The organism is Granulicella pectinivorans (genome assembly GCF_900114625.1).
GTDB classification, from domain to species: domain Bacteria; phylum Acidobacteriota; class Terriglobia; order Terriglobales; family Acidobacteriaceae; genus Edaphobacter; species Edaphobacter pectinivorans.
Genome location: NZ_FOZL01000001.1, coordinates 917,804 through 975,474, shown reverse-complemented (window position 1 = coordinate 975,474; position 57,671 = coordinate 917,804). Strand labels below are relative to the sequence as shown.

Annotated in this window: 45 protein-coding genes (1 of these 45 cut by a window edge); 13 read left to right on the top strand and 32 right to left on the bottom strand. The window is 61.8% G+C overall.

The genetic code is table 11. The features are described from left to right. Positions 1 to 14: 14 nt before the first annotated feature. Positions 15 to 1,181 (top strand): glycosyltransferase, encoded by a 1,167-nt coding sequence (locus BM400_RS03880; RefSeq protein ID WP_089836792.1) that lies wholly within the window; start codon positions 15 to 17, stop codon positions 1,179 to 1,181. Between the two features lie 45 nt (positions 1,182 to 1,226). On the opposite strand, the gene BM400_RS22740 is transcribed toward BM400_RS03880, so the two are convergent. The 4 genes from BM400_RS22740 to BM400_RS03860 form a co-directional block, all read right to left on the bottom strand. Beyond that, a complete protein-coding gene (locus tag BM400_RS22740) occupies positions 1,227 to 2,342 on the bottom strand; it encodes an alpha-amylase family protein (protein ID WP_175528853.1) in 1,116 nt (371 codons plus the stop codon). Between the two features lie 188 nt (positions 2,343 to 2,530). Beyond that, the gene (locus tag BM400_RS03870; RefSeq protein ID WP_245781669.1) at positions 2,531 to 5,242 is read right to left on the bottom strand and encodes a TonB-dependent receptor; all 2,712 of its coding nucleotides are present in this window, start codon (positions 5,240 to 5,242) and stop codon (positions 2,531 to 2,533) included. A gap of 239 nt (positions 5,243 to 5,481) precedes the next feature. After that, a complete protein-coding gene (locus BM400_RS03865) occupies positions 5,482 to 6,903 on the bottom strand; it encodes an arabinose isomerase (RefSeq protein ID WP_245781668.1) in 1,422 nt (473 codons plus the stop codon). Between the two features lie 18 nt (positions 6,904 to 6,921). Further along, positions 6,922 to 9,564 (bottom strand): putative bifunctional diguanylate cyclase/phosphodiesterase, encoded by a 2,643-nt coding sequence (locus BM400_RS03860; RefSeq protein WP_141223798.1) that lies wholly within the window; start codon positions 9,562 to 9,564, stop codon positions 6,922 to 6,924. A gap of 352 nt (positions 9,565 to 9,916) precedes the next feature. Between BM400_RS03860 and BM400_RS03855 the strand changes: the two genes are divergently transcribed. Next, positions 9,917 to 11,449 carry an APC family permease gene (locus tag BM400_RS03855; protein WP_089836783.1) on the top strand — a complete coding sequence of 511 codons (1,533 nt, stop codon included), beginning with the start codon at positions 9,917 to 9,919 and terminating at the stop codon, positions 11,447 to 11,449. A 413-nt stretch (positions 11,450 to 11,862) separates the two neighbouring features. Here BM400_RS03855 and BM400_RS03850 read toward each other — a convergent pair whose 3' ends face one another. The 6 genes from BM400_RS03850 to BM400_RS03825 all read right to left on the bottom strand — a co-directional run bounded on the left by BM400_RS03850 (position 11,863) and on the right by BM400_RS03825 (position 24,757). Beyond that, positions 11,863 to 14,760, bottom strand: a complete 2,898-nt coding sequence (locus tag BM400_RS03850; RefSeq protein ID WP_089836781.1) for an FAD-binding and (Fe-S)-binding domain-containing protein — start codon at positions 14,758 to 14,760, stop codon at positions 11,863 to 11,865. 81 nt (positions 14,761 to 14,841) lie between these two features. After that, positions 14,842 to 15,837, bottom strand: a complete 996-nt coding sequence (locus BM400_RS03845; protein ID WP_089836779.1) for a DUF1338 domain-containing protein — start codon at positions 15,835 to 15,837, stop codon at positions 14,842 to 14,844. 54 nt (positions 15,838 to 15,891) lie between these two features. Then, the gene (locus BM400_RS03840; protein WP_089841454.1) at positions 15,892 to 16,911 is read right to left on the bottom strand and encodes a glycoside hydrolase family protein; all 1,020 of its coding nucleotides are present in this window, start codon (positions 16,909 to 16,911) and stop codon (positions 15,892 to 15,894) included. A gap of 55 nt (positions 16,912 to 16,966) precedes the next feature. Continuing rightward, the gene (locus BM400_RS03835) at positions 16,967 to 17,950 is read right to left on the bottom strand and encodes a VTT domain-containing protein (RefSeq protein ID WP_089836776.1); all 984 of its coding nucleotides are present in this window, start codon (positions 17,948 to 17,950) and stop codon (positions 16,967 to 16,969) included. Between the two features lie 77 nt (positions 17,951 to 18,027). Then, entirely contained in the window at positions 18,028 to 21,249 is a 3,222-nt protein-coding gene (locus BM400_RS03830) for a TonB-dependent receptor (RefSeq protein ID WP_175528852.1), read from the bottom strand. Positions 21,250 to 21,388: 139 nt separating this feature from the next. After that, positions 21,389 to 24,757, bottom strand: a complete 3,369-nt coding sequence (locus tag BM400_RS03825; protein WP_089836772.1) for a TonB-dependent receptor — start codon at positions 24,755 to 24,757, stop codon at positions 21,389 to 21,391. Positions 24,758 to 25,072: 315 nt separating this feature from the next. Between BM400_RS03825 and obgE the strand changes: the two genes are divergently transcribed. The 3 genes from obgE (at position 25,073) to rsfS (ending at position 27,424) form a co-directional block, all read left to right on the top strand. Further along, a complete protein-coding gene (gene obgE / locus BM400_RS03820) occupies positions 25,073 to 26,173 on the top strand; it encodes a GTPase ObgE (RefSeq protein ID WP_089836769.1) in 1,101 nt (366 codons plus the stop codon). A 3-nt stretch (positions 26,174 to 26,176) separates the two neighbouring features. After that, positions 26,177 to 26,761 (top strand): nicotinate-nucleotide adenylyltransferase, encoded by a 585-nt coding sequence (gene nadD / locus BM400_RS03815; RefSeq protein ID WP_089836767.1) that lies wholly within the window; start codon positions 26,177 to 26,179, stop codon positions 26,759 to 26,761. A 66-nt stretch (positions 26,762 to 26,827) separates the two neighbouring features. Continuing rightward, positions 26,828 to 27,424 carry a ribosome silencing factor gene (rsfS, locus tag BM400_RS03810; RefSeq protein ID WP_089836765.1) on the top strand — a complete coding sequence of 199 codons (597 nt, stop codon included), beginning with the start codon at positions 26,828 to 26,830 and terminating at the stop codon, positions 27,422 to 27,424. Between the two features lie 161 nt (positions 27,425 to 27,585). Here the strand turns inward: rsfS and BM400_RS03805 are convergent, their stop codons facing one another. Next, the gene (locus tag BM400_RS03805; RefSeq protein ID WP_089836763.1) at positions 27,586 to 31,122 is read right to left on the bottom strand and encodes a TonB-dependent receptor; all 3,537 of its coding nucleotides are present in this window, start codon (positions 31,120 to 31,122) and stop codon (positions 27,586 to 27,588) included. A 327-nt stretch (positions 31,123 to 31,449) separates the two neighbouring features. Here BM400_RS03805 and BM400_RS03800 point away from each other — a divergent pair, with 327 nt between their 5' ends. Then, entirely contained in the window at positions 31,450 to 31,911 is a 462-nt protein-coding gene (locus BM400_RS03800; RefSeq protein ID WP_245781667.1) for a 23S rRNA (pseudouridine(1915)-N(3))-methyltransferase RlmH, read from the top strand. Here BM400_RS03800 and BM400_RS03795 read toward each other — a convergent pair. After that, the gene (locus BM400_RS03795) at positions 31,908 to 32,147 is read right to left on the bottom strand and encodes a hypothetical protein (RefSeq protein WP_089836762.1); all 240 of its coding nucleotides are present in this window, start codon (positions 32,145 to 32,147) and stop codon (positions 31,908 to 31,910) included. The two genes, BM400_RS03800 and BM400_RS03795, sit on opposite strands and share 4 nt — an antisense overlap. A gap of 99 nt (positions 32,148 to 32,246) precedes the next feature. On the opposite strand from BM400_RS03795, the gene accD reads away from it, so the two are divergent. Together accD and BM400_RS03785 are read left to right on the top strand one after the other, a co-directional pair. Further along, complete coding sequence (gene accD, locus BM400_RS03790) at positions 32,247 to 33,092, top strand: acetyl-CoA carboxylase, carboxyltransferase subunit beta (protein WP_089836760.1); 846 nt, start codon at positions 32,247 to 32,249, stop codon at positions 33,090 to 33,092. A gap of 409 nt (positions 33,093 to 33,501) precedes the next feature. Then, positions 33,502 to 33,840 carry an aldo/keto reductase gene (locus BM400_RS03785; RefSeq protein ID WP_245781666.1) on the top strand — a complete coding sequence of 113 codons (339 nt, stop codon included), beginning with the start codon at positions 33,502 to 33,504 and terminating at the stop codon, positions 33,838 to 33,840. Here BM400_RS03785 and BM400_RS03780 read toward each other — a convergent pair. The 6 genes from BM400_RS03780 to BM400_RS03755 form a co-directional block, all read right to left on the bottom strand. Beyond that, complete coding sequence (locus BM400_RS03780; protein ID WP_089836758.1) at positions 33,810 to 34,730, bottom strand: NotI family restriction endonuclease; 921 nt, start codon at positions 34,728 to 34,730, stop codon at positions 33,810 to 33,812. The two genes, BM400_RS03785 and BM400_RS03780, sit on opposite strands and share 31 nt — an antisense overlap. Continuing rightward, positions 34,723 to 35,994 carry a DNA cytosine methyltransferase gene (locus BM400_RS03775; protein WP_089836756.1) on the bottom strand — a complete coding sequence of 424 codons (1,272 nt, stop codon included), beginning with the start codon at positions 35,992 to 35,994 and terminating at the stop codon, positions 34,723 to 34,725. Before BM400_RS03775 ends, BM400_RS03780 begins: the two co-directional genes overlap by 8 nt. A 236-nt stretch (positions 35,995 to 36,230) precedes the next feature. Further along, positions 36,231 to 36,812, bottom strand: coding sequence for an ATPase (locus BM400_RS03770; protein WP_089836754.1), 582 nt, complete (start codon positions 36,810 to 36,812; stop codon positions 36,231 to 36,233). Beyond that, positions 36,809 to 37,189: a TA system antitoxin ParD family protein gene (locus tag BM400_RS03765; protein ID WP_089836753.1), complete on the bottom strand. Its 381-nt coding sequence runs from the start codon at positions 37,187 to 37,189 to the stop codon at positions 36,809 to 36,811. Before BM400_RS03765 ends, BM400_RS03770 begins: the two co-directional genes overlap by 4 nt. 155 nt (positions 37,190 to 37,344) lie before the next feature. Next, positions 37,345 to 39,159: a M20/M25/M40 family metallo-hydrolase gene (locus BM400_RS03760; RefSeq protein ID WP_089836751.1), complete on the bottom strand. Its 1,815-nt coding sequence runs from the start codon at positions 39,157 to 39,159 to the stop codon at positions 37,345 to 37,347. Positions 39,160 to 39,244: 85 nt separating this feature from the next. Beyond that, positions 39,245 to 39,556, bottom strand: coding sequence for a hypothetical protein (locus tag BM400_RS03755; protein ID WP_245781665.1), 312 nt, complete (start codon positions 39,554 to 39,556; stop codon positions 39,245 to 39,247). Positions 39,557 to 39,576: 20 nt separating this feature from the next. Between BM400_RS03755 and BM400_RS03750 the strand changes: the two genes are divergently transcribed. Next, positions 39,577 to 40,332: a hypothetical protein gene (locus BM400_RS03750; RefSeq protein ID WP_089836749.1), complete on the top strand. Its 756-nt coding sequence runs from the start codon at positions 39,577 to 39,579 to the stop codon at positions 40,330 to 40,332. Between the two features lie 105 nt (positions 40,333 to 40,437). Here BM400_RS03750 and ruvA read toward each other — a convergent pair whose 3' ends face one another. From ruvA to BM400_RS03715, 7 genes are all read right to left on the bottom strand, one after another. Continuing rightward, a complete protein-coding gene (ruvA, locus tag BM400_RS03745; RefSeq protein ID WP_089836747.1) occupies positions 40,438 to 41,037 on the bottom strand; it encodes a Holliday junction branch migration protein RuvA in 600 nt (199 codons plus the stop codon). A 247-nt stretch (positions 41,038 to 41,284) separates the two neighbouring features. Continuing rightward, positions 41,285 to 42,709, bottom strand: a complete 1,425-nt coding sequence (locus BM400_RS03740) for a carboxypeptidase-like regulatory domain-containing protein (RefSeq protein WP_089836745.1) — start codon at positions 42,707 to 42,709, stop codon at positions 41,285 to 41,287. Positions 42,710 to 42,748: 39 nt separating this feature from the next. Then, positions 42,749 to 43,411, bottom strand: coding sequence for a PspA/IM30 family protein (locus tag BM400_RS03735; protein ID WP_089841448.1), 663 nt, complete (start codon positions 43,409 to 43,411; stop codon positions 42,749 to 42,751). 104 nt (positions 43,412 to 43,515) lie between these two features. Beyond that, complete coding sequence (locus tag BM400_RS03730; RefSeq protein ID WP_089836743.1) at positions 43,516 to 43,746, bottom strand: hypothetical protein; 231 nt, start codon at positions 43,744 to 43,746, stop codon at positions 43,516 to 43,518. Between the two features lie 92 nt (positions 43,747 to 43,838). Next, positions 43,839 to 45,293, bottom strand: a complete 1,455-nt coding sequence (locus tag BM400_RS03725; RefSeq protein WP_089836741.1) for a flotillin family protein — start codon at positions 45,291 to 45,293, stop codon at positions 43,839 to 43,841. A 127-nt stretch (positions 45,294 to 45,420) separates the two neighbouring features. Beyond that, on the bottom strand, positions 45,421 to 46,023 hold the full coding sequence (locus tag BM400_RS03720) for an NfeD family protein (RefSeq protein WP_089841446.1): 603 nt from the start codon (positions 46,021 to 46,023) through the stop codon (positions 45,421 to 45,423). Positions 46,024 to 46,025: 2 nt separating this feature from the next. Beyond that, a complete protein-coding gene (locus BM400_RS03715; protein ID WP_245781664.1) occupies positions 46,026 to 46,562 on the bottom strand; it encodes a helix-turn-helix domain-containing protein in 537 nt (178 codons plus the stop codon). 167 nt (positions 46,563 to 46,729) lie between these two features. On the opposite strand from BM400_RS03715, the gene BM400_RS03710 reads away from it, so the two are divergent. Beyond that, the gene (locus BM400_RS03710) at positions 46,730 to 47,482 is read left to right on the top strand and encodes a glutaminyl-peptide cyclotransferase (protein ID WP_089836739.1); all 753 of its coding nucleotides are present in this window, start codon (positions 46,730 to 46,732) and stop codon (positions 47,480 to 47,482) included. Between the two features lie 111 nt (positions 47,483 to 47,593). Further along, positions 47,594 to 48,421, top strand: a complete 828-nt coding sequence (locus BM400_RS03705) for a VOC family protein (RefSeq protein ID WP_089836737.1) — start codon at positions 47,594 to 47,596, stop codon at positions 48,419 to 48,421. 264 nt (positions 48,422 to 48,685) lie between these two features. On the opposite strand, the gene BM400_RS03700 is transcribed toward BM400_RS03705, so the two are convergent. From BM400_RS03700 to BM400_RS03680, 5 genes are all read right to left on the bottom strand, one after another. Then, a complete protein-coding gene (locus BM400_RS03700) occupies positions 48,686 to 49,630 on the bottom strand; it encodes an ROK family protein (protein ID WP_089836735.1) in 945 nt (314 codons plus the stop codon). Positions 49,631 to 49,722: 92 nt separating this feature from the next. Beyond that, complete coding sequence (locus tag BM400_RS03695; protein WP_175528851.1) at positions 49,723 to 51,261, bottom strand: hypothetical protein; 1,539 nt, start codon at positions 51,259 to 51,261, stop codon at positions 49,723 to 49,725. A 40-nt stretch (positions 51,262 to 51,301) separates the two neighbouring features. Continuing rightward, positions 51,302 to 51,580: a hypothetical protein gene (locus tag BM400_RS03690; RefSeq protein ID WP_089841445.1), complete on the bottom strand. Its 279-nt coding sequence runs from the start codon at positions 51,578 to 51,580 to the stop codon at positions 51,302 to 51,304. Positions 51,581 to 51,614: 34 nt separating this feature from the next. Continuing rightward, positions 51,615 to 52,709: a Rieske 2Fe-2S domain-containing protein gene (locus BM400_RS03685; RefSeq protein ID WP_089836731.1), complete on the bottom strand. Its 1,095-nt coding sequence runs from the start codon at positions 52,707 to 52,709 to the stop codon at positions 51,615 to 51,617. A 7-nt stretch (positions 52,710 to 52,716) separates the two neighbouring features. Then, positions 52,717 to 53,421: a GNAT family N-acetyltransferase gene (locus BM400_RS03680; protein WP_089836729.1), complete on the bottom strand. Its 705-nt coding sequence runs from the start codon at positions 53,419 to 53,421 to the stop codon at positions 52,717 to 52,719. A 208-nt stretch (positions 53,422 to 53,629) separates the two neighbouring features. Between BM400_RS03680 and BM400_RS03675 the strand changes: the two genes are divergently transcribed. Then, positions 53,630 to 55,252, top strand: coding sequence for a M28 family peptidase (locus BM400_RS03675; RefSeq protein WP_089836727.1), 1,623 nt, complete (start codon positions 53,630 to 53,632; stop codon positions 55,250 to 55,252). 73 nt (positions 55,253 to 55,325) lie between these two features. On the opposite strand, the gene BM400_RS03670 is transcribed toward BM400_RS03675, so the two are convergent. Continuing rightward, entirely contained in the window at positions 55,326 to 56,321 is a 996-nt protein-coding gene (locus tag BM400_RS03670; protein ID WP_089836725.1) for an aldo/keto reductase, read from the bottom strand. A gap of 113 nt (positions 56,322 to 56,434) precedes the next feature. On the opposite strand from BM400_RS03670, the gene BM400_RS03665 reads away from it, so the two are divergent. Continuing rightward, the gene (locus BM400_RS03665; protein WP_089836723.1) at positions 56,435 to 57,319 is read left to right on the top strand and encodes a LysR family transcriptional regulator; all 885 of its coding nucleotides are present in this window, start codon (positions 56,435 to 56,437) and stop codon (positions 57,317 to 57,319) included. Here the strand turns inward: BM400_RS03665 and BM400_RS03660 are convergent. After that, positions 57,313 to 57,671, bottom strand: partial view of an AraC family transcriptional regulator gene (locus BM400_RS03660; protein ID WP_089836721.1) — the final stretch only. It continues 436 nt past the right edge of the window; the window shows 359 of its 795 coding nt (coding positions 437–795); the start codon falls outside the window, past its right edge; the stop codon is at positions 57,313 to 57,315. The genes BM400_RS03665 and BM400_RS03660 overlap by 7 nt on opposite strands.

Here is a 57,671-nt window from a genome sequence, read left to right as displayed (position 1 = left end):
AGGCTAGACACACCATGCGCCCGCCTCGCGTCGCCTACTTTCCGGACTCCTTCCACGAAGTCAACGGCGTCGCCCACACCAGCCGCAACTTCGTGTCCTTCGCCCAGCGCCGCGACCTCCCGTTCCTCTGCGTGCGCGCCTCCGGATCCAGGCCCCGCCAGTACCTCTTCGAGACCGAAGGCAATCTCCAAACCCTCGAACTGCCCCGCAGCCGCATCTCCATCCAGATGGAGAAAGACCTCTTCTTCGACCCCCTCTTCTTCCGCTACGCCTCGCTCATCGCCCGCACCCTCCGCGCCTTTTCCCCCGACGTCATCCACATCACCGGCCCCTCCGAGCTCGGCATCTTCGGAGCCTACTTCGCCTGGAAGCTCGGCATCCCCCTCGCCGCCTCCTGGCACACCAACGTGCACGAGTACGCCGCCCGTCGCCTCGCCTGGCTCACCTCCCGCCTGCACCCTGGCATCGACCACGCCATCGAGTCCTCGGCCCTCGCCGCCACCGCCCGCTTCTATGGCTTAGCGAAGGTCCTCTTCGCCCCCAACGCCGAGCTCTGCCGTATGCTCGAAGCCACCACCCACCGCCCCTGTCACCTCATGCAGCGCGGCGTCGACACCGTCCTCTTCTCGCCCCAACATCGCACCCGCCCAGCCGGGGACCCGACGATCATCCTCGGCTTCGTCGGCCGCCTCTCCGTCGAAAAGAACGTAGCGCTGTTGCCTGTCATCGCCCGCGAACTGACCGCCCTTACCCATCGCAGCGTCCGCTTCCTCATCATTGGCCAGGGTGCCGAAGAGCAGTCCCTCAAGGCGGCCCTCCCCAACGCCGACTTTGCCGGTGTCCTCCGCGGCCAGGCACTCGCCAACGCCTACGCCAACATGGATCTCCTCGTCTTCCCCTCCCACACCGACACCTTCGGCAACGTAGTCCTCGAAGCCTTGGCCTCCGGCGTCCCCGCCATCGTCACCCCCGACGGAGGCCCCAAGTACATCGTCCGCGACCATGAGACCGGCTACATCGCCCAGGACGCAGACTTCCCCCAGTCCATCGCGTCTCTCCTCAACGACCCACCCCGCCTCGCCCGGATGCGCATCGCAGCTCGCGACTACGCCGAAACCTGCACCTGGGACGCCGTCTTCGAGCGCGTCTACGCCGCCTACCCGTACCCTTCTAAGCCCTAAGCCGATCGCTACCAAGCTCCCAGCTCACGAACCTACTCCCTGCCGTTACCGAATCTCCCCCACCAAAACCTCATCCACCCCCAGCTCCACCCCATCCAGCGAAGGATAGTTCTTCCCCTCCTCCGACCGCAGCAACGGCCGCAGATACCCGCCCTTCACCCCCAGCGCCTTCACCTCCGCCCGCAGCGCCACCTTCACCGGCTTACCCGAGAGATTGCAAAGCACGATCGCCGGAGCCACCCCCACGCGCCCCTTCACCACCCACGCCAGCACGCCCTGCGCATCATGATCCAGATACGTAGCCTGCCCGGTCCGCAGAGCCTCATGGCCATGGTGCAGCTCGACCAGCTTCGCGTCCCAGGCCGTCATCGCGGCATACCCGGCCTCATCCTGCTTCACCAGGCTCGCATCCCCCACCGGAACCCAAAGCATCAGCTCATCGGCCGAGAACGCCCGCTTCGCCTTCAGCCCAGCATGCCCCGCCTCCACCGGCAGCTCTGCCGCCGCACCGTTGCCCAGCAAAACCGCCGCCGAAACCTTGGCCGCGCCAACACTCCCCGACAGCACCACCGGCCCACTCGCACCCGCAAGCTCCGCCCGCACCGCCGCCACCCCACCACCCAGGTGCCTCACCATCATCTGCGCATCCGGCACCGCGCCATCGCCGATCAGCACCCTCACCCCCAACGCGCCCGCCACCACCTGCCGCAGCCTCTTGACCATCCCCGGATCCACCGGCTGCCCCACCAGCACAAAACCAGCAACGCCCCGATTCAGCCAAAGCCTCATCCGCCCGGTCAGCTCCTCCTCCGTGGCTCCCGCCAGCGCCAGGTCGAGCACCAGCCGCATCTTCCGGTGGCCGACATCCTCGATCAGAGCATCCGCGTCCTCAATCGATCCAAGCTTCGCATCGACCGGCGTACTCCCGGCCCCCAGCGGACTCAGCACCACCGCGTCGCACCCCATAGCCTGCATCCGGTCCATCTGCGCCTCGGCCTGCTTCAGCGTCGCGCCTTCGCTCACCCGGCAAAACACCGCCCGCTCCCACCAGCTCTGCGCCGACATCCCCGACCCGGCCCAGTTCTTATGCGCCAGCGTCTGCCCGCCCGCCTGCCCAACCAGAACCATCGCCACCAGCAACCTGTACCGCATACCGTTCATCCGCAGCAATCCGCCTGAGCAAGATACTACCCGACCAGCCACCATCGGGTGTCCCTCCTTAGACGCACCTACCAGCTCCTACGCCACAGACGTCCACAACACCCCATGCAATCGCTTCATCCTGCTCCTCTCGTAAAACCGCCCCAGGCACCCATGAGGTGCCCGGGGCGTCCGCCTCAAAACGCCGGTTAGCGCTTTGGCGAAAGTCCAAACGTCACCGACAGCATCACGCTGCGGCCCGCCAGCAGACTCACATTGTCGCCGCCGTTCGGAGCCGTCGGACCAGCCGTGTTGAACGCATCCGCATACGTCGTCCCGTTCGCCGCAATCACAGGAGCCGCCACCGTCGAGCCTGCCAGCGTGTTCCCCGTCAGGTTGTGGTTGTCGAACACGTTATTGAAGCTCACCCGGATCTTCGTCTGGTCGAAACGCGAACCGCTGCGGATCGTGTAGTTGAAGAACAGGTTCGTCAGGCTGAACGGATCGATCTGCGACTGGTTATGGTACGAACCGTTATCGACATACTGACGTCCCACCCGCTTGTTGAACACGCCCAGATCCCAGGCCTTCCGCTGGTACGTCACGCCCTCGGTCTCCACATCGGACGGCGCCTGCGCCACCCAAAGACCGGAAGGCGCGCTCTGAGTCAGCACCGGCGTCGTGCTCGTGCAACCCGGCGCCCCCGATACGCAGGACTGATAGATGTTGCCCGTGTACGTCGCGCGTCCCACGCTCGCATTCAGATAAGCGCTCAGACCCTTGGCGATGTAAATGTTGCTCTCCGCCTCGAAGCCCTTCGTGATCGAAGCCGGCTGCAGAAAGAACACCTGCTCGCTCGTCGTCAAATCCGTCGTCGATGAGTAGCTGTTCTGAAACCGGATATGGTAAAAGTCCGCATCGAACGTCACCCGCTTCAGCTTCAACACAGTACCCACCTGGTACGTCGTCGAGCGCTGCTGCTTCGGCGGCGTCAGCAGCCCGGGATTCGGAACGGCCTTCGTCGGCGTCTGGTAGTAGTCGTACACGTTGCTCGGCGGCACCACGCTCCCGGTCGCAACCTGCCCGTAGGCCGACCAGTTGCTCCGCAGCCGGTAGTTCCCATCCAGCGAAGGCAGCCACGCGCTATAGCTGCCGTTGTTGCGTTTGAACGGAGCGCACACCACCGGAGTCGTCAGCGAGCAGAGATTGCCGATCGTCTTGCCCGTATCCGCAAGCTGCTTCAGGTCGATCGTGTAGTACGCAAACTTCGTTCCCGCCGTCACACTCAGCTTCGGCGTCACATGGAACTCATACTCGCCGAACGGCTGGAACGAGTTCGTCCAGAAGAACTCCGAGAAGCTCGGCACAGCCTGGTCCGTGTAGTTCGTCAAAGGATCGCTCGGAATCTGGTGACGATTCGTCTTCGCCCACTCGTACCACATGCCAAACCGCGCCACGCCGAACTTCGACACCTGGCTCACCGTCGCCGTCTCGCCATACTTGCGATAGCTGTTGTACTTGTCCACACCGCACGGCAGCGCCGTCACCGAGATACCCGTCTTCTTGCTCGACGTCGTCACCGGCACGTTGCAAGGCTGAATCGTCAGGCCGTTATACGTCTTCGAGCCGTTGATCGTCGTCGCCTCGGTGATCGGCGTCGCGTTGGTGAAGACCTCGGAGTTGTCATAGTTGTACGTGTAGCCCTTGAAGTCGAGCCGGAACCCGTGGCCCATCTCCTTGCGCAGTCCCACATACTCGAAGTCCGTCGGCACATGGTACTTGTTGTACCCGTAGTTCAGATAGTTGTTCGGATCCGAGTTGTCGGTCAGGTAAAAGTTCAGCCCCGACCCCGCGAACGGAGCCAGCGTGCCCGTGCAGGTATACCCCGTCTGCACGCCATAGATCTGGCAGCGCGTCGCATTGAACCCAGGCGTATTCGCATCCAGGAACACCACACCGGCAAAGCCCGTCAGCATCGTCTTATCGGAGATCTTGTACTGCGCCTTGATCGACCCGGCCGAGCGATTCTGGAAGTTGAACGTCTGGTACCCGTCCGACGACATGTGATGCACATCCGCTTCAAACGCGAACTTCCGGTTCAGCATCATCCCCGAGTCGTACTGTCCATCGATCAGCATCGTGTTGAACGATCCATACGAGACCCCGCCGCGCAGATTCTGCACCGGCGAAACCTCCTTCGAAAGCAGGTGGATCGAACCGCCGAACGGCGTAGGCCCGATCGTCGAAGCCGTGCCCGGGCTGCGGTCGAAGTCCACCCCACCCAGCCACTGCGACGGAAAGAACGCCCACGAGTGATGCGTCGGCGAGTTCGTGTCGTAGAACGGAATCCCATCGAAGTCGATGTCGTAGCTGCCATCCGAGAAGCCGCGGAAGTACGTCTTCGACTGCCCCAGCCCAACCCCGTTGCCATTGGTCGTAAACGTCCCCGGAGCCATCTGCACCGTCTCGCCATAGTCGGCCGTCGGAGCCGTAAAGTTCTGAATGAACTGCGACGTAATCTCCGTCCGCGCCGAAGTCGCCTCCAGCAGCGCATCCATCGGAGCCAGCGCCGCCGCAACCGAGCCCTGCGCGTTCGCCTCCACCGTCACCTGCTGCGTCAGATCCCCGATCGTCAACGTCAGCGCCACATCCATCGTGCCGCCGTCCGTCACGCGAACACCCTTCAGCGTCGTGCCGAACCCCGGTGCCGTCGCCTGCAGGTTATACGTCCCGGCCGCAAGGCCGGTCAGCGTAAAATGTCCGGTCGCATCGGTCACGACGTTCATCGTCTTGCCCGTAGCCTCGCTCCGAACCGCAATGCTGGCCTTCACCAGCAGACCGCCCTTGCTATCCATCACCGAACCCGTGATGGTTGCGCCGCCCGCGACCTGCGCCACCGCGGCAGGAGAAAAAACAGGCAATGAGGACAAACTACAAAGAGCGCCACCCAGCAAAAAGGCGCGCGAAATCCGGGAAAGGACAGAATAGGACAAGTGTTTCCTCCGGGAAACAGACTGAGCGATGACAGCGATAGCTCAGACCTTAGCCGCGCTCTGTGACGGCCCCGTGAGAGGAGTGTTAAGGGCTATTGAACAGATTCTGACAAATACGTCATCTTGGGCATTTCAATACGATGAACGTCCGGTATTCAGCGCGACCCCTACCGCACCCGCACCCCATCGATCCCCAGCAGCGCAGCCACCTTCTCCAGCTCCGCCCCCACATGCCCCACGCCCACCGCACAATGATGCGCCGGGCCCTGAGCATTCCAATCCTTCACAAACCGCCGCGCGCCACCCGCGAAACGGAACCGGCTGTTCGTATTGCCGATCGCCATCGTCTCCCCCGCAACGACCTCTCCCTCGGCAAAAACCAATTTGTAACCATGCTTGCTACATTCCACAACCGACAGCAGCGTGCACGGCCCAGACTTCACACTCATCTCCACCGAAAGCCCACTCCCCACCTTGCCGTGGTACACCGCAAGCGGCCTCACCTTCGTCTTGCCCTCCGCGATCCCCATGTGCCCCGGCCCGTCGTGCCCCATCAGCACCACATCGTCCTTGAAGTCGATCGCGTAATACTCCGTGAACGATCCCCCCGCGCCCAGCCCATCCATCATCTTCATCGCGAGTACGTTCTTCACCTCATACTCACCCGCCACCGCCACGCCACGAGCCGTCAGCAGCGAAGTCCCCAGGATGATCGAGCTCATCGTATCTTCGTTCGCCGCATTGCCCGAGCCCATCGCATAGTAGGCCATCGCCCCCAGCCCATACCGCTCGACCAACGCATCGAGCGCCACCGAAGTTCGTGCCGCCCGCTCCAGCTCATACGCAGAGCAATCCGTCTGCACATCGAAGACCTCGCCGAACAAAGCCACGCGCGCCTTCAACGCCTCATCCGAAACCTCGCCACGCAACCCCGAAAGCTCATCCACCTCCAGCATCTCCAGGTGCGTCCCGAACACCTTCGCCAACGCCGTCAGGTCCGTCGCAATGTCCAGCATCCCGCTGTAGTAGTGACCCATCAGCCCCAGCCGCAGATGGCTCAGCGTCGACACCACCCCAGCCGCCCGCATCCATCCCTCCACCTCATCCCAGCACTCCGGATCCCCCTCCAGCACACCCGTCACCTCATGAAACGGAATGCCCGCCCGCAGAAACACGTTCGCCATCTCCGGCACCGGGCACGACGAGCAATACGCCAGCCACTCCCCCGTCATCGCCGTCCGGTCCGGCAGTGCATTGAACCGCGCATAGTCCAGCGAGGCCTCCGGCTGCACGTTCAGCACGATCACCGGCACCCCCGCCCGCCGCACAATCGGCAGCACCGTCGACGACAGCGCATACGTCGTCACATAGATCACCAGCAGGTCCACATCCTCGCGCCGCGCCGCATGCGCCACCGCATACGCCCGGTCCACCGAGTCCACCATGCCCAGGTTGACGATCGCCCGCCCCGGACCCTGCAGCCTCTCCTCCACCACCCCCACATACCCGCGCAACCGCTCCTCAAGCCCCTCGAACTGCGCCCAGTACGCCGCCAACCCAATCCCAAACAGACCAACCCGTAGTTCCAACACGCCTCCAGGACAAACTCAATCCAACACTAACCCATCCCCAACGCCACCCAACCCACCGGCCAGGCTCTCGATCGAGACCTCCAGCCCCCGGATCAGCTCGCGCATCCGCTCAATCGGCACCGGCGCCGAGTAAAAATAGCCCTGCGCCTCATCGCATCCCTTGCTCGCCAGCAGATCGCGATGCGCCTCCGACTCCACCCCTTCGGCAACCACCGTAATATGCAGCCCAGCCGCCAGCGCAATCACCGCCGACGTCACCGCCAGGCTATCCTCGTTCACCGCCATATCCCGCACGAACGACTGGTCGATCTTCAACCGGTCCACCCGGAATCGCATAATGTACGACATGCTCGAGAAACCCGTGCCGAAGTCGTCGATCGCCACCCTCACCCCCAGCGAACGCACCTTCTCCAGAATCGTCATCGCCTTCGGAGAGTCGCTCACCAGGATGTTCTCCGTAATCTCCAGCTCCAGCGAAGCCGGGTCCAGCTCATTCTCTTCCAGCGTCTCGCGCACCGTCTTCGGCAACGCATCCTGCTGGAACTGACGCGGCGAAATATTCACCGCAATCGTCAGCGCGCGACCCATCTCAAGCTGCAACGCCCGCCCCTCGCGGCATGCCGTCTTCAACACCCACTCGCCGATCGGGACGATCATCCCGCTCTCCTCGGCCAGCGGAATAAACTCGTTCGGCGCAACCAGTCCCAGCTTGCCGCTCCGCCACCGCAGCAAAGCCTCCACACCCGTCACCCTGCCGCTCTTCAGTGAGATCTGCGGCTGATACACCAACTCCATCTCATTCAACGTCAGCGCATGGTTCAGCCCCGCCTCCAACTGCCGCTTGCGCGTGGAAGCCGAAGCCATGTCGTCCGTGAACGTCTGGTAGCCGTTCCGTCCCTCGGACTTCATCTGGTACATCGCCGCATCTGCATTCTTCAGCAGAGCCTCCGCCGTCTCGCCGCTGTCCGGATACAGGCAGATTCCAATACTCGCCGCAGGCAGCAACGACTGCGTTCCCAGCAGCACCGGAGCATGCAGCGCCGTAATCAGCTTCTCCGCAATCGCCTCCGCCTGCTCCACATGCAGCAGATCGTCCAGCAGCACCACGAACTCATCGCCACCCATGCGCGCCACCGTGTCGTACCCGCGCACCGACCCCTGCAGCCGCTTCGCCACCTGAATCAGAAGCTCATCCCCTACATGGTGCCCGTACAGGTCGTTCACCTTCTTGAAGTGGTCCAGATCCACCATCAGCAGCGCGACCTTGCGCCGGTTGCGCGCCGCCCTCGCCAGCGCCACACCCAGCCGGTCATGGAATAACGTGCGCGTCGGCAGACCCGTCAGCGCATCGTGGTGCGCCAGGTGCGAGATGTAGTCCTCGGTGCGCTTCCTCTCGGTAATGTCATACGCCGTCAGAATCAAACCCGAGATCACACCCGTCTGATCCGTCATCGCGCTCACCGTCAACTGCGCGTCGAACTGCGAACCATCCTTGCGGATAAACTTCCACTCCGACTCATCGATCAAACCCTTCAGCGGCTTGGCCATCAACACACCAATGCCCGGCTCCACCGTCTCCCGCAGCTCGTCCGTCAACTGCGCGGCCCGCATCATCACCGCCTGCTCATCCAGCAGCACCAGCGGACTGGTGCGTCCCACCAGGTCCGTCTTCTCGTACCAAAGCATCCGCTCCGCGGCCGGATTCATCGACCGGATCGTCCCTTCCAGATCCGTCACGATCGTCGCAAACGGCGAGCTCGCGATAATCGACTGCGTAAACTTCGCCAGACGCGCCAGCTTCAGCTCATCCTCTTTCCGTGCGCTGATGTTCGTCGCCGTAATCGCAATGCCGTCGTCCAGCTTCACGACCTTCTGGTGCAGCCACGTCGCCTGCACCTCCGGCGTGTCCACCAGGAACTCCTGCTCCGTCGGCTCACCGCGCTCCACCACCTGCCGGTACGCCTCCAGCAACTCCGCCGACACCGCCTTCGGCAGCTTGTGAAACAGCATCTGCCCTTCCAGCGCGCCACCGCTCCGCGCCGACATCAGCTTCGCTCCATTCGGATTCACGAACACAAACCGGAAGTTGCGGATAATGCCCTGCCCGTCCCGCACGCTCTCCAGAATGTAGAACGCATCCTGGCTGGAGTTCGAAGCCGCCAGAAAACGCCGCTCATTCTGCCGCGAGAGCAAAGCCGCGTCCAGCAGGCTCCGCACATCGGAAAGAAAGAACGGCAAAGCCACCGCAGTCACCACCGAGGCCACCGCCGTCATCAGCTTGATGTCACCGGCCAGCCAGTACAGCGGCGTCCACAGGACGACAATGTCCATCACATGCGTCAGCGCACACACCACAATAAACAGGACGAAGGCGACTATCAGCCAGCCCAGCGGCATCTTCCGTCGTTCCCGGTACCCAAGCAGCGCCAGCGTAGCCGCAATCGACAGGTAGGCAATAAAAATCACCGTATCCGACACCACATGCAGGGTCAGAAGGTCTTTATTCCATAAGAAATCGCTCCCATGCGGAAGGAAATCTTGTGAGCCAATCTGGCTGAATCCACCCAACCAGAAAAGCCAGCCTGCCCCGATAAAAAGCAGGGCGATGCCGGCGAAAGCCAAAGGCTTCCACTTCGTCTTGGACGGCGGGGAGAACACCAGCCAAGCCTAAGCCCAATCGCCTACGTAAATCAAAGGAAATCCACCACATAAAACGCAGGCGACAAAGCAGAACGGATCGTCGCGCCCCTCCTGCCGTTCCGCATCGCCCTCACGCAGCCGCAAACGCCGCCTGTTCCAACAGCGACACGGCGGTATCGGCGCAGGCCGAACCCTGAGAAATACATCGCGCACAGCAATCGATCGTCCCATCGGAGCGAAAGCCCGGCCGGCGAACTCACCCTCCCGATCGGGCGCGTCCTTCGAGGATCGGCTCCTCATCCGCGACCTCTATCCCCGCATTCGTATACAAAGGAACCATCCATCCTTGGAAAGCAGGCCACACCCAGACATGCAGACGCCCCCCGAAGCTCCAGACAAGCAGCTCATCAAGAGTCTCGGCCTCTTCTCGGCCACCGCCATCGTCATGGGCTCCATGATCGGCTCCGGCATCTTCATCGTCTCGGCCGACATCGGACGCGGCGTCGACTCCCCCGCCCTGCTCATCGGTGCCTGGATCCTCACCGCCCTCATGACCATCGTCGGAGCCCTCAGCTACGGCGAACTGGCCGCCATGATGCCCCAGGCAGGCGGCCAGTACGTCTACCTCCGCGAGGCACTCGGCCCCATGTGGGGCTTCCTCTACGGATGGACCCTCTTCCTCGTCATCCAGACCGGAACCATCGCCGCCGTCGGCGTCGCCTTCGGAAAATTCCTCGGCGTCTTCTTTCCCACAATCAGTTCGCAAAACTGGATCCTTCACTTCGGCCACATTCCCGCACTCACCATCGGCTCCATCGTCGTCGGCAACATGGAGATGGGCCTCAACACCCAGAACCTCGTCGCCGTCCTCGTCGTCGCCACCGTCACGGTCATCAACATCTTCGGCGTCAAAACCGGCGCGACCGTCCAGAACATCTTCACCACCGCCAAGGTCCTGGCCCTCCTCGGTCTCCTCGCCTTCGGCTTCACCCTCGGCCACAACGCCCAGGCCATCGCCGCCAACTTCGGCCCCCACTGGCATAACTTCTGGGCCAACGCCTCCCTCTCGTCCCTCCACCCCATCACCGTAGGAGTAGGCGGCCCAACCGTTCTGGTCGGCTTCTTCACCATCCTCGCCGTCGTCCAGGTCGGCTCCCTCTTCTCCTCCGACGCCTGGAACAACGTCACCTTCACCGCCGGCGAGATCAAAAACCCCAGCCGAAACCTGCCCCTGTCCCTCGTCCTCGGCACCGGCTCCGTCCTGCTGCTCTACATCCTCGTCAACTTCGTCTACCTCACCGTCCTGCCCCTCCACGGCGACCCCCACGGAGCCACCATCTTCGCCCGCGGCATCCAGTACGCCTCAGAAGACCGCGTCGCCACCGCCGTCCTCGAACAGATCTTCCACTCCAGCGGTGCCTACCTCATGGCCGGAGCCATCCTCATCTCCACCTTCGGCTGCACCAACGGCATGGCCCTCGCCGGAGCCCGCGTCTACTACGCCATGAGCAAGGACGGCCTCTTCTTCAAGGCCGTCGGCAAGCTCCACCCGAAATACAAGACCCCCGTAGCCTCGCTCCTCATCCAGGGCGCATGGACCATCTTCCTCTGCATGTCCGGTTCCTACGGGCAGCTCCTCGACTACACCATCTTCGCCGCACTCCTCTTCTACATCCTCACCATCGCCAGCCTCTTCGTCCTCCGCCGCACCCGCCCCGAAGCCCCCCGCCCATACCGCGCCATCGGTTACCCCATCCTCCCGGCGCTGTACATCCTGGCCGCCCTCTTCATCTGCGGCGTCCTCCTCCTCTACAAACCCCAGTACACCTGGCCCGGCCTCGTCATCGTCCTCATGGGCATCCCCGTCTACCTCGTCTGGACCAGGATGAGCGCACGCGCATAACACCCTTCACTCCACTCGCGCACCAACCCAAAAGGCCCCCAAGCGCCTACGCAGCAACAACCGGAAGGGCATGGCTTCTGCCATGCCGAAAACGCATCGCCCTTTCGATCCTGTACTGATTCCCGAAGGGAATCGTCCCGCCTCAACCACCCGCCCATATCCGCTAATCGCCAAAACGTGCGTTTACCGAAACAAAAACAGACCACTTTTCGCCAACACGCGTTTCACCACATGCTGACCACGTTTTCCATCCATTTCTCCACGTTTTACCGGTCCAAAATGCTTCTGGTAAAACCTTGGCTTTTTCGCATCGCCGACCCATAAGTCCTTTAGAACACCAGGATACGAATAAAGAAAAAGTGCACCGAAATCGGTGCGCTTTCGTACCACGTTCAAGCCCTGTGGTCAGACCTCTAACTCTTCTTCCCCGCCAGAATCTCAGCCAGATGTAACCCCCGCCGCTCCGAATTCTGGGCAATCTGTTCCCGGCAACTGAACCCGTCGCTCACGATCAACGCCTCCTTCTGACGGCGCACCTCCGGCAGCAGAACCCGCTCCGCAAGTGTCTGAGAAACCTCATACTTATCCGCCTCGAACCCAAACGGACCAGCCATCCCGCAGCACCCCGAATCCAGCAGCTCCACCTCCGCCCCGCTCGATCCCAGCACCGTCATCTCGTCTTTCATCGACATCGTCGCCCGATGGTGGCAATGCCCATGCACCACGATCTTCCGGTCGATCGCCGGAGCCTTGTATTCCGGTGCGTACTTCACCAGAAACTCGCTCAAAAGAAACGTGTTATCCGCCAGTTTCTTCGCCCGCGGATCGTGCGGCAGAAGGTTCAAAAGCTCATCGCGAAACACCGTCGCACAGCTCGGCTCCAGCACCACAATCGGCGTGCCTGCCTCAAGCTGCGGAGCCATCGCATCCAGCACCGTCAGCAGATACTGCTTCGCCACATCCAGCATGCCGAAGTCATACAACGGACGCCCGCAGCAAAGGTGCTGCGTCGGCAGCGTAGCCCGGAAACCCGCGTCGTTCAGCACCTGCTCCGCAGCCTGCATCGTCGCCGGATGCATGTAGTTATTGAACGTATCGGCCCATAAAAACACCTCCGGCTGGCTCAGATCCTTCGGAACCCGCGTCCGCCGCGTATACGCATAGTCGAACTTCGGCATCGTCCGCTCCGGCGCAATATGCAGCAGCTTCTTCATCAGGCCGCTCACAACCGGAGCCTTCGACAACGCATTCACCAGCCAGGGAACAAACGAAGCCATATGCGCCCACCGGTCGATCCGCGCAAACGCATAGTGGAACAAAGGACGATGCCCCTGCTCGTAGTAGTGAGCCAGGAACTCCGACTTGTACGTCGCCATATCCACGCTCACCGGGCACTCGCTCTTGCACGCCTTGCACGACAAACAAAGATCCAGCGCCTCCTTCACCGACTCGTTCTTCCACTTGTTCGGCAGCACCTCGCCCTGCATCAACTCCCAAAGCATATGCGCCCGCCCACGCGTCGAATGCAGCTCTTCCCCAGTAGCCATGAAGCTCGGACACATCGTCCCGGCATCGACCTTGCGGCAGGCACCCACGCCCACGCACCGCAGCGCCGCCCGCGCGAACGACCCATGGTCGGACTCGAACGCAAAGTGCGTCTCCGGCTGCCACGGGTTATAGTCGACCCCCAGCCGGAGATCCGCATGCGGCTCATGCGCATCGATCAGCTTGCCCGGATTCATCTTGTTCGCGGGGTCCCACAGCCGCTTGAACCGCCGGAACGCGTCCATCAGCTCCGGCGAGTACATCTTGGGCAGCAACGCACCGCGCGCCTGTCCGTCGCCATGCTCGCCCGAAAGCGATCCGCCATGCTTCAGCACGATATCCGCCGCGCGATCCATGAACATCCGGAAGTCGAGAATCCCCTGCTCCGTCTCGAGGTCGAAGTCGTGCCGCATATGCACGCAGCCCTGGCCAAAGTGCCCATACATCGGGCAGGAGTACCCAAATTCCTCCATCAGCGCATAGATCTCCCGCAGATACGCGCCAAGCTTCTCCGGCGCCACCGCCGAGTCCTCCCAACCCTCCCACCCGGTCCGCTTCTTGCCCGGCACAAACGCCGTAGCGCCCAGCCCGGACTCACGGATATGCCACACCCGAGCCGCCTGCGCCGTCGTATAAACCCGCGCCTCCGCAATCCCCTTCAGCGCCTCGGCAAGCTGATGCGCCTTCGCATCGGACTCTTCCTGGCTGTCGCCCCCAAACTCCGCCAGCAGAAACCCTTCGCCATCCGGCAGAAGCTTCAGGTCCTCGAGCGACTTCTGCTTCTTCCGCAGCGAGTCCAGCAGCAGCCCGTCCATGCCCTCCAGCCCGATCAGCGGATACTTCAGCAACTCCGGCACATAGTCCGCCGCCACGAAGATGTCCACAAACGCAACGCCCACCAGCGTACGAAACTGCGGGCTCTGTGTAAGCTGCAGGGTCGCCGAAAGAATCACCGCGCAGGTGCCTTCGCTGCCCACCAGGGCCCGCGCGACGTTGAACCCCGCCTCTGGCAGAAGCTCATCCAGGTTGAAGCCCGAGACACGCCGTGCAATGCGCGGAAACTGCGCCCGCACCTGCTCCGCATGCTGGTCCCGCAACTCCTTCAACCCGGCATAGATCTCCCCAACGCGCCCACCGCCCGCGATCAGCCTCTCCAGCTCCTCCTCGCTCGTAGCACCCACGCGCAAACGCGTCCCGTCATAGAGCAGCAGATCGAGCGACGCGATATTGTCGACGGTCTTACCACCCATCAGCGCATGCACTCCGCACGAGTTGTTCCCGATCATCCCCCCCAGCGTGCATCGGCTGTGCGTCGCTGGATCGGGCGCGAAGGTGAGGGCAAACTTCTCGGCGGACTCCCGCACACGATCAAGAACGATTCCCGGCTGCACCTCAACCGTGCGCGTCACCGGATCGACCGGCCCCATCGTGTTCATGTACTTCGAGAAGTCCATGATGACCGCGGCATTCGTGCACTGTCCGGCCAGCGAGGTCCCTCCGCCGCGCGACAGCAAGGGCGCTCCGAACTGGCGGCAGGCCGCGACCGTGGCAATCACGTCCGCCTCGTCGCGCGGAATCACCAGCCCGATGGGAATGTGCCGGTAGTTCGAGGCGTCGGTCGCGTAAAGAGCGCGGGAACCCTCATCAAACCGTACCTCGCCCTTGACCGTCTCGCGAAGCAGCGATTCAAGGGCGGAGGACGCGGGAAAAACGTCATGCGCGGTGGCATGCGAACTGGGAAGGATCACGAATGCAGGGGAAGCCATAGGCCTATCAGTATCCCTGAAAAGGCCTGTGGCAGGAAAGCCGCCGCGTCCATCCCGTAGGACATGTGTCCTGCCGGGAGTTCAGCTTGTCGCCGTCATCTTGAAGATGGCCTGCGCATTGGAACTGTCGAAGCTCAGATCCAGAGCGCCATCTTCCACCGGGAGCCGCGTAATGAACTCGATGAACGACCCCGGCACCTCACGCTCCACCATGCCGGTCTCGCAGCGAAACGGCCGCATCACCTTCGCCGCAAGGAACGCAGTCTGCTTCACCCGTCCGGAACGCGAGGTCTCGACGACCTCCTTCATGGGACGGCCAAGCGCCTTCTGCTCAACGGTCAGGGCTTCGACATCCGCCACACGATCCGTGGCATGGTTGAAGGCGTTGCCCTCGGTCGAGATCCACGCCATCTCGTCGGATTCCGCCTTCAGCGCTTCGTAGTCCGCGAGCGTGGGCGTGGCGTGCTGCCGGGCAAAGCACTGGACCAGTACCGGTAACAGATGCACAGCGTCTTCCAACTCCAGAGCTCCGTCCCCGTCGAGCTCCGCCAGCAGAACCGCGGCAGAAGCCGTAAGGGGATCGACGGACGTCTCCGTGACGTTGCGAACAGCGGTCTGGAACTCCTTTGAAAAGCGCTCTGGGTGCAGCTCGCTGAGGAAGAACTGGGCGATCTCCTCGGGGTAGTCCGCCTGCACGTACGATCGGCCTGTCATCTTCAGCCGCTCAAGGGGGTAAGTGCCGTTGAGTTCGTAACCGAGCGGGCGCAGAAGGCGCGTAATGGCTCCTTCGCCGGCTGGGAGAGCCCCCATACCGGCCAGGGCTACGGTACGGACGGCCCCATGGTCGTGCAGCACGGTCTTGCCGTCGCGCAGGCAGTCCTCCACATACGCAGCGGCCATCGGGACGCGCCCCAGCAGGTCTTCGAAGAGGAGCATATTCAGCAACTGGGCGATCACGGCCCGGGAGAGCTTCTCGCCGCCTTCCTGAAGCGCTGCGGGTACCACCAGGACCCGCGTAAGACGCGACGCGCGGTCGGCTCCTATGATCTGTTCCAGTGCGGCTGAGAGTGTCGGCATGGCGTTACCTCATATCGAGAACGAACGTATCACCATGGTTGAGATGCTGTCTGCCTACTCGGCGCCGAAGGACGAGCCGGGTTTGAGAAAAACACGGGTGGGTGTGTCGCGGTCGGCGGTCAGTTTTCCGTCCTTGATATGAAGCTCTGCCACCTGGAGAACGGTGCGCCCCTCGGAGTGGGAAAGCCTCGGATCGAGGTCCCGGCCGTTCTGGTGGGTGAAGTAGAAGATAAAAGCGCGATCGCCGCTGACGATCACGTCGCAATGGTGTCCGATACCGCGGTCGGTCGGCATGGCGCCGGGCGTGGCGAGAATATTCTCAGGCTGCCGCTTCCAGTCGGCGAGATCGGTGGAGGAGTAGACGCCGAGGCCGTCCCAGGAGTCGACGATCATCCAGTCGGTCCCATGGAAGCGGAAGACCTTGGGGCCCTCGCTATGGCGGTCGGTGAGGGCACGCCCCATGGGCTTCCAGTGTGAGAGGTCGGACGAATCCGCAGAGTGGATCAGGCTTTCGTCCCGCTCGTCCTTGTACCAGAGCCGCCACGTACCGTCGCCTACCGGGAACACGGTGGGGTCGATCACCCTCTCCGAAGCCAGGTCCAGCTTCGAGACGAAAGTCCAGTGAACGAGGTCCGGGCTGGTCAGTTGGATGATGTCGCGTGGTGCATTCCAGTCCTTGAAGATGCCCGGAACGATCGACAGATACATGTGATACAGCTTGCCGTCGTCGATGATCTCAGGCGCCCAGTGCGTGGTTTCGGCGTTGCCGTAAGGAATGTTGGCGATGCCTTTGTACTTCCACGTAGCTCCGTTGTCGACCGACGTGGCAATGCCGATACGCGTCCCGTGGAACCACGAAACATCCTTCGGATCATCCGTCGCCTGGTCGGCGCGACGGTTCGTATAGAACATCCACCACTGCTTCAGCGCGCGGTTCCAGATGAGGGTGGGGTCGGCGGCGCCGTCGTGGATAGGATCGCGGAAGAGAGGCTTGGGAGCAACTTTGCCCTGCTGGGCAAAGGCGGGGACAATCAGGACGAAGAGAAGTACGGCTGTTGTCAGGAGGCGGCGCATGGGTGCGGCCATTTTATATAGAAACCGTTTCCTGAGGGAACCGTCGGCTTTGCTTCTAATCGAAGCGCGGAAGATGCTCGATATCGGTGGCCGGAACCATCTCGATCTCGCCGCCGGCCTTGATCCACGCCTTCAGGCCACCTTCGATGACGGCGGTCTTGCAGTTCTCCTGCTGGAGCATATGCGCGATGCGCACCGACGTCGTGTCCTTGATACAGGAACAGTAGAGGTAGATCTCGCACTCCGGCTGCATGAACTCGCGGAGGGCGATCAGTTCTTCCTTCAGGCGGCTGGGTTCGACCCGGATGGAGTTCTTGATGCGGTGCCCGCCGGGATCGTAATAGCCATGGCTGCGGACGTCGGCGATGATGACGAGGCGGTCGGGGTTGTGGGCTTCCTGGAGCTTCGTGTGAAGCTCCAGCGCGGTCACGCGCTCGATCATCCGGTATTTGCGGTTGCGGATGTGGACGATCAGGTACATCACCCCATAGGCGATGAGCAAAGCAAGCACACAGAAGGCAACCGCGTGCCCGAGCTCCTGCACCCAGCGGACGACGTCCGTAATGAAGCGGGAGCAGAGGTAGCCGGTCATCGTCCAGGCGGAGACATAGGCCAGGACACCGGCGGCGTCGTAGCGGACGAACCGCGCGTATCGCATGTTCAGGCTGCCGGCGAGGGGCGCGGCCATGGAGGAGACACCGGGCAGGAACTTGGCGAAGAGCAGCGTCTTGGGACCGCGGCGGTAGAAGTAAGCGGCCGAGCGGAAGATGCACTTCTCCGGGTTGGGCGACATGCGGCAGAGGCCGGAGAGAAGCCACCATCCGGTGTATTTGCCCCCACAGTAGAGGACGGAGTCTCCGGCGACGGCACAGAACCATGCAAGAGGGATGAGGATCGCAAGACTCAGGCTGCTATGCGCGGCTGCACCTGCTCCGAGGAGAACGATGGAGATGGGAAGAGGCAGGCCTGCGGAGGCGAGAAAGCACACGAGGGCCACAACGGCATATCCGTGGTGCGCGATGATGCCGAGGATTCCCATGGTTCGACAGACTCCGGACGTTAGTTTTCAGTTGGATGCGAAATTCGCTGGAATGTTGTGGTGGTGACGGAGAAAAGCTAAAACCGCAGGCGAAGACCGATCTGGAGCGCACGAGAGCGGGAGGAGCTGGTTCCGGAGTCGGTGGGAGTACCGAAGGGTTGCGCGTTCAGGCCCTCCACGGCAATGTTCGCGGCACTCTGGAAGACGAGCGGCGTAATGCCGGCAACGGGGGTTCCCACCAGGTAGGCGCGCTGGACGATGCCGGAGAGGTTGACATGATTCAGTAGATTGTAAGCCTCGGCGGTGAGGTCCATGTGGAACCGGTCGTGAATGAGGATGGTGCGGGTGAGCCGAAGATCCAGGTTGGTGGCGTTGGGCAGGCGAAGTGTATTGCGTCCGACAGTGGGCAGGTAAAGCGCGCCACCCGAGCCGTTCAGCGTGTAGCGGCCTCCGGGCAGATGGGTTCCATCGAAGAGTGTGAGGGTGTAGGGTGCGCCGCTGCGGTAGAGAAAGACAGGGGTCAGGGTCCAGCCGTTGGCGATGGCCCGGGCCTCACGATGCCGGGAGGCTAAGTGGGGGTTCCAGGTGGCGGAGGCGGTAAGGCGCAGGGGAAAGTTGAGCGTGGAGAGGCCGCGGTCGTACCGGTTGGTGAAGGGGTCGAGCTGCTGGTTCTGGGAGGGGTTGGCACCTTGCGTGGGAGCAAGGTCGATGGCGCGAGAGAAGGTAAAGGCCGTGAGAAAGATCAGGCGGGTGCCCGTCCGGCGGACCTCGAGGGTGGCACCGTGGTACGTGGCGCTGGCGGCAGAGGTAATCGCGGTCACCGGGCCTACGCTGGCGAGGCGTCGCGCCGTATAGAGAGGAAGCGAGAACGTTTCGCCGTCCCGGACGCCAGGGGCTCCGGTGCCTCCCTGCATCTGGTAGGTGGCCGACGCGGTGGATGGGGCGATGTTGAGGTCCACGGAGGAGGCCAACTGGCGGTCGAGGTTGATCCGGTAGGTGGCGGAGAGGTCGAGACCCCAGGGAAGTTCCCGGTCGAGGGTGAGGCTTCCCTGCTGGACCATGGGCAGCCGGAACCGGCGTGAGAAGACGGTGGCGGAGGTTGCATTGGCAAGGGCGGCGGCGGGCGAGACAAGGTAGTCGCAGGGATAGCCGAAGCCCTGGTTCGCGACCTGCGGGCAGTTGGTTTCAGTGCTGGGCGTGATGCGGATGTGCGTGGTCGAGGCGGGGAGATCGGTGTTGAGGAGTGCAGAGCGGATCGTTGCGCCCGGGACCTTCCCGTAGAAGAGGCCGTACCCGGCGCGCAGGGTGAAGAGCCCCCTGCTGAACGCGAGCGACAGGCGAGGGCCAAAGTTGTTGCGATCTTCCGGAAAGACGGAGGTGGCGGCAATCGGCCCGAAGGTTGCGTCGAGAGCTGCGTTGGGCTGCTGCGGGTACGGAAGAAGCTGATAGTCGTAACGCGCTCCGAAACCGAGCGTGAAGCTGGGCAGGAGGCGGATGTCTTGTTGAAGGTAACCCGCCCACTCCTGCGTGTCGAAGGTGACGGCCTGCGGGCCGAAGCTCTGGGTGAAGGTGCGGAAGCAGAAAAGATGGACCGAGGCCGTGATGGAGGGACAGCCCCCGTTGGGGTACGCGTGGACGTTGAAGGTGTAGTCGGTGATGAAGTCAACGAGGCCACCGGCGCGACCATTGGTCGAACCACTGTCATAGCGAAAGGTGCCCTGCTGATTCGTCAAAGAAGCAACATCCGTCCTCACCAACGCAGCTTCTGCGCCGAGTTGGAGGTGCTGGCGGCCTCGTACCCAGGATAGGAGTGCGGCGGTGTCCAGGCGGCGCTCGTCAGGGTAGGCGGATCGGCCGAGCGAGGCGGGCGTGCCGAAGATGAGACCCTGCGGGGCGATCGCGACCTCGGGGGCGAGGCCTCCCGGAGCGATGGCGGGTTCCTGCGGAAGAGGTGTTTGTGGAGTCTCGAAGCGGAGTTGGTGTCCGTAGCGGACGCGGACCTCCTGGCTCAGGTGAGGCGTGAGGAAGAGGAGAGTGCGGGCACTTGCGGTGTCCACCTTGTCGGTAAGGTTACCGAGGCTGGCCCGCGCGCGGGAGACGACGGGAGCGCTGAGGGCTCCTGCGGGCTGCGTCCAGCGCGCCCGGTTGTAGTCGAGGGCCGTGGTGATGCGAGGGCTGAGGCGGTAGTCCAGGCGCAGGAAGTTGACGTCGCCGTCGGAGCGGCGCGACGTGAGGCCTGTGAGGGAGCTGAGGTAGGAGAGCGCGGAATCGATCTGTGCAGGGTGAACGCCACGGTTGGCCAGGAGGGCTTTCTGGGTGGGAGTCAGGTTGTAGAAGTTGGGATCCTGCGGGGAGGAGATGGCAGGAAAGCCTCGGCGCTGGATGTCGGTGGCGGCAAAGAAGAAGAGGTGATCGCGAAGGATGGGTCCACCGATCGCTCCACCGAACTGCTGGCGGGCGTCGTGTGGTTTGACCACTGACGACTGGGAGATGCCGCTGCTGTACGTCGTCGCGATGGCATAGGGGCTAGTGGCAGCGAAGGCGCTATTGCGGACGAGGACAAATGCTTCCCCGTGCAAGGTGCGGCCTCCGCTATGGGTGGTGGTATGGAGGATGCCTCCGGGTGCTGCGCCGAAGAGGGCCGAATAGTGCTCGCCGGCGATGTGAAACTCGCGGATGGCGGAGCGCGCGAAGGTGTATGGGACAGCGGAGCTACGGATGCTGCGGGCGGATGGACTCCGATGGGTCGCGCCGGCGTCGGTGTCTTCTTCGTCTGTGCTTTGGGGGCTTGCGGCTGAGGGTGGAGTGGTCACGGATCCATCGACGAAGAGAGCAGTGGACAAAGCGGGAAGGCCCCGGAAGGATGGAAGCGATTCGCCTTCCGTGTCGGAGTCAGGAATCGGGGATTCTTCAGGGGGAGCCGACGCGTTGATATCGGTAAGGGTGCCGGACCGGACGAGGACGTGCTCGCGGCGCAGGAGCCAGAGGCCGGGAGCGGAGACCTCGACTGTGTAGTCGCCGGGTGGTAGGTGGGTAAGCAGAAAGAGGCCAGTGCGGGACGAGGAGGTTTGCTGGGAGAATCCGGTTTCGGTGTCACGGGCTGAGATGTTGCCCTGGATAGGGCCTCGACCGGGGTAGGTGAGGCGGCCGCCGATGGCTCCGTCGGTGGCGGTCTGGGCGTGGAGAGAGCCCGTCAGGAGGAGCGCCGCTGCGGATACAAGCGCACGGAAGAGCGCGCGACAAACCACAGGCTCGTGTTGTTTGCCCGGTGCTGCGTGTGGGCCGGAAGGGTACAGCAACGGCGATCTCCTCTGCACGGCAGCAGGTAGAAATTCGGAGGAACTCGGTTGCCGAATTGTAGCGCAGGCAAAGCAAAGGGCGGCCACCGAAGTGACCGCCCTTTCGCCATGCAGGCTGGCTGATGCAGAGTGTGAACGCCTAGAAGACGAGGCGCGCTGCAATCTGAATCAGGCGTGGGCTGTAGGCGTAGTTGGAGTTTGCGGTCTGGACCGTCTGGAAGCCGCTCTGGTAGGTCATGGTGTTGACGTTGGTGGCAGTGTTGGTCGAGAACGCGTACGCACCGGTATTGACGCCGGTTACGTTCTGATGGTTCGCCAGGTTGAAGGCCTCGCCGATGAGTTGGAGTGAGCTGCGCTCCGTCAGAGCGAAATCCTTCTGGACGCGGGTATCGACCACGATGGTGCGGGGCAGGGTGAAGGAATTGCGGCCAACCTGCGGGAGATACGTGACACCCGTTGCCGTGACGCCGGAAGTACCCGCCGCCTCGAGACATCCAGCCACATAGCACTGGCTGGGGGTGGTACCGGACACGGCAGCGGAGTAGGGCAGGCCGCTCTGGATCTGCACGAGCGGCTTGATCGACCAGCCATTGGTGGCGTACTTGAGCGCGCTGCCACTGTGCATGCCAGGGATGTTGATGACGGCCCAGCCTACAGCCCGGTGGCGAACGTTGAGCGACGACGTACCGTAGTTCGAGCGCTGATTCGCGAAGGGATCGAGCCAGTTATTGGTGCCGTTGGAGGTGAACTGGGCCTGGCTGTAATCGAGCGCATGTGCCCAGGTATAGTTTGCATCGAAGGTGACGAGCTTGAAGGAGCGGTTGGTCACATCGATGCTGAGCGCGTGGTAGTTGGAGTTGATATTGCTGACGGTATCCGTGACCGCACTGTAGCTGGGATTGATGAGAATGTTGTTGTAAACGCTCGCCGTCGCTCCGGTCTGGAGTTTGCTTGCATACGCCTTCTGGGTGTATGTTCCGCACGCTGCCGGTCCGCAGGAGCCGTTAGAGCCAGGAGCGATGGTGTAGGTATAGGTGTAGGTCTTGGTCGGATCCAGGTTCACGTTTAGATAGTTCGGCAGCTCGCGACCGAGGGCACCGAGGTAGCTGACCGAGAGAACGTTGTGGAAACCAAGATCCTGCTGGACGGCGAGATCCATCTGCTCCGTATAAGGGTTCTGGAGGTGAGGATCGAGGTACTGGACCGATCCGGTTCCGAGCACAGCAGAAGTCGCTGCGGTGCTGAGGGTGGGCAGGTTCTGACCAGCCGCCACGGCCGTCGTCGGGGTGAAGGTTGCAAGGTTCTGACCGGCAGCCGAGGCCGTGTTCAGGTAGGCGTTCAGGATCACTGCGTTGGGAATGCGGCCATAGTAGAGACCGAAACCACCATGAACAGCCGTCTTGCCAAGGCCGAAGGGATCCCAGGCGAAGCCGAAGCGAGGACCAAAGTTGTTCTTGTCGCTGGGACGGGAGAGGGTCTGCGGAATTGTGGCGATATTGGTGTAGGGCTTGGGGAAGCTCTCGTAGTCGTAACGCACGCCGAGGTTGAGGGTAAGGCGCGGCGTTACCTTCCAGTCATCCTGCACGAAGAAGGCGTAGTCCACGGTGGCGAGGTCGAAGGTCGACGGTCCGAAACCCTGGGCGTAGCTGTTGTAGCAGAGGAGGTTACCGACGCCGGCCTGGCTGGTGCCGCAGGTGCCGGGCTGAGCGTTCTTGCGGGCCAGAAGATCGGAGAAGTAGTTCACAAGACCTGTGCCGCCCGTGGTGTAGGAGACAAAGCCGTTGCCCTCGTAGAGGTTGTTCTGCAGATCGTAGTTGTGGACGATGTCCTCACCGAAGCGGATGGAGTGCTTGCCCAGAATGTAGGTTGCAGTATCGCCAACCTGCCACTTGCGCTCATCGGGATACGCGACGCGGAAAGAGTAGTAGGGCTGCCCCATAAAGAAGCCGGTGGTGCTTCCGAGCAGGCTGACCTCCGGCGCGAAGCCGGTGTTATTGATGAGGTTGGTCGTGGTGTAGGCGCTGGAAGGCTGGAGACCTTCGTAGTTGAGTTCGCGTCCGTACTGGTAGCGAACCTCGTTGGTCAGGCTTTGAGTAATCAGGCTGTCGAGCTTGACCAGCGTGTAGTCCAGCTTGACGAAGTCGGTGCCGAAGGTGTCGATCGCGTAGTTGTTCGTACCCTGGGTCTGAACGCCGCCGGGCGAGTCCCAACGGAGACGGTGGTAGAGCGCGCTGACGTGATTCTTCTGGTTGACCTGCCAGTCGAGCTTAGGGGTATTGATGTTCTGGTCGCCAAAGCGCGGCACGCTACCGAGGTTAGGCAGAAGCGCCTGAAGCTGCGTGTTGAAGGCGGTTGCGCCGGCAGCGTAGGAACCGTACTTGAGACGGGCGGCGAGGAGGCAGGCATAGCCATCGGCGGCGGAAGCCGTCGGGGTTCCGGTCGCGGTGACAGCGCCCGTGGCGAGGTTACAGGCCTGGTTGGTGGGGAGAGTCGCATCGGGGGCCACGAAGAACGAACTTGGCGTAGCGGCCTTGGCTGTGCCGGGGAAGTTACGGCGGTAGGTATCGAACGCGTAGAACCAGAAGAGCTTGTCCTTGATGAGCGCACCGCCGACACCGAAACCGATCTGGTTGCGGTTGTCCTTGGGGCGGTAAGGCGAGGTCACATACTGACCGCCCGTGTAGACGGTGTTGGTCGCAAAGGGCTGGAAGGCCGAGCGGCTGGAGTTGCGGTTGTAGAAGTAGGCTTCACCATGGATGCCGTTGCCGCCGCTCTTGGTGACCGAGTTGACGACTCCACCGACGGCGCGGCCAAACTCCGCGGAATAGGCTCCGGTATTGACCTGGAACTCACGGACAGCAGCCTGAGAGGTGGAGTAACCGGCGCGAGTACGGCCACGCTCTTCCGAAAAGAATGCCTGGTTGTCATCGGCACCGTCGACTTCGACATTGTTCAGGACGGCCGAGATGGCGCGGAAGCTGAGAAGGCCGAAACCGCTGGCGTCGTTGACGACGGCTGGCGTGGTGAGCGCTAGCGAAGACCAGCGGCGGTTGTTAATGGGAATACTTTCGATTTCGGTATTGTCGAGGTGACCGCCGAACTCTGCCGAATCGAACTTCAGGACGGGAGTTTCAGAACGGACTTCGATGGAGGTCGCGATCTCGCCGGTGGTGAGATGCGGATCGACTTCGGTGACGCCGTTGACCTGAACGATCACGTTGGTCTGGCGCTCCGTGCTGAAGCCGGCGGCTTTGAAGGTGACGGTGTAGACGCCCGGGGTGAGCTGCGGAGCGCGGAAGGTACCGCTGTCTCCGGAGGTCAGCTTCTGCTCGGATCCGTCTGCGTCATTGTGAATAACGATCTCGGTATGGGGGACGATCGCGTTGGAGGCGTCAAAGACGGTACCCGCGATGGCACCCTGGGTGGTCGACTGCGCAAGCCCGGCGGTTGCGGTCAAAAGAACCGCACCTGCGAACGTGAGCAGTGATTTGAAATGAATTTTCGACATTCTGGTCTCCTGAAATGGATAGAAAAGGTTACTTGAGTCCTGGCGCTTGCGTACTCGCACCTGCTCGGGGCAGTGTTATGTTTGCTCAAATGGTCGCACATTTCGGTTACGGGACGATGACGAACCCTTAACACACGTCCACACGTCAGACAAACCTCTGACAAACGACGACAGATCTATCGGCATCTTTTGACTCAATTCCTATGCTGGAACTGGTGAGAGTATCTGCCGCCAGGAGGAGGGCGGTCGGATCATCTGTCTTGCTTTCTGTGCTTGAGAACCAGTCTACCGCCGTTCCGTTACACTGAATAAGCAATGTTTATTGATGAAGCGAGAATTCGAGTAAAGGCCGGCGACGGCGGGAATGGCTGCATGGCCTTTCGCCGGGAGAAGTTCGTTCCGCGCGGCGGTCCCTCCGGTGGCGATGGCGGCCATGGCGGCGACGTCATCATGAAGGCCTCGCTGAGCCACAACACCCTGGTTCACTTCCGGTTCAACCCGGAGCACAAGTCGCAGCGCGGAGGGCACGGGCTGGGTTCGAACTGCTCCGGCTACTCCGGCGAGCACACCACCCTGGAAGTTCCCATCGGCACGCTGCTGTTCGACGACGACACTGGCGAGCTGATTCACGACTTCACGCGGCAGAACGACGAGATCGTGATTGCGCGCGGCGGACGTGGCGGACGGGGCAATCAGCACTTCGCCACAAGCACCCACCAGGCGCCCCGCGAGCATGAACTCGGACGCGCAGGCGAAGAGCGCAACTATCGTCTGGAGCTCAGGCTTCTGGCCGATGCAGGTCTCGTCGGATTCCCGAATGTGGGCAAGTCGACGCTGATCTCGCGCATCTCAGCAGCGAAGCCGAAGGTGGCGAACTATGAGTTCACAACGCTGGAGCCGAACCTGGGTGTGGTTTCCGTGGGCGACTGGCCGCATGTGCTCTCGTTTACCGTCGCCGATCTGCCCGGACTGATCGAGGGCGCGCATCTCGGCGCGGGGCTGGGTATCCAGTTCCTGAAGCATATCGAGCGCACGAGCGTGATCGTCCACCTGGTGGATGTGTCGGACGGATCGGGACGCGAAGACCCCGTGGAGGACTACAAGACAATTCTGGACGAGCTGAAGAGCTTCGACCCGGAGTTGGGCAAGAAGCCCACGGTGCTGGTGGCGGCAAAGATCGACGTCGCCAATCCGGACAAGCTGAAGAAGCTGACCGCAATGGCGAAGCGGCGGAAGCTGCCGTTCTATGCGATCTCGGCAGTAAGCGGCCAGGGGATTGAAGAGTTGAAGTACGCCGTTGCCGACATGGTGCAGACACACAGGCCGATCCAACTGGACGAGGAGCCGGAGCCGCTTGCAACGCGCAAGCCCGCCTATCCTCCTCCGCCCAGCTCCGCCAGGCGCCGGTCGAGCTAACCGGTGCGCGTCGCGCTCTTCGGCGGCAGTTTCGACCCTCCGCATGCGGGACATGTGGCGCTGGCGTCGGCTGCCGCCGATGCTTTTGCGCTCGACCTGGTGCTTGTGGCGCCTGTGGGAAAGCAGCCCCTGAAGCTGGGTATTCAGTCGGAGTCGTTCGCCGATCGGATGGCGATGGTGGGGCTGGCTTGCGCCGGCGATCCGCGCCTGGTGGCGTCGGATCTGGATCGGCCACGCGCCGACGGAGCTCCGAACTTTACCGTGGATACTCTGGAAACGATGCGGCGGGAGTTCCCGGAGGCGGAGTTGTTCGCGCTGATTGGCGCGGATGCTTACCTGGGAATGGAGCATTGGAAGGAGCCGGCGCGGCTTTTTGAGCTCGCGCAGTGGATCGTCGCGACGCGTCCGGGTTTCGTCCTGGCTCCCCTGGGAATCGCACCGGCCGGGCGAGTGCACTGGCTGGAGACCGTACACGTGGATGTTTCAGCAACCGGGGTACGGGAACGGCTGCATCAAGGGCTGGACTGCGAAGGGTTGATTCCATCGTCGGTGCTTGAATATATCGATTCCCACAGGCTTTATCGCTAAGTGGAAAACGTGGATTTTCGGGGTGCGTTCGCTGGCCTCGCGGGGCACAACCCGATACGATAAGGTATGGCTACTCCTGAAAGTTACCAGCTCCTTCTTACCGCTGCCGCAGCCTGCGAAGACAAGAAAGCTGAAGACATCCGCATCCTCAAGCTCGATCCGAGCGAAAGTGGTCTGACCGATTACTTCCTGATCTGCAACGGAACCAACGATCGCCAGAACGTCGCGATCACCGACGAGATCGAAATTCAACTCAAGCGCAAGTTCGGCGTGTACCCGAACTCAGTCGAAGGACGCCGCAACGGCGAATGGGTTCTGATGGATTACGTGGACTTCATCGTCCATGTGTTCTCGGCTGAAAAGCGCGCGTTCTACGGGTTGGAGCGGCTGCGTAAGTCGGCGACGACGATCTCGGTGGACACGCTGAATGCGGAGCTGACGGCGGCGATCGCCTCCACGCGCAAGAAGACTCCAGCTCCCGCAGCGAAGGCGGCTCCCGCTAAGAAGACGGCGAAGAAGGTTGCCGCTAAGACTGTTCCGGCAAAGAAAGTGGTTGCCGCCAAAAAGCCGACAGTCAAGGCAGCAAGCAAGAAGGTCGCGCCCGCAAAGAAGGTCGCTTCAAAAAAGACGGTCGCCAAGAAGGCGGCCAAGAAAAAAGCTTAGTATCTTCGTTCCAAGCGATAGAAAAGCCCCGGAATCCCCGGGGCTTTTGTTTTGCGGTGGATGGCTACAAAGAAAAGCAGGGAGCCGGTGGAACCGGCTCCCTGCTTGAGGTTGAAGACGAAGGCTGAACCAGAACAGTCGGGTCCAACTCTCCGGATGGGTTAGAAGTTGAAGTGAACCTGCAGACGAATCGTACGTGGGTTTTGGTAGTAAAGGGGCTTGCCGTAGGCGCTGTTGATGGTTTGAGGACCACCGGAGACACCACCGTTGCTCAGCATGTTGGTTACATTGTATGGAGCTTCGGCGGCCGCGTAGAACGGTACGCCTGCTCCAACGTAGTTCCCCCCCAGGGTTGAGTACTGCGAGTTGTTGATGTAGCTCGAGTTCGAGTCAATCTGTTCGTTGACCGCGGTTACGGCATGCTCGTTGAACAGGTTGGTGAAGGTTGCCGAGAAGGTGACCGTCTTGCTCTCAGAGACCTGGTATCCCTGCTCAAAGTTGAAGTCAGACTGAACAAACAGCGGGTTGCGATAGACATGCGGTGTACCGATCGTAATGGCACCGGTAGCCGCGCTCTGGCCTACATCTGCCCAAACGCCACGGTTGAAGACCTGAACCGGGAAGCCGCCCGAGGAGGGATAACCAACATCTTGGATGAAACTGGTGTTCGGCGAACCCTGGTAGATGTAGGAGAACATTCCGAGGTTGCTGGTCATCTTGCGCAGATACTTCAGTTGGTAGTACGCATAGCCCTTGAGCTTGTTCGGACGATCCGTCGGAAGCAGACCGCTCGAAGAACCACCCATGGAGTTGTATGAGAAGTACGGCTCGTCAAAGGCGCGGCTGTTGTTCGGGGCATTACGTCCACCACTGTCGCCATCCGACAGATCTGAACTGGTCAAACCAGTGTAGTTCCCGCGGAAGTGGCTGTAGGTGTACGAAAGCATTCCAGCCCAGTGCTGGCTGACTGCCTTGTTGAGACGAATTTCCATTCCGTCGTAGCTGCGTGCGGCGGGAATCGTCTGGTTGGGAGGATAGGCTCCGTTTGCACCGGAAGCAGTCGGGGTAGCCGCGCAGTTAGAGGCACCCGCGCCGTAGAGGAAATTGCAGAATCCTGCGAAGGTGCTGTTGATGCCGAATCCCGGGTTGACGATGACGAATGTTTCGCCAGAATTCGGGTTATAGACCGATGAATCTTCAATGACTCGATCCAGTCGTCTGCGATCGTACCGTGCTTCGAATGCGACGGTCCGGGTGAGCTGGTAATCGACACCGAAGACCGACTCATGCTGCTGGTAGGGCTTCAGGTTCGGGGCGACGCCCTCTTCTGTTGCACTGCAGGTCGAACAGGTTGTGGGGAAGCCGCGGTAGTTGATGTTTTCGATGAAGTTCACACCGGCTGGCGCGCCTCCGGAGCCGAAGTTCGCCGTCGAAGCCGAGGAAGAACCCACGCAGTAACGATTGTTGGAGTTGAAGGAGGGATTGACAGCGGTGTAGCTGCCGTCGATACCGTAATAGCAGTTCTGCCAGTACTGGCCGCCGAACGAGCTGATCGCCAGGTTCAACTTCATGACGTCGTAGAACTTGCCGTAGCCGCCAAACACCTTCATCTTGCCGTCGCGGAAGACATCCCACGAAGCGCCGAGACGGGGTGCAAACTTGTCTTTCCAGCTGAAGTTGATAGGGTGGTTCGGAACACCGGGCCCAGGAGCGGCTTCACCCGGCAGAAACTCCTTCTCGTCGCGGATTCCGACATTGAGCGTAACGCCCTTGCCGATGGTCCAGGAATCCTGACCGAAAAGACCGTTGTTATAGCTGGTTGCGTGACCATTCGAACCGTAGTCGACGATGTCCACATAACCGTTCGCGCCTGCGCAACCACCAAAGTTCTGGAGGTTTGCAGCCGCGCAGTTCGTCGCTCCGGCGTTGGTCTGCGGCGAATAGCTGCTGTCTGCGAACACTTCCACGATGGGGTTGTTGTAGTGCTGATTCAGTTTGTTGGAAAGACGGTTGAGCTGATATCCGAAGCTGAAGTTATGAGTACCGAACGAGGTGCTCTTGAACCACGCTACGCTTTGGTCGATCTGGATGGCCTTGTTGGCGTTGTAGCTGGTGAAGTTCTGATTGATTGCGTCGTTCTGGAAGCCTTGGTTCTGTTGAACACCCGGTGAAGTTCCAGTTGTCTCGAAGTAGTAGGAGTTACCAGTCGTCGGGTAACCGAAGTCGTGGTAGTTCTCGAAGTAGTAGCCAAAGCGCGTCGTCGAAACGATGTGCGGAGTGATGGTAATGTCGGCACCGGTGTTGAAGGTGATATTAGGTGCAACATAGCCCAGGTTATGCGCGAAGGAGAACTGGAACGGAGCGCCACCAAGGCAGGCCGTGCTGCTCTGACCGAAGCAGGAGGTTGCCGTGTTGAGGTAACCCTGCGTTGAGTCGGCCGAGGGGAGCGCCTGTCCATTTTGGCGCTGGAGCTGGTACAGCCACGAGCCGAAGACCGCGATCTTGTCTGTGATGCGGGCATCGATACGAGCCGTCGTGTAATAGGTGTTGGTGTTGGAGCTGAACGGCACCCGGCCGGGCGCGTTGCCGGGAGTGGCTATACTCGCGGGGCCGTAGTTGATGAACTCCTCATAGCGCTGCAACTCAGGGTTGAAGCCAACGAAGAAGAAGACCTTATCCCGCAACTTCGCAGACCAGGGAGCGACAGGGCCGCCGATGACAAATCCGGGATAGACGAGGCTCGTCTTGGGCTTGAAAGGCTGGTAGCTCTGGAAGGGCTGATCGATCGCACCCCAGTTGGTTGCCGTTGGTTGGCTTGCCGGGTCGTACCGTGTGAAGCGGTTGTACGTGTTCGCATCGAGACCACTGACTTCGAACTGGCTGAAGACCGATCCATGATAGTTGGATGTGCCCTTCTTCATGATGACGTCAACGACGCCGCCAAGAGCACCACCGTACTGAGCCTGGATACCGGAACTCTTGATCTGGACTTCTTGGATGAAATCGAACGGCACACTGGTGTGCGAGTAGCCACCAATGAGGTTTGCCGTCTCCTGACCTTCAACCAGGTAGGAGTTCTCCGAGTCCGATCCACCCGCAACCGAGTAGCCGTACGAGTTTCCGTTCGTGCCGCTTCCAGGCGATGTGCCGCCCGTGCCGTTCGTGGTAGTGCTACCCATCAAAGGCTCATTGCTGGCCGCAGGGGCGAACTGAATGACCGACTGGAACGAGGTGCCGTGGGGAACGAAATTGACGACATCCTGCGTGACATTGGTCTGGGTGGTTACCGAGGTGACGTCGATTGCAGGGTTCTCAGACGCGACCTCAACCACTGTGCTCTCGGAGCCGACAGAAAGGCTCAGATCGACGCTGGGAAGTCGGCCAACCTCAAGAACGAGGCCGGTCTGCTTGGATGTCGCGAAACCCTTCGCCGTGACGGTAATGGAGTAGGCACCAGGGGGAAGATTGGCAAAACGGTAGTAGCCCTTACCGTCGGTAAGAACCGTCTTTCCACCAGGAAGTGTAGGTGTATCGACATGGACCTGGGCGCGAGAGATCACAGCGCCGGATGCATCTTTAATGGTTCCCTGCAACCCGCCGGTTGTTTCCTGCGCCCAGACACCCGGCATCAGGATGAGAAATAAACCCATGGCAGCAAGTGCCTTAAACAGAGAGCGTGCCTTGATCAGAGTACGCATTTATAGTTTTCATCCTCAATAAATTTAGGAAATCGTTTATGAGGGCAAGTCGTACTCTCGGAAAAGTGATGCAGGAATTTCACGCCAATGTGATTCTGGCTTTTAGTAGGTATGCATAAGCCATTGCACGTTGCGTGCCATTTGCTTCACATGCACGGTTTTGTTGATTTGCGGACATTTATGAGGGCTCCCTCATTTGGGAAGGGCGCGAGTCATATTACGAAGATATGAATATCTGTAAGTTGCCTCCAGTTTGTCATCGAGCCGACTCCTTTCCAGGAGCCGTTTCACCTCGTTTGCGGCGGAAGAGGTAGGCTGACGGTGGAGGTGCTTTTGAAGATCACGCTCGCATCGGTCGTACCACGTCGGTCGCGCTCGAAGGTGGAGGGCGTCGATGCGATGGTCTCCGAGTATGTCCAACGTTCCACACGGTTTACGCCGTGCGATGCGGTGCAGTTTGAGTCGGAGGCGGCCCTGTTGGCTTCGGCGGAGAGACAGCCAGGGCGTCCCGCGGGGTTGTTGGTGCTTCTCGATCCACGGGGTAAGCTGTTGACTTCAGAGGAGTTCGCGGCGTACATGGGGAAACATCGCGATGAGGGGGTGCAGCGGATGATCCTGGCGATTGGGCCGGCGGATGGTTGGACCAATGCGGCTCGGGAGCGGGCGCAGCTTTTGTTTTCGCTGGGACGGGTGACTTTGCCGCATGAGCTGGCGCGGGCTGTGCTGGCGGAGCAGATCTATCGTGTGCTGACCATTCTGGCGGGGCATCCGTACCACTGCGGGCACTAGTCGGAAGAGTTTGCTTTGCTGCCCTTTTTGCTGCGGATGCCGTGCTCTTCGATGCACTTGTCGGAGACCTGGACGGGGTTCGACATCTTGCCGGCGGCGGCGCGGGTGAAGGAGCGCAGGAGCTTGTTGGGGTCGATGCGGCCGTTGTGCAGCTCGCGTTCCACCGCCTGGTGCATGGCCGAGAGGAGTTCGGCCTTGAGCTCGTTGAAGAGCTTGTCGATGTAGATATAGGGCACGGCATCTCCGCGTTCTGAAAGCAGGAACGCACCCTAAGCCTATCCCACTCGCACGTGGGCCGGTACAATGGGTGGAGCTTTGCGGAGTGCACCCAAGCAATGACCTGGTTCAAACGAGAAGATCACGAGATCATCACCGATAACGAGAAGACCGTCCGGACGGAGGGCCTGTGGATCAAGTGCCCGAGCTGCCGGAAGATCATCTGGAAGGCCGATCTCGAGGCAAACCTGCAGGTTTGCCCGCATTGCGGCTACCACTTCAAGATGGACGCGCGTGGACGCGTGGCGATGCTGCTGGAGCCGGGCTATGAGCTGGTGGACCTGGAGCTGCGCTCGACCGATCCGCTGGAGTTTACCGACCTGAAGCCCTATAAAAAGCGGCTGGTCGAGGCGCAGCGGAAGACGGGGCTGAACGACGCCATCGTCAACGCGGTGGGCCGCATGGGCAACCACGATGTGGTTCTGAGCGTGATGGAATACGGCTTTATCGGCGGCAGCATGGGCGCGGTGGTGGGTGAGACGATCGCCCGGGCGGTGGACCGTTCGCTGGCGACGAAGAGGCCGCTGGTGATTATTTCGGCTTCGGGTGGGGCGCGCATGATGGAGGGGATCGCGAGCCTGATGCAGTTGGCGAAGATCTCGGCGGGGCTGGCGCGGTTGGATGACGCGAAGATTCCCTATATTTCGATCATGACGGATCCGACTACGGGTGGTGTCACTGCCAGCTTTGCCATGCTGGGCGATTTGAACATCGCGGAACCTGGTGCCCTGATTGGGTTTGCGGGGCCTCGGGTGATCGAGCAGACGATTCGGCAGAAGCTGCCGGAGGGTTTTCAGCGGTCGGAGTTCATCCTGCAGCACGGGTTTCTGGATGCGATCGTCCCGCGGAAAGAGATGAAGGAATATCTGGCCAAGACGTTCGATTGGATGGTTACGAAGAGCTAGAGGTCAGACCTCTGCTCTCAAAAGTGGTATGAAAGTGCACCGGTTTCGGTGCACTTTTTCTTGTGCGGTGCATCCTGGTGATCTAAAGGGGTTACGGGTGGGCGGCGCTGGAATCTCAAGGTTTCACCAGAAACTTTTGAGCGGTAAAACGTGGGCCAATGTATGGATATTGTGGCCAAATGTTCGGAAAATGCGTTTCGTTGAAAAGTGGTCTGTTTTTGTTCTTTTATCGCACGGGTGTGCGATAGCCAGCGGATTCTGCTGCTTCGTTGGCCTGCGCGTGGAGGCGGAGGCGCAACGATTCCCTTCGGGAATCAGTACAGGATCGAAAGAGCGGCGTCTGCGGCACGGCTGAAGCCGTGCCCTTAAGCGAGACGGGCTTTCTGGCTGGCGGATTGATCCGCCAGGGATGCGGGAACAGGCGCTGGTCGATGTGATTATGAAGTTCGCGGAGGAGAAGGACGCTACGCCGGCACAGATTGCGCTGGCGTGGCTGCTGGCCAAGAAGGCGTGGATCCTTCCGACTCCGCGGACGACTAAGGTTTCGCGACTGGAAGAGGATCTGGGCTGTGCGACGTTCGCGCTGAGCGTGGAGGATGTGCGGGCGCTGGAGGAGGTTTCTTCGGTGGTGAAGGTGGAGGGCGGCGGTATCCGGCTACGCATGCGAAGCATTCATTCTTGCCTCGTAACGGCTCAGGTTATAGCTGCGGTTGATGGCTATAGCTCGGCCCGAATCGCCTTTTCGTAGACGCCCGCAGGAGGCAAGTTGTCAGGAGCAGTAAAGGCCAACGCGATTTTATCCACTGTGGTTGTGAACTGGCCGACGAACTGTAGCTCACGAATTTGACCCGCGTGAACAGCAGGACCAACGTCGTACCACATCATTGTCACGGAGCCTGCCTGTTGATGGATCGACGATAGCTTCCCGCCAAGCCGTTCGGATATTTTGCCGTAAACCGGCGTCGGGCAGACGAAGAAAAGGCCCTTTTGACAGAGAGGTTCCTGCCGCAGCACATGCCCCTTGTAGATGATCTGCGGGAGAATGCGCTTGTTAACGTTTTCCCAATTAAAGTTAGCGGTTGTCCTGCCAACAAATGGCAGACCGCCGAGGTGAGATTTGCGTTCGGCCTGGTAATTGCCGGTGGTGTCGATCGATTGAACCTCAACGGCGACGAAATCAAGTAATGTTCCACCCGCATTGATGTGGGCAAGAATCCAGTCTACGAAGTAGGCCCCGGCCTTTTTTGTGTCGCGATTCGGAAGCCGCAGCTCCTTCCCCCACCTCTGGCCAAACACAACAACACATGCCTTGTCTGGGTTTTCCCGTCGGAATGTTTCGATCTCCCCGCCGACGACCAGTTCCAGGTCTTTCGGAAATGCTTGATTGGCTACGTCGCGAAGAATCTGATAATCGCCAGCATAAAGGCGAATGGGGCAAATGATGACTGGTCCAGCCTTCTTCTGAAGGAGGGTGCAGACGCCGCTGGCCTCTTGAATGCCATTTTTTTCTTTGGTGTGCAGCTTCTTGGTACAGCGCGTTTGCAGGAATGGGCATTCATGAGTCGACCTCGCGCGAACGGCCTCGGGCGACTGGTCATTGGGTGCGTAGCCGAAGAACTCGAATATTTTCTCAGCCATTCACCACATCCGGAAGCTCAGACTTGATACAGCCGTGTGCTTCTAGGTGGGCCCGAATGCTTTCGGCAATCGCCTTGGCCATCAGCACCGGCACAGCGTTTCCGATCTGTTCATATTGCGAGACGCGTGACCCTTTAAACTCGTAGGCATCAGGGAACGACTGAAACCTGGCAGCTTCTCGCACTGTGAGAGAACGGTTCTGGTCCGGCAAGAACACTGTTCCCCAATGAGGGTCACATTTAGTGAGAACTGTGCCGGCAAGGCCGTCATTACGGAGCCGACCATAGCGCTTTGTGTGATCGGATTTGCGGGCTCGCTGCATGCCCTTAGGTAGCAAATGGTGAGGGATGTCCCGCCATGATCCGCCTGGCGCCACATATTTCATCCGTTCGGCATTCTGCTTGGAAAGCTTGGCAGCATAGTGGTTATAAGTGACGCCGGTCGGATTGCGCATCCGCTGGCTATACTCGCTCACCGGGCGCCCTGTGTACCCAATAGTTTCCGCTCCTTCACCCATTTCAAGGCGTGGAAGATCTGCGATTGCCTCACCGACCGTTACGACCGGCTTAAGCTTGGCTTGGTCGGATTCTGTGAGTTGGAAGGTGAGGCCGGCGCTGCGGAAATTTGCGCGTCCTTTAGCGTAGTGCGTTGGTTCCGGCGGCGCGATTTCTCCGAATCGAGAGCCAAGCACGATGAGCCGCCAGCGTTCTTGGGGAATGCCATAATGTGCAGCAAAGAGGATTTTTACGCTGACATGGTAATCAAGGCGTACAAACTCACTGACGATGCGGTCAAGCACCTTGCCGTCCCCTAAAGAAAGAAGCCCAGGCACGTTCTCGAAAAGGAACGCTTTTGGCTCAAACTCCTCAAGGAAGCGGACATAATCTTTAAACAGCTTGTTACGTGGGTCGCTGATAAAGCGGTCGGGGGCATTGATCGAAAATCCTTGGCAGGGTGGGCCGCCGACCAGGACATCCAATTCGCCTTTCCGAAGGTTTAGTTTGGCGCGGATTTCTGACGGTTCTACTCGCTCGATGTTGCGGCAGTCTGGCCATGCTTCGGGATGATTAAGTTGAAAGGTATCCATCGCTTCCGGCATCTGATCGTTGCCGTAGAGGCATTCATATCCAGCCTGGCGGAATCCTTCGGTGATGCCCCCGGCACCGGAAAATAGATCAATGGTACGCAGCGGGTTTGGGTGCTGCCGCAACGCCGGCGGGCCTACTAGAGTCAGATTTCCTCTACTTCCTGCTTTCTTCCGCATATTCTCCCTTGCCCCGACACCCTCTAGCTTTGCCGGTGGACTTTGCCAGTGTACGCATTACGCATGCCGACCGCTCAGGTAAAAGGTTACTGGATGGACAGACGGTTCTTGACAGGCCCATCACACCAAGAACGATACCGGCGGTGAGGAAGTTTGGGATAGGCGAAGAATCTCGAAGCATATCGTCTGCGACCCCCACCTCTCCCTCCAAATTGGATGAGTGCCGATAGGTCGGCTTATCGTGAAGAACTAATACGCAGCCACGACGGTGCAGGCTCACGCAAGGACACTACCCGGCCCTTTTCAGCGAGCGCCACCAATCGGTACGGGTGGCGTAGATCGTCGTTGTCGAAGACCCGTACGTCGGGGAGGGTCTCGATCGCGCGCTTCAAATTCTGCAGGGTTCGGGGATGGCGTTCCTTGAGCTTTGCGGTCGGGACGTCGTGGCCGCCGCGTAGCACGCGCATGCTCACGCGGGCTTCGGAGATGTCCGCGCTGGCGAGGCCGATGAAGCAGAGGACCACCTGAAAACCGGACTCTTCGGCTTGCTTGAGGAAGGACACCTTGTCTCCGACGGGATCGGAGAAGACGGTCTCGAAGACGAAGCTTTGCCTTTGCTGTACGAGATGACGACGGAGGGCGCCGGCCATCTCCGCAGCCGCGTAGGCCTCGAGGTGGAGACGCTGGGCGAGGATGTCGGCGTTTACGAAGGGAAGGCCCAGATCTTCGAGATGGCTATGGAAGAAGGTGCTCTTGCCCGCGCCGTTGGGGCCGGCGATGGCGACGACCAGGGGACGGGCGTCGCGCGGGATCTTCACGCGGCGACCGTCTTGCGGCCTCGCTTGACGGGGACAAACTCACGGTTCAGGAAGCGGCCCACGGTCTTTTTGCCATCCGCGTCTTCACGGATGAGGAGCTGGCCTCCGTCGGGATGAGCGGTGAAGCGAGGGTAGGGTCCGGTTTCGAGGTAGTCCTTGACGCGTTGGCGTCCGGCGGGGGTGTCGACGTCGTCGAGCCGGGCGAGGACGGCTTCGCTGCCCAGCGCGGTGACCTGCCGGATGGTCAAGAGGCCTTCGACGGCTTTGCCGAGGCGGGCCCAGTACTCGACCTGTCCGGCGATGGAGCGCTCCATGGCCTTGCCGGTGAGGCGGGCTTCGAGGACCAGGGTATCGGACAACTTGACGGGCTGGCTCATGATGCTGACGGTAGCATATTGCTACTTTGATGCCAACTCGTCTCCGCGAAGACAACGGCAAGGCAAAGGCAGAAGCAGATTCCCTTCGGGAATGACAACCAAAAGGGCAAAGGCCCCGTCTGCATGTGCGGACGGGGCCTTGGTTGACGGGTTTGTTATTGGCCGCCGCGACGGCGGCCTGCTCCGCCGGGGGCGTCGGGCTCGCCGGTGGCGTTGGGGTAGATGCCGGGGATGGGCGCGGTCATCTGGCGCTCGTTCTCCGGGTGGGGGAAGGGCTTGCGGGGCATCATGGCCTCGCGCTCCGAGGTGTTGTAGAGGAAGATGGCCTCGACGATGGCGGCCTGCATGAGGTCGGCCGGGTGGAGGCGATCGTAGGTGTCCATGTCGGAGTGGTGGGTGCGGGTTTCGTAGTCCATGGGGTCCTGGATGAACTGGAAGCCAGGGAGGCCGACGGCGTCGAAGGCGAGGTGGTCGGTGCCGCCGGTGTTGCGGGTGGTGATGGTGGTGACGCCCATGTCGTGGAGGGGCGCGATCCACTGGCGGAAGATGGGGGCGATGGCGAAGTTGCCCTGGGTGTAGACGCCGCGGACCATGCCGGTGCCGTTGTCGAGGTTGTAGTAGGCGTCGAGGGTCTCCCACTCCTTGGTGGTCTTGAGGGGGCCGCGGTTGGTGGACATGAAGGCGGGCATGCCGGCGGGGTCGGGCGTGGCGGGAGCGGCGAACTCGCCGAAGTGCTGCTTGACGTAGCCGAGGGAGCCGTAGAGGCCTTCTTCCTCACCGGACCAGAGGGCGATGCGGATGGTGCGTTTGGGCTTAATGTTGAGGGCCTTGAGGATGCGGACGGCTTCCATGGCGACGATGGAGCCGGCTCCGTTGTCGGTGGCGCCGGTGCCGGAGATCCAGGAGTCGAGGTGGCCGCCGACCATGACGACCTGGTCCTTGAGCTTGGGGTCGGTGCCGGGGATCTCGGCGACGGTGTTGAAGCCGTGCTCGTGGTCGCCGGTGAACCTGGTGTCGATGTTGACCTCGAGGGTGACGGGGACCTTGTTCTGGAGCATGCGGCCGAGGCGGTTGTAGTGCTCGATCATCATGACGGCGTTGGGGATTTCGACCTTGCCGCTGGCCTGGGAGGCGGTGCGGGAGAGGTTGGCTCCGTTGTCGTCGAAGATGATGCCGGTGCCGCCGTTTTCGCCGCTGTCGCGGGTGGGGGTGATGATGGCGGCGACGCCTTCTTCCTGCATCATCTTGAGGGCCTGGGTGCGGAGGGCGGCGAGGCGCTGGCGGTCGGCGAGGAGCTGCTGGATGTTGGGAGCGGCTCCGGCGCGGGGGGCCTGGGGGCCTTCCATCTCCTTGAGCTCGGCTTCGGTGTAGCGGTGGAAGAGGGGCTCGGTGATGTCGCCGGTGGGGCGCATGGCGCCGAGGAGGACGATTTTTCCGGCGAGCTTGCCCTTGTAGGCGTCGAGGCTGGGGGTGGCGGCGAGGTCGATGAGGACGGCTTCGCCGGTGACGGGGCCCTTGGTGGCGGGGGACCAGGGCGCGGCCTGGAGCCAGAGGGGTTCGGGGTCGGGCGAGACCATGCGGGCCCAGGTGTTGATCTGCTGCCAGCCCATGCCGAACTCGCCCCAGTCTTCGAGGTGGGCGTTTTCGAGGCCGATCTTCGTTAGCGTGTCGCGGGTCCAGGCGTTAGCCTTGGCCATGTTGGGCGATCCGGTGAGGCGGGGGCCAATGCCGTCGGTGAGGGCTCCGGCGAACTGCATGACGTGCGAGTGCTGGAGGCCTTCGGCGCGGATGCGGGCGTACATGGTGAGGTCGATGTCTTCCACGGCGGGCTGGGGTCCGTAGTAGCCTTCGGACTTCTTCTCAGCCTTGGTTTCGGACTTCTTCTGCGCCAAGGCAAGATTGGGCAGAACGAGACAGGCGATGGTGGCCGAGCAGATGCTGCGGCTCACAAAACGGCGAGCGATGGACATGCGGGGAAAGCCTCCGGAAATGTTGCGTGAAGGAAGAGTAACAAAAGTCACTTCCTGACGCGTATCCCGGCGGTTCCAGGAACGTCTAGGCCTTGCGGAGGATGCGTTTCGTCCAGAGGGTGGCGAGGTACGCGTAGGCCACCGCGATGACGAGGAGGCCGATGGGCAGGCCGATCCGCTTGTACGCGAGGGAGTAGTCGATGGCGTGGTGGCCGATGGTGTTGATCGCCATGATGGAGATGATGCCGACAAAGGTCGCGGCGAAGAAAGCCGCGAAGCCGACCGCGGTGCCCATCAACAGGCTGGCGAACCAGCCGAGCTCACCCACGGGGATGCCGAAGAGCGTTCCGGGCTTTACGGGTGCGGTCGAATTGGTCATGTCCGTGGTCATCGTCATCTACAGATAGAATACCTCGTATGGCCGAAGGGAGCAGCAAAGGTCTTATCCGCGCCGTTGATGTCGCACGCGATGCGGGGACGCAGCGTGCGCCGAATGGCGTCGCGTATGGCATCTATGGCGAGCCTGCGCTGACTCCGGGAGAGATCGAGCGGCTGGTACAGGCGATTCCGTGGGTGGTGGCGGGAACGCTGACACTGAAGGAGTTCTTCTTTGTACCGCTGGCGATGAACGGAAGCCGCCGGGGTGCGGAGGCGGAGACGATGATCGCGACCGCGTATACGCCGGAGCTCGCCGACGACGCGATCTGTCACCGCAATGTGAGCCTGGGCACGAAGGACGGGGTGTTTCTTTCGACGCGGCTGCTGGGCGACAAGTTCGCGATTGCGTTTGAGCTGTTCATCAATGTCGGGCATGCGTTTGTGGAGGTGGCGGGTGTGCCGCCGAGCTTTGCGGAGCTGTGCTGGACGCAGGCCAAGGACGAGGTGCGGGGCGAGACCAGCCAGGATGCGTGGGAGGGCCGGAATCAGGCTCTGGCGACCAAGGGCAGCGTCGATGAGAAGGGCAAGACGATGTTTCTGGAGGCGGCGTTCTCGGATGCGCTGGCGATCTACCTGCTGTCGCTGTCGGTGGACTTCGACTACTCGGAGCTGCGGGAGCGGGAGTATCCGCTGCTGGCTCCGCAGGGTCTGGCGGAGAGGCTGCGGCACGTGGCGAAGCTGTTTCCGCCAAACCCGGGGTATGAGTTCGCGATCAAGTACCGGCGCAGAGCTTAAGAGCGCCCTGCGCGGACGGCGACCACGGGGCCTGCGGCAGGGTCTTCGTGGTGTGTATACCGGTCGTGGCGCTGCAAAATCGTGCGGCCCTCGCGTTGCTCGGGGTTAGCGGACCGAAGCCATCGCGGCTCGGAAGAGGGTTTCGAAGTCTCCGGCTGCTTCCGGGTGCTTGGCCATCACGGTGTCGATGGCCTTTTGCGCGGCGGGTCTTGGGTAGCCCAGGTTCACCAGAGCGGACAAGGCGTCTTCGGCTGCGGGCGTGTGGTGATGGGTGGGCGTGTGCTCCAGGGATGGGAAAGCCAGGTCGTCGAGCTTGTCTTTGAGCTCGAGAACGACGCGTTCTGCGGTCTTTTTGCCGATGCCAGGGATGCGAGTGAGGGTGGCGTGGTCGGCGGAGCGGATGGCGTTGACGAGGCGTTCGGCGGCGATGCCGCTGAGGACCGTGATGGCCAGCTTGGGGCCGATGCCGGTGATGGTGAGGAGCTTTTCGAAGAGGCGCTTCTCCTGCATCTCCGCGAAGCCGAAGAGGGCGAGCTGGTCCTCGGCTACCTTGGTGAAGATGTGCAGGGTGGCTTCGGCGCCTTCGTTGGGCAGGGCTGAAAAGGTGGTGACCGAGATGGCTACGTCGTAGCCCACGCCGCCGCACTCGACGATGGCCTGGTTGGGGAATTTGGCGAGGAGACGTCCGCGGAGGTGAGCGATCATGCGTCTAGTGTACGAGGGGTGGGGCAGGGTCGATTGCCTGACGGAGTCGCGGCCGAGGCAAGAAGGCATACCCCTGACGGATACCGCGCTTCTCATCTTCGTGGATGCCTTAGAACTTGATACCCCAGGGGCTAAACCCGGTTCCTTGGCATCCCTGTGAGACCCAAGGCTGAAGCCTTGGGGTATCTAGAAGCCAAGACCAAGGCAAAGAAACCAAGGCCAAGGCAAAGGCGATTCGCCACGGAAGTTAGCGCGGGGGGCGGGGGGTGAGGGTGACTTCGAGGAAGGCGTCTGACGGGCCTTTCAGGGTGAGGCCGCGGGCGAGGACGTCCTGGCCGGCGAAGCGGGCGGACTCGATGGAGATGCCTTCCTGGGCGATGAGGTGCAGGGTGTAGTGGCCGGGTTCGAGGTTGAGGAAGGCGAGGGCGCCGGAGCGGTCGATGGGGACGCCTGACTCGGTGAATGGGTCGCCGTCGCGGTGGAGGCGCAGGAGTGGGGCCTTTTCGCCGCGGGGGAGGATGCGGTTGGTGATGATGCGGACGTTGAGGGAGAAGCGCGGGCTGAGGGTGAGGTCGACGTGGTCGAGGTCGGTGTCGGCTACGGTGATGGTCTTGCGGGCGTAGAGGTCTTTCTCGAAGTCGAGGCCGGTGGCAAGGGTGAGGGTGTAGTCCCCGGGGACGAGGGGGCCGAGCTCGTAGGTTGCCTTCCTGCGGTCGTAGGTGAGGTTCCAGGGCTGGAAGTTGCGGGGGCCGTCGAAGGGTTCGTCGAGGCTGGCGATGGGCTGGTCGAACCTTGGGTCAGGCGTCACGGTGAAGTTGAGGGCGCCGCGGATCATGTGCCGCTTGTGCGGGGTGAGTCTGAAGTTGGCGTGGTACGTCGCGCCGGGATTGAGGGTGAGGCGGGCGGCGTGGGCGAGGGAGAAGCCTCCACCGAGGTAGACGGGGAGGCTGCCGTTGTCGACGGCGGTGGTTGCGGAGGGCGTGGGGGCGGTCTGGAGGGGGTCGCGGAGGGCGAGGACGGCGTAGGTGCCTTCGGGCAGGCTGCCGATGCGGTAGTGGCCGGAGGGATCGGTGACGGCGGGAGGGCTGGTCTGGTGGGTGCCGTCGTCGGTGTAGTCGTAGGTGAGGACGCCGTGGGTGAGGCGCTCACGTATGGCGGCGACGGAGACTCCGGGGATGGGGGCGCCGGAGGCGTCGGTGACGGTTCCGTCGATGGCGGCTTCGGGGAGGAGGCTGAGATCGATGGCGCGGTCGCTTCCGGGCAGGAGCTCGAGCTGGCCCTCGCCGAGGGGGCTGGCGAAGACGGTGCGGCGGAGATAGTGGGGCTGCGTGGCGACAAGGAGATACGGGTGTTGCGTGAGCTGGCTGAAGCTGTAGGTGCCGTCGGGGAGCGAGGTGGTGGTCGTGCCCCGGGGGATCTTGGAGTGAGGCGTGATCCAGACGAGCTGGACGCGCGCGCCGGCGAGGGGTTTGTGCGTCATCTCGTCGCGCACAATGCCGTGGAGGCTGGCGACCGGCACGGGTGCGGGTGCAGGCGCAGGGTCTGGCTGCTTCTGGGCGACCGGTTTCTGGGCGGGCAGATTTTGAGCGAGCGGATTCTGGGCGAGCGTTTTCTGGACGCACAGGGGTGACGCGATGACGGCCAGGAGAAGGAGACGAACGAGATTTTGCATGCGGGCAGGTGTGAATCATAACAGCCGGTCCGCATGCTTTTACTGGAGAAGACGGTTCTGCTGGCGCGACTTGAGATCGGCGAGCAGAGCTTCGACCTTGTCGTCGCGTTCCATGGATTCGAAGCGGGCGTTGAGGCCGGGGTCGGCGAGGAGGGCCTGTTGCGCGGCGTTGCCGGACTCCACCTGCTGGATGGTGGTGCGGAGGCGTCCGAGGGTGGCGGCGGGGTTGGCTACGCTGGTGCTCTGCGCTTTCTGGATGGCGCGGGCTCGGCGGTTGCGGGAGATGAGCAGCTCGGTGGCGGTGCGGGTCTCGGTGAGCTTCTGCTGGAGGCGCTGGAAGGCTCCGCGGAGGTTCTCGGTCTCGGTGGTCTGGTCTTCGAGCTGCTGGGTGAAGCCTTCGGCGAGGGCCTGGCTGGAGAGCGCACGCTCGAGGGCGGCGCGGGCGAGGTCGTCCTGCCCCTTGTCGACGGCGAGTTCGGCCTTGCGATGCCACTCGGTGGCGGCGGTCTCGTGCTCCTTGCGCTTCTTCTGGAGGAGATGCTGGTCGGCGATGGCGATGGCGACCTGGGTCTTGACCTGGAGGAGTTGGTTTTCCATGTCGAGGACGAGTTGCTTCGCGAGCTTTTCAGGATCCTCGGCGCGCTCGATGAGGTCGTTGATGTTGGCACGGAGGAGAGTGGAGACGCGTTCGAGGAGGGCCATGGTGGTTCCTTTCTGAGCTTGGATGCGGGTTCCGGTGGGGTTCCGCGGTAAGTCGAAACCCACATCTCAGAAGCGAGATGTGGGGCACCCGGTGTTGCGGCGGTTTAGAAGTGGCGGTCGAAGAAGCGGTCTACGGCGGTGAGGAAGAGGATGAGTCCGAGGCCCCCGAATCGATGACGGCGATAACCCCAGCCGCCGCAACCGTAGGGGTCGTAGCCATAGAAATGACGGTGATAACGAGGGTGGTAGCGCAGAGGACCGACGAGCAGGCGCACCAGCGTGGTGATGACCAGGACGACGACGAAGACAGGAGCGAGGATGAGAAGGGTGAGCATGACGGCCTCCAGGGGCCAGTGATGAAGTTGTCAGTTGCCAGTTGTGAGGGACGGCCCCCGCTCGGCTGGTTGGGCCGGGCGGGGGGTCTGGTTTACGTGTTGGGTGTCGAGTCGTCCTTGCGGGGAGCCATTGGCTTGACCTGACCCATGAGGTCGGCGAGCTTGAGACCCGTGAGGGATTCGAGCAGTGCGGGGACCTGCGCGGCGATCTTGGTGATCTCGCCGGTGACGCGGTTGGCCCCCATGCCGCCTCCCTCGTCGCCGGTGGAGATGATGGTGATCTTGTCGACCTTCGACAGCGGCTCGGCCATGGCACGGACTACATCCGCCATGTTGGTGATGAGCTTGTCGACGACCGCGGCCTGCGTCCACTCCTGGTACGCTTCGGCCTTCACGTTCATCGCCTTGGCCTCGGCCTCGCCCTTTTGGAAGATGACGTCGGCTTCGGCCTGACCCTGGAGACGAGTGATGGCAGCCTGCGCCTCGCCTTGTACGCGCTGTGCGGCAGCCTTACCTTCGGCCTCGATGGTGGCGCGAGCCTTTTCCGCCGCAGCAATGTTCTGGATGCGCTTGGCTTCGACTTCCGAGCCCTTGAGGATGGTCGAAATCAACTCGGCCTCGTGACGGAGGATTTCAGCCTCCTGCACCTTGACCTGAGCCATCTTCTCGATCTGAAGGACCTTGACCTGTTCCGCGACAACCTGCTGCTGCATGACGTTGGTCTGGAGTTCGTACGCCTTGTCGGCCTGGGCCTCCTGCTTGCGGCTCTGCTCGGTGAACTGCGCCTTCTGGATGTCGAGGTCGCGCTGGGCCTCGGCCTGTTTCCCGAGCGAGGCGGTCTCGGCGATGACGCGGTCCTGATCGCTGGCGGCCTTGGCGATGGCTGCTTCGCGGAGGGCGTTGGCACGACGGATGGCAGTATCGCGCTCGGCTTCGGCGGCGGCGATCTCAGCGTCGCGCTTGATGCGCGCTACGTCGGGACGGCCCATGTTGGTGATGTACTCATTCTTGTCGCGGACCTCACGGATGGTGAAGCTGACGACCTCGAGCCCCATCTTGGACATGTCGTCCATGCAGGTGGCGCGCATGCGCTCGGCGACCATCTCGGGCTCCTTGACGATCTGCTCGACCGTCAACTGACCGATGATGCCGCGGAGATGGCCTTCCATGACGAGGCGGATGAGGCCTTCGCGCTGGTCGGGCGATTTCGAGAGGAACTGCTCGGCGGCCGTGAGGATGGACTCGTGATCCGAACGCACCTTGATCTGGGCCACGGCCTCGACGGTGACGGCTACGCCCTGCTTGGTGTAGAGATCCTGCTGGGGAGCTACGTCGAAGCTCATGAGTTCGAGCGTGAGCGCGCGATACGTTTCGACCACCGGTAAGATCACCGCGCCGCCTTTGGTGATCACACGCGCCCCGCGGTAACCGTATACGATCACGGCCTCATTCGGCCCCACCTTGCGGAACAGCTTACCCACGGCGGAGAAGAGGATGAAGATACCCAGGACACAAAGCCCTACGATGACTGGAATGGAAAGTGACATGACTTTCTAATGCTCCTTTGGAGCGGGTGAGTGGGTTGGGGTTACTCCGTTGCGACGCGGAGGGCAGGACAGCCTTTGCTGCGTGAAAACTCCCTGGAACGGCCTCTCTTGTCCCGGGGAAACTTGTTTAGTCGTGCAGCGCCGTGCGGGCGGGCGGCTGCAGGACGTCGTCGTAGGGGTGGGCTACATCCCAGGCCCGGACGTAGGCGATGCCGCGCTCGTAGCGGAGGACGACCACCTCGGCGTCGCGCGGGATGGGCAGGCCATCCTCGCTGCGGGCCGCGGCGGACTTGCGGGCACCCATCTGCGAGAAGAGGATTTCGCCGGTGCCTCCGGTGCGGATCTGGTCAGAGACGCGGGCGACGACGCCGGTCATCTCAGTGTCTTCCCTGCTGAGGACACGCTCGCTGGGCATGAGCACCTTGAAGAGCAGGGCGTAGACCAGCGATGCTCCGGCGGTGCCGCTGACGACGGCGAAGAGGACGATCAACGGCATCGACCAGATGCCCGAGCGCAGCATGAGGTAGCCGGTTCCGCCGAACCAACAGAGGAAGGCCGGGATGGTGAAGCCGTTGAAGGCGGATCCGAGGCCGTGGGTGCCGGCGGCCTTTCCGGTGTGGACGTGTCCGAAGTGGAAGTGGCCGAGGTGAAGGTGGCCCGTGCCGGCGAACATGGCCAGGACCGACATGCTGAGGCCGACTCCGAAGCAGATGAGGAAGATGTTTTCCATGGTCATTTCGCCTTGCGAGCTTTGGTGGTGGTCTTCCGGGCTTTCGTCTCCGGAAGGAGAAGTTGGGGCGCGGGGTTCTCTGTGGGAACGGGCGCGCAGGGTGGCTCGCCTTCGGTCTCGAAGGCATCCGGCCGCAGGACGTGCAGGAGACGGTCGAGCAGGTTGGGCGTGTCGAGGATCGACTCCAGCAGCAGGAGGCAGCGGCGGGAGTCGTCGTGGCGGGCCAGCGTGAGGAGCGCCTGTCCGAGGCAGGGATCGCGGCGGAAGCGCTCGGCTCCGCCGATGAGCCAGAGGTCGAGTTTGTCCTCGACGGTCTCGAGGTCGCTCATCAACTGGGCGTTATACCCTTCGGGGTCGTCGACCAGGTAGCCGGGGTGCACCTTGAAGAAACGCGCCAGAAGGAGCCTGGTCGTGTTGGTGAGGTGCGGGCGGGCACCGGACTCGATCTGCGAGAGATAGCTCTGGCTGATGGTCTTGCCGCCGGTCTCGGACTCGTGGATGGCCTGGACGACCTCCTGCTGGGTCATGGCGCGGTTCATCCCGCGGAGGGACCCCTCGACTTCGCGTAAGTACCGTATTTTTTCTGAGAGCTTCATAGCGTTATTGCGATCTGCAATATTTATATCGCAATCTGTAATATCGCGCAAGAGGGTTCTTTGCGCAAGGCTTTCGACGGCCCTCCCACACCGCGATATCGTGGAGGAACATGCGCATCGTCTTCGCTCTTCTTCTGCTGCTGCTCGCTGTTCCCTCCCAGGCCGCGCCGGTTCAGGGCTACAAGGTCGTCAGGATCTTTCCGCACGCGACGACCGCGTATACGGAGGGGTTCTTTTACCGCGATGGTCTGTTCTACGAGGGCACGGGGATGAAGGGGCGGTCGCAGGTGCTGGCTACGGATCCTGAGACCGGACGCGTGCTGCAGCATACGGAGCTCGATCCGATCTACTTTGGCGAAGGCATCGTCGACTGGGGGCCATACGTCTACGAGTGGACCTGGACGACGCACATCTGTTTCGTCTACGACCGCTTTTCGCTGCGGTTCGTGAAGCACTTCTCGTATACGGGCGAAGGCTGGGGGATGACGCGGACGAAGACCGAGATCGTCACCAGCGACGGGAGCGCGACGCTGCGTTTCCGGAATCCGGAGACCTTCGGGGAGGTGCGCCACATTGAGGTGCATGACGGCGCGCGGGCGATCGACCAGTTGAACGAGCTGGAGTATGTGAATGGCGAGATCTATGCGAATGTGTGGCACTCCGATCGCATTGCGCGGATCGCTCCGGCGGACGGGCATGTGATCGCGTGGATCGACCTGGCAGGGATTCTGCCGGAGGGGGAGAAGGTCGACTCCGAGTCGGTGCTCAACGGGATCGCCTGGGATGAGAAGGGGAAGCGGTTGTTCGTCACCGGGAAGCAGTGGCCAAAGATCTTCCAGATTGAACTGACTCCGGCACGTTAGTCCTGCCGGACGGGCCCGCTTCGCGCGGGGCGGTCACTTCGTGATGCGTCACTGCTTCGCGCGGGCCTTCCGACGGCCGGCGTGGGAAGGCGTACGGGCTATCATGTCAGCATGCGTACGCTCACCCAACTCGTCCTTGCCGTCGCCTTCGCCGCTCCCGCCCTGCACGCCCAGATCGATACGATTCCGGTGAACCCGTATGCGGGTCTGGCCCACACGGCGATTCGCGTGCGGGATCTTGCCGCCTCGGAGGCGTTTTACGAGAAGCTGGGCTTCGAGAAGGCGTTCTCCGCGGAGAAGAACGGCACGGTCACCCAGGCGTTCTACAAGATCAACGATCGCGAGTTCCTGGAGATCTATCCGATCCTGACGGCGGATCCGGCGAAGAATCCCATCGGCTTTCTGCACCTTTGTTTCGACGGGCTGGACCTGGAGACGCTGCGGACACACTACCTGAACGAGGGTCTGCAGCCCAACGCGCTGCGCAAGGCCGGCATGGGCAACCTGCTGTTCACGATGCGTGGACCGGACGACCAGAATATCGAGTACACGCAGTACATGCCGGACTCCAAACACTCGCTGGACAAGGGCCAGCACCTGGGCGCGAACCGCATCTCGACCGAGATGTTCGGGGTGGCGCTACCGGAGAGCGATCTGCCCGCGGCGATGAGCTTCTACAAGGACAAACTCAACTTCTCCGCGCTGCCGGGACGGAACGACATTCTGGTCATTCCGGGAAGCACGCAGCAGATCTATCTCTTCTCTGCAGCCACGCCGGACCTGCGCTCGCGGACGTATTTCCTGGTCGACCATGTGGGTAAGACGGCAGCGGAGCTGAAGAAGCGTGGCGTGAAGACGAAGCGAGGCAAGAAGGAGGTCATCGCGACCGACCCGGATGGCAACCTGCTCTTCTTCCGCTCGGAACGGATCGCAGATTGATCAAACGGAGAAATGAGTTTTAGACTTTTGTCTTAACTGCGAACGTTCCGACCGAATGGTCCCTCTGAGCTTGCGCCGCAGCCCGATAGACGATGGGGTACATGCATGCTCAATTGGATCCGACGTCTGCTAGGCAGGGTCCGCATCGCCTTCAGTCCGGCGTGCGAGACCTGCAACCGAACCATTGGGTCCACCGACGATTGCGTGACGTGCGAGCACTTCCGTCGCGAAGTGCAGCAGTTCACCCCTTGAGTTGGGGCGGATCTACCTCTTTGCGAGCGGCCAGAGCCACGCCGCCCCGCGCACGCCGCTGGCGTCTCCGTACTTCGCGGGCAACAGGGGCGTGACGAACTCGCCGCCAAAGATATGGGGCTCCACGAGGCCGGGCAGGCGTCCGTACAGTCCATCGATCAGCGACAAGCCACCGCCGAAGACGATCACGTCAGGGTCGAGGATGTGGATCATATGAGCGAGGCCGCGAGCCAGGCGGTCCTCAAAGCGCGCCAGGGTGGCCTTGGCCTCGGCGTCTCCGGCGGTTGCGGCCGCGACGATCTGCTTGGTGGTCATGGGCTTTTCGTTGGGGGGAAAGTGCCCTTCGAGAGCCAACCGGTCATGCCTGACCTGCGCGTGATCCCGCGCGACGCCCGTCCCGGAGACCCAGGTCTCCATGCATCCATGCTTGCCGCAGTAGCAGGGGGGACCGGGAAGCTCCGAAGGGGTAGCCCACGGCAAAGGGTTGTGCCCCCACTCGCCCGCGATCCCATTGGGTCCGGCGTGTACGCCACCGGCGAAGGATACGCCACCACCGCACCCTGTGCCGAGAATGACGGCGAAGACGACGTTCTTGCCGGCGGCGGCGCCGTCGGTGGCCTCGGAGACGGCGAGGCAGTTGGCGTCGTTGGCGACGCGCACCTCGCGGTCGAGAGCGTTGGAAAGATCCACCTGCAGGGGGCGGCCGTTCAACCAGAGCGAATTCGAGTTCTTGACCAGGCCAGTGGCGTGCGAAACGGTGCCCGGAATCCCTGCGCCGACTGTAGCCTGCTCGCCGGTGACGGCTTCGAGCTTGTGCACCAGGCCCGCGATGGCGCCGACCGTGGCGTCATAGTCGTCGCGCGGCGTATCGATGCGGTACTTGGCGATCTCTACCCCACCCGGATCGAGTGCGACACCCTCAATTTTGGTTCCACCCAGATCGATGCCAATCCGCATTGCGCTTTGTTCCTTTACGAAGAAATCGAGCCTCTCGCCCGAAGGTGATGGGACCGCAACCACTTGCATGGGTCGCGCAGCCCGGTAATTGTCTATAGCTGGGTCGGTGCCGGCCGCCCGTTGATAAAGGCCGGACGTGCACCAGGGGCTTTGACCTCCACTGGACGGAAGACCTTCTTTGGAGGAGACACAAAGTGAGCCAACATCGGCAGCAGATAGGCGGCGGCCATAGCAGCCACAAAGACGATGAGCGCGCCGTAGGTCATCGTATAGAAGAGGGCCTGCAAAAGGCCCTCAGGAGCGATGTGCGCTATCTGGGCAATCGCAAGAAGTCCCCATGGCGATTTCCGCACATCTCCGCACAAGGAATCAAGAATCATAAACGCTGCAAACCAGACCAGCGGACAGACAACGAAGACCCCGAACCACTTCGCTTCGTGATATCCCTCGACCACGGGGGAGAACGAGATACCGGTTGTCAAGTCATCCGATGCGTATCCGATCTCATGAGAGAACGTGTTCCCCATGATAATGAACGGCTTGTTCTTCCAAATGAACTTTGGAATCAGGGACGCAAGGTAGAAGACGATCGGTGACAGACCATAGGGTCCTTTGTCATCCGTCACGGTGACCAACTTATCGTCGATGCCTATCATTTGAAGGCGGTCGAAAAGCCCCATTGGCTTGCTGAAAAACACGAAAATGTTGGTTTGTCGATCAATTGCCTCGTTGTTCTCACGATCCTTTTCGCGGACGTCTTCCAGATTGGAGAGCAACCCGGTAGAGATCTTAATCTGTTCGCTCAGGGTATCCCCATCCCCGCGAAAGTTCCGGCCATACTGACAATAAGGAACGAAATAATGAAGCGAGACAAAGATGAACAAGGCGAAGGCTATAACCTGCGTTTTACGGAATTGGTAGCGTAATGCGGCAGCGGCGATCAGCCAGCATGCGGGAGGCAGGAACAGTCCCTCCTTCGAAAACCCAAGGATAAAACTATGCACCCAGATCGCGATTCCGGCGAACCAGACCCATAGATTCGTGCTTCGCTTTCCTCCGCTGCTCTTAATCTCGTAGGTCACACCGAGAATGATTCCAAAGGGCAGGAACTTGTTCAGTTGGTTCGACGCTGTCGCAAGGGCTAAGAGCACCGGATTCGTACTCGTCTCCATGATGATTTCCGCAATGGTGGGGACGACAATGCCAAAAATGACACATCCGGTGGCACCCAGGCGCAGATCTTTTGTGGTGCAGATATCCTGGAGGAAGCCCTCGTCACGCGAAAAGCGTCTGCTCAGATAGACCGCCCCGAGCATGGCCAGAACGCCGCCGGTGTACATCGCCATGGTCGTGACTGGAGACAACAGATAGAGCTCTACAGGCTCCCAGAGAACCACCTTCACGCAGAGTCCGATGATGACGGCCTGGGTGGCAAAGAAAAAGACATAGGAACCGGAGGGTCGCGTTACGCCGCCTCCTATATTGGAGGCCAGGGTTGCGATGACGACAAAGACGAATGCGAGGCAACTGAACAAAAGCCCCGTTCCGCTCATGACGAGCCCCACCGCGAGCGCAGACGCGAAGAAGACCGCGGGCATCAGGGGAATTCGCTCTGGGAAGGGGATACGCACTTGTCTGCCGCGATTTTACCATCGAGGCATTGCGCTCTCTTCAGCGTTCGTAGATCACGGGGTTGCGCGCCAGCCACCAGCAGGCGTCACCCCCGCCCTGGGGAAAGAGCGACCGGCTGCAGGGCACGTCGGTGCTTCCGTCCGGGTAGTACTCCTCTTTGCCACCCTTCAACGGAGCCACCACGACGCGGCCCACAGTGATTGACCCCATCCCGACGCCGCGCGCCACCTTCACCTTCCACACCGCCCAGTCTCCCAGGTAAACCAGGGCCGCGAGCGCAAGCAGACCGACGGCGGTCCAGCGCAGGAATCGCTTCACGTCGTCGAGCGTCCACTCCTCGGCACTCATCCGGTCAGCTCCTCCAGTGCAGGGTCACCGGGCCTGCGAGCGGATGGGCGCCGCTTCCGGTCAGCCTGGCCTGTTTCAGGGCAAAGTACCACTTCGCGGGTTTGTCCGCGTCGTCGATCAGCATCAGCCCGGGGTTGAAACGCAGCCCCTGCGCCTGCTCGATCATCGTCTCCTGATCCTGCTGGACGAAGCGTTTTCCGAAGTATGTCGCAATCGCGGTGACAAAAGGTACGTGATAGAAGATGTCCCAGGCGGCCAGCACATCGATCCGGCAGGTGGCGGCGGTGATGGGAGTAACGGTCGTCAGGCTTGAAAACCAGCTCTCCTTGCCCTTGGCCGAGACGGCGCGGATCGTCTCGATGCGCCGGTTCGGCAGCACGAAGTCGATCGTGGTCACCGGCTTGCCGAGCAGACGGTAGGGCGCGCTGTTCGAGGACGGCGCGTGCGCCGACATGCGGAACCCCTCGGGGATGGGCTCGAACTTCTTTTCTTTCGGATGGATGCTCGCCTGGCTGCGCCACCACCAGGCTTGATGCACGAACGGACCGTGCGCAGGGTCCATCAGACCGATGATTCCATGATCGACGTTGCATGGCAGATCAGCCACGAGGTGCGCCGAACGGAATCGTTTGCCGAACTTCGGCAACTCCGGCACCGCCGGAAGCTGCGTTGCATCCACCCGGCCGGAACCTGCGGGGGGCACGTACACCCACGCGTATCCGTCGCGCTCCACGCAGGGATAGCTGGTCGCATAGATCTTCGTCGGCTCCAGCGTGTCGATCTGGGTGAGAGAGGGAATCTCCTGGCACTGGCCGCCGCAGGGCTCGAACCGCCAGCCGTGGTACTTGCACATCACGGTTTCGCCATCGAACCAGCCGGCGGAGAGCGGAATGCCGCGGTGCGGACAGAGATCGCGCATCGCGAAGATTGCGCCATCCTTCTTGCGGCCGAGCACAAGAGGGATGCCCAACAGTAAGGCCGTCGTCATCTTGCCCGGCTTCAACACGCCGGCTCGCAGCGCCGGGTACCAGTCACCGAAGATCATCTCCGCCGCCGGTGCTGCGCCGCTTACGCCTGTGTCGGTCTCTTCCCTGCCCATTCCCAAATCATATAGCTGACGGGGTCGGCCTCAACACGGCCAGTTCAAACGAGCGCCGCGTCGCGAAGCCCACCTGCTCGTACACCTTGATCGCACCCGCATTGGCGGCATACGACGTTAGAAAAGGCGTCCGTCCCCTGGCGTGGATCTGCCGCGCTACCGCTGCGACGAGAGCCCTGGCGTAGCCGCGACCGCGAAAATCGGGATGCGTACACACGGCGCTCACCTCGGTCAACGCGCCGGGCGAGAGGCGCTGGCCAGCCATCGCGGCGAGCCGCCCGTCCATGCGGATGCCCAGGAAACCGCCCAGAGTGGGCGTTCCTTCGCGGAACGGGCCGGGCTCGGTCAGCTTGGCAAGCGCCACCATCTCGGCGGCATCCTCCGCACCGAGAGGCGCGATGGAGGCTGCGATCTCCGGCTCGTCTGGAACCTCGGGGCAGACCATCTGGATGAGAGCACCCTCGCGCAGGAGCTCCCAACCTGCGGGAACCACAGCCTTTTGCTCCAGGAAGAGCACTGCAAGATCGCCCTCCGGCGTGATGGCGGCGAGATCGGCGTAGGCCTCGGGCGTGGCCTCTTTGAGGCCGGCGAGCGGCCCGATCGTTGCGGGAAACCGTCGCGCCAGCCCCTTTCCTGCTCCGGCACCCACTGCGAGAGCGGCGTGCATGGTGGTCAGTGAGTTCCAGATCGGATTGTCGAGAGGTTCCTGCATGGTGGGTTTTGGATGACAGTCGCAGAGACGAGGCTTCACCGATCCTATTCTCCGGGCAAAGATGGATTGCGTTGTGAACCCGAATTCGATAGCGTGGAGCCATTACACCCTTTCAGAAACTACCCGGACGGCCTGCTGGCTGCTGTCGCGGACCATTTTTTCTTTCTCTCTCGTAACCGGATTTCGTGTTTTGAAAGTGAGACCCTCTATGAATCTGTCCCGTTTGCGGCAGGTTGCGGCTTCTGCTACCTGCATGGCTCTTCTGCTCATCTCGACCGCACCCGCGCAGGAACAGGGTGGAGACAAAGTCGATCTGGATGCCCTGGCGCAGATCAAGAGCGAGGCTCTTGAGCACTCGCAGGCGATGGAGAACCTTTACTACCTGTCTGAGGTCTATGGTCCGCGCGTGAACAACAGCCGCAACCACCGCGCCGCCGCCGAGTGGGCCATGAAACAGATGAAGGAGTGGGGACTCAAGAACGTCCACCTGGAGAAGTGGGGCCCCTTCGGCTACGGATGGCAGATCAAGAAGTTCTATGGCGCGCTCGAGACCCCGGCGTATGCCTCGCTGATCGGGTTCCCGCTGGCATGGACGCCCGGGACCAACGGGCCGGTGACGGCGGATGCGGTGCTGGCTCCGCTGCACTCGAAGGACGACTTCGCCAAGTACAAAGGCAAGCTGAAGGGCAAGATCGTCCTGATCTTCGACCCGCGCGAGCTGTCGCTCCACACGGAAGTCGAAGCCAAGCGCCTGACCGATGAGGAGATCCAGGCACGCGTGAACGGCAATGGCTTTGGCGGGGCCCGCAGAGGTGCAGGCGCTGCGCCGAAGCCGGGCGAGTACACTCCCTCGACGCTCTCCACAGCAGCGCCAACCGGCCGCATTCTTCGCAACGAGGTCAACGCCTTCCTGAAGGAAGAGGGCGTGGCCGTGGCGCTGACGCCGGGTTACAACGGCGACGGCGGCACCATCTTCGCCTCCTACGGCGGATCGCAGGATCCCAAGGATCCGGTTGGGCCTCCGATGGCGGCGATTACGCCCGAGCAGTACAACCGCATCTGCCGCCTTCTGCAGCACGGCACGACGCCCAAGCTGACCTTCGACATCCAGACCGAATACCAGAAGGACGATGTGATGGGCTTCAACGTCATCGGCGAGATTCCCGGCACAAGCAAGCCTGATGAGATCGTGATGGTGGGCGGCCACTTCGATAGCTGGCAGGGTGGCACAGGCGCGACCGACAACGGCACCGGCTCCTCGGTGGCGATGGAGGCCGTCCGCATTCTGGCGGCGCTGCACAAGCCGATGGCGCGCACCGTGCGCGTTGCGCTGTGGGGTGGAGAGGAGGAAGGTCTCTACGGTTCGCTGGCCTATGTGCAATCGCACTTCGCGCCGCGCGACACCATGAAGAAGACCCCCGAGTACGACAAGCTGGATGTGTACTTCAACGACGACTCCGGCTCAGGCAAGTTCCGTGGCGTCTCGGCGCTGGGGAACAAGCAGCTTGCCGCGATCTTCGGTTCGTGGATCGCACCGGTGAAGGACCAGGGCATCGTGGCGGTGACCGGCCTGAACGCCGGACCCACGCTCGCGCCCGGCGGTACGGACTCGACCAGCTTCTCGTGGATCGGCCTCGATGGCGTTGGCTTCATGCAGGATCCGCTGGAGTACGGCTCACGCACCCACCACTCCAACATGGATCTGTACGATCGCGTGCAGAAGGCCGACGTGATGCAGAGCTCGCTGCTCGAGGCCTGGTTTGCCTACAACGCCGCGACCCGCGCGGAGATGCTGCCGCGCATCCCCACTCCGGAACCCACGGCAAAGTAGCCCTGCGAAAGCAACGACCCATGGTGAGCCTGCGCGGCTCACCATGGGTCGTTTAAGGCTCCACGGAATCGCGCTAGCGGTCGATCAGCTTCGCGTGCGTTGCGGGGTAGCGTTCGCCTTCCACCTGAATGGCGGAGGAGACTGCTTCGAGCGCCTTGACATCGTCCGCGGTGAGTTCGATAGTCGCGCCGCCGAGGTTCTCTTCCAGCCGCGAGAGCTTGGTTGTGCCCGGAATGGGCACGATCCATGGCTTCTTGGCGAGCAGCCATCCAAGAGCGACCTGCGCCGGCGTGGCCTTCTTCTGCTCCGCGAACTTCGTGATCACGTCGACGAGCGCCTGATTCGCCTTGCGGTTTGTCTCCGTGAAGCGCGGCACGACCGCGCGGAAGTCGGTGCTGTCGAACTTGGTGGACGCATCGATCTTGCCGGTGAGGAAGCCCTTGCCCAGAGGGCTGAAGGGAACAAAGCCGATACCGAGTTCTTCGAGCGTGGGCATCACGGAGGTTTCGGGTTCGCGCCAGAAGAGCGAGTACTCGCTCTGCAGCGCGGTGACCGGCTGCACCGCGTGGGCGCGTCGGATGGTCGCTGCACCGGCCTCGGACAGGCCGAAGTGCTTGACCTTGCCGGCCTGGATGAGGTCCTTCACCGCCCCGGCCGTCTCTTCGATGGGCGTGTTCTTGTCGACGCGATGCTGGTACAGCAGATCAATCGTGTCCGTCCTGAGACGCTTCAGCGATCCCTCCACAACCTGCTTGATATGGTCGGGGCGGCTGTTGGTGGCGGTCCACTTGCCGTCGTTGCCGGCATCGGGCTCAAAGCCGAACTTCGTGGCGATGACGACGCTGGAGCGGAAGGGCGCGAGCGCTTCGCCCACGACCTCCTCATTGAGGTACGGGCCGTAGACCTCGGCGGTGTCGAAGAAGGTGACGCCGCGCTCGACCGCGGCGCGGATCAGCCGGATGGCCTCCGACTTTTCGGTGGCGGGGCCAAGGCCGAAGCTCAAGCCCATGCAACCCAGGCCGAGTGCTGAGACTTCGAGGCCGCTCTTTCCAAGTGTGCGCTTCTGCATGATGTTCTCCTGTGTCGGTCGTGCACGGTTCGACTGATTCAAGTCTAGGACTGGATCGTCTATGAGACTAGAGGGTGTCTTTTTCCAACAGTTATGCATAAAATTCATGAATCATGAAGAATGACCTGGGAGAGCTTTCAGCGTTCGCCATGGTAGCGGAGGAGCGAAGCTTCACACGCGCCGCCGCGCGGCTGGGCATCTCGCAGTCGGCGCTGAGCCATTCGATCCGTGGCCTGGAGAAGAGGCTTGGACTCCAGTTGCTCGCACGAACGACGCGCAGCGTCTCCCCCACCGCGGCGGGCACGACGCTGCTGCAGGAGCTTGCGCCGGCGCTGGAGCGGATTGAACGCGCCGTCGCGGAGACCAGAAAGCAGAGAGAGGCTCCCTCCGGGCGCATCCGCCTCATCATCCCCCGCACAGCGTCGAAGGTGGTGATTCTGCCGAAACTGGCCGAGTTCACGCGCAACTATCCCGAGATTGTCCTGGAAGTGACGTCGTCGAACGATCCTGTCGACCTCGTCGCCGGAGAGTACGACGCCGGGGTGCAACTGGGCGAGTTCATCCAGCGGGACATGATCGCCGTGCGGGTGACGCGGGAGATGCGCCTCGCCGTGGTCGGATCGCCGCAGTACTTCGCCGCGAAGAGCATTCCGCGGCATCCGCAGGATCTGAAAGACCATGCCTGCATCGGATTTCGCTTCAGCAACGGGCTGTACCGGTGGGAGTTTGAAAAAGGGAGCAGGGCGCTGACGGTGAGCCCGCAGGGGCCTGTCTCGTTCGACGATCCGGAACTCGTCATCCAGGCCGTGCTGGAGGGTGTGGGGATTGGAACGGCGATGGAAAATGGCCTGCTGGGCCTGATCGCGGAGGGCAAGCTGGTTCAGGTCCTCAAGGACTGGTGTCCGTCGTTTCCCGGCTACTTCCTCTACTATCCCAGCCGGCGGAATCAACCCGCCGCGCTGGCAGCGCTGATTGAGACGCTGCGGCTGGATCAGTGAAGGTTCGCCAGATGCTCCGAGGGGGTAAGTCCGGTGGCCTTGCGAAACATCGCGGAGAAGGCCGCATGGCTTGCATAGCCCAGGGCACTTGCGATGCGCGAACTGGACTGTCCCTGCGCCAGCCGGACCTGTGCCTCCAGCAGAAGAAGCTGCGCCTTCCATTCCCCGAAGCTCATTCCCGTCTCCGACCGGAAGAGCCGTGCAAGGGTCCGACTGCTTACGCCAGAGCGTGCCGCCCAATACTCCATATCCCCGGTTAACGACGGCCTCCGCTGCATGGCATCGCAGGTCTTGCGGAGTTTGGCATCCCGCGGCCACGGAAGAGAGAGCGGCAGGGTGTGGCACACGCGAA

Bases quoted from the DNA above. Each gene is read 5' to 3' on its own strand.
- BM400_RS03685 (WP_089836731.1), bottom strand. From the start codon at position 52,709: ATGGGCAGGGAAGAGACCGACACAGGCGTAAGCGGCGCAGCACCGGCG.
- BM400_RS03725 (WP_089836741.1), bottom strand. From the start codon at position 45,293: ATGTCACTTTCCATTCCAGTCATCGTAGGGCTTTGTGTCCTGGGTATC.
- BM400_RS03730 (WP_089836743.1), bottom strand. From the start codon at position 43,746: ATGCTCACCCTTCTCATCCTCGCTCCTGTCTTCGTCGTCGTCCTGGTC.
- accD (WP_089836760.1), top strand. From the start codon at position 32,247: ATGACCTGGTTCAAACGAGAAGATCACGAGATCATCACCGATAACGAG.
- BM400_RS03825 (WP_089836772.1), bottom strand. From the start codon at position 24,757: ATGTCGAAAATTCATTTCAAATCACTGCTCACGTTCGCAGGTGCGGTT.
- BM400_RS03785 (WP_245781666.1), top strand. From the start codon at position 33,502: ATGCGGGAACAGGCGCTGGTCGATGTGATTATGAAGTTCGCGGAGGAG.
- ruvA (WP_089836747.1), bottom strand. From the start codon at position 41,037: ATGATCGCTCACCTCCGCGGACGTCTCCTCGCCAAATTCCCCAACCAG.
- BM400_RS03850 (WP_089836781.1), bottom strand. From the start codon at position 14,760: ATGGCTTCCCCTGCATTCGTGATCCTTCCCAGTTCGCATGCCACCGCG.
- BM400_RS03775 (WP_089836756.1), bottom strand. From the start codon at position 35,994: ATGCGGAAGAAAGCAGGAAGTAGAGGAAATCTGACTCTAGTAGGCCCG.
- BM400_RS03765 (WP_089836753.1), bottom strand. From the start codon at position 37,189: ATGAGCCAGCCCGTCAAGTTGTCCGATACCCTGGTCCTCGAAGCCCGC.
- BM400_RS03740 (WP_089836745.1), bottom strand. From the start codon at position 42,709: ATGCAAAATCTCGTTCGTCTCCTTCTCCTGGCCGTCATCGCGTCACCC.
- BM400_RS03755 (WP_245781665.1), bottom strand. From the start codon at position 39,556: ATGACGATGACCACGGACATGACCAATTCGACCGCACCCGTAAAGCCC.
- BM400_RS03840 (WP_089841454.1), bottom strand. From the start codon at position 16,911: ATGCGCCGCCTCCTGACAACAGCCGTACTTCTCTTCGTCCTGATTGTC.
- BM400_RS03680 (WP_089836729.1), bottom strand. From the start codon at position 53,421: ATGCAGGAACCTCTCGACAATCCGATCTGGAACTCACTGACCACCATG.
- BM400_RS03855 (WP_089836783.1), top strand. From the start codon at position 9,917: ATGCAGACGCCCCCCGAAGCTCCAGACAAGCAGCTCATCAAGAGTCTC.
- BM400_RS03780 (WP_089836758.1), bottom strand. From the start codon at position 34,730: ATGGCTGAGAAAATATTCGAGTTCTTCGGCTACGCACCCAATGACCAG.
- BM400_RS03705 (WP_089836737.1), top strand. From the start codon at position 47,594: ATGCGTACGCTCACCCAACTCGTCCTTGCCGTCGCCTTCGCCGCTCCC.
- BM400_RS22740 (WP_175528853.1), bottom strand. From the start codon at position 2,342: ATGAACGGTATGCGGTACAGGTTGCTGGTGGCGATGGTTCTGGTTGGG.
- obgE (WP_089836769.1), top strand. From the start codon at position 25,073: ATGTTTATTGATGAAGCGAGAATTCGAGTAAAGGCCGGCGACGGCGGG.
- BM400_RS03735 (WP_089841448.1), bottom strand. From the start codon at position 43,411: ATGGCCCTCCTCGAACGCGTCTCCACTCTCCTCCGTGCCAACATCAAC.
- BM400_RS03720 (WP_089841446.1), bottom strand. From the start codon at position 46,023: ATGGAAAACATCTTCCTCATCTGCTTCGGAGTCGGCCTCAGCATGTCG.
- BM400_RS03805 (WP_089836763.1), bottom strand. From the start codon at position 31,122: ATGCGTACTCTGATCAAGGCACGCTCTCTGTTTAAGGCACTTGCTGCC.
- BM400_RS03750 (WP_089836749.1), top strand. From the start codon at position 39,577: ATGGCCGAAGGGAGCAGCAAAGGTCTTATCCGCGCCGTTGATGTCGCA.
- BM400_RS03700 (WP_089836735.1), bottom strand. From the start codon at position 49,630: ATGCGGATTGGCATCGATCTGGGTGGAACCAAAATTGAGGGTGTCGCA.
- BM400_RS03835 (WP_089836776.1), bottom strand. From the start codon at position 17,950: ATGGGAATCCTCGGCATCATCGCGCACCACGGATATGCCGTTGTGGCC.
- BM400_RS03715 (WP_245781664.1), bottom strand. From the start codon at position 46,562: ATGAACCGCGCCATGACCCAGCAGGAGGTCGTCCAGGCCATCCACGAG.
- BM400_RS03845 (WP_089836779.1), bottom strand. From the start codon at position 15,837: ATGCCGACACTCTCAGCCGCACTGGAACAGATCATAGGAGCCGACCGC.
- BM400_RS03880 (WP_089836792.1), top strand. From the start codon at position 15: ATGCGCCCGCCTCGCGTCGCCTACTTTCCGGACTCCTTCCACGAAGTC.
- BM400_RS03665 (WP_089836723.1), top strand. From the start codon at position 56,435: ATGAAGAATGACCTGGGAGAGCTTTCAGCGTTCGCCATGGTAGCGGAG.
- rsfS (WP_089836765.1), top strand. From the start codon at position 26,828: ATGGCTACTCCTGAAAGTTACCAGCTCCTTCTTACCGCTGCCGCAGCC.
- BM400_RS03675 (WP_089836727.1), top strand. From the start codon at position 53,630: ATGAATCTGTCCCGTTTGCGGCAGGTTGCGGCTTCTGCTACCTGCATG.
- BM400_RS03710 (WP_089836739.1), top strand. From the start codon at position 46,730: ATGCGCATCGTCTTCGCTCTTCTTCTGCTGCTGCTCGCTGTTCCCTCC.
- BM400_RS03760 (WP_089836751.1), bottom strand. From the start codon at position 39,159: ATGTCCATCGCTCGCCGTTTTGTGAGCCGCAGCATCTGCTCGGCCACC.
- BM400_RS03670 (WP_089836725.1), bottom strand. From the start codon at position 56,321: ATGCAGAAGCGCACACTTGGAAAGAGCGGCCTCGAAGTCTCAGCACTC.